We start from the raw sequence: 57,471 nt of genomic DNA, 5'->3' as shown, positions 1-57,471 counted from the left end.
ACTGCTGGGAGTTGCCGTAGATCATGGCGTTGAACAGGCCGCTGGAGCTGTCCATGAAGGCGACCTCGTCGCCCTTGGACTTCTTCTTGAACTCCTTGCCCGCGGCGACGTACTTCGACCAGTCGCCCTCCCACAGCTCGGCGACCTCCTCGCGGTCGGTGGGCAGACCGGCCTTCTCGAACAGGTCCTTGCGGTAGCAGACCGCCATCGGGCCGATGTCGGTCCCGAGGCCGATGACCTTCTTGTCCCCGGTGGTGACCTGACTCTGCTTCCAGGGGAGGAAGTGGTCCGTCCCGGCCGCGCCGGCCAGGTCGACGAACTTGTCCTTCTGGGTGTCGGACAGCTCCTTGGCCCGGCCGATCTCTATGCCCTGGATGTCCTTGAGCCCGCTGCCGGCGGCCAGGTGGGTCTGCAGGGCGGTGTAGTACGTCTGCTCGTCGCCCGCGACGTCCGCCTTGATGACGATGTCCGGGTTCTCCTCCATGTACTTGTCGAGCAGCCCGGTCTCCTTGAAGCCCATGACACCGAAGAGCCCCATGGTGATGGTGGTCTTGCCGTCCTTCTTCCCCCCGCCGGTCCCCCCGTCGTCGCTGCCTCCGCAGCCCACGACCAGACCGAGAGCCGACACGACCGATACGGCGGCCACGGCCTTCGTACGCAACTTCCTTCGGGCCTTGCCCATTTCGTCCTCCTAGCGGCGGCGCTGACGCACCGGAGTTCGAGCCGCACGGTCCGCTCCGCGAGCCCGATTTGTCCGGTGGGTACGTTCCCAAACGACGATGGGAACGTACCCACCTGGAAGCCCGAAGCCTGGCTGCCGTGAAAGGCCGCTGTCAAGAAGTTGAAACCACTTCGTTGCAGGAAGATGTCGCGACCCCCTCGCGGACCCCACCCGCGGATCCCGCGGACGCTCTCCGCAGGTCTGGCACAATGCGCAGGTGGCGGCCGTACGGGCAGCACGCGAGCGAGGAGGAGTCATGGGGGCCAGGCAGCGCCCGACCATCAAGACCGTGGCCGCGCGTGCCGGAGTGGGGCGCACCACGGTTTCACGAGTCATCAACGGCTCCGAACTCGTCAGCGAGAAGGCCAGGGAGGCGGTGCTGGCCGCCATCGCCGAGCTGAAATACGTACCGAACTCGGTCGCCCGAGGGCTCGTGACGAGCCGGACGAACTCCATCGCCCTGGTGATCCCCGAGTCGGAGAGCAGACTGGGCTCCGAGCCCTACTTCTCGGCGGTGATCCGGGGGGTCAGCACGGCGCTCGCGAGGACACGGATGCAGCTGCAACTGGTGCTCGTGCGCGACCAGGCCGAGCGGGACCAGCTCACCGAGTCGGTGGCCGAACGGCGTGTCGACGGCGTGCTCCTGGTCTCGGTCCACGAGCACGACCCGCTGCCCGGCCTGCTGGAGGACATGGGGCTGCCCACGGTGCTCGCCGGGCGCCGCTCTCCCGCCGAGTCGCTGAGCCACGTGCACTCCGACAACGCGGGCGGAGCGGCGGCGGCCGTCGGCCATTTGCTGGCGCGGGGGCGGCGCACCATCGCCACGATCACCGGTCCCGTCGACATGGACGTGTCGCGCAGCCGGCTCCAGGGCTGGCGCGAGGCCCTGGAGAAGGCGGACCACGAGACATCGGACCGTCTCGTGGCATCGGGCGACTTCACCGAGGAGGGCGGCGAGGCCGCGATGCGTTCACTCCTTGAACAAGTCCCGTCGCTGGACGCGGTGTTCGTCGCCTCGGACGTCATGGCCGCGGGGGCACTGGTGGAGCTGCGCAGACAGGGGCGCGCCGTGCCGGACGACGTGGCGGTGGTCGGGTTCGACGACTCCATCATCGCCCGGCACACGAACCCCTCCCTCACCAGCGTGCGCCAGCCGGTCGAGGAGATCGGCAACCGGATCGCGCACATCCTCCTGGAGGAGATCGGCGATCCGGACGGGCCGCGCCGGCACGTCGTCCTCCCCACGGAACTCGTGGTGCGGGAATCCTCGTAGGGGCCGCGGACGCCGTCCGCGACGGCCGAACGGGACGGCACCGTTCAGGTACCCCGGGTCAGAGCGGCCGTCCGTCGGCCGCCGCACGACCCTCGCGCCCGGCGGGCTCCGCTCCTCTGACGGACTCCGCTCCCCCGGCGGGCTCCGCGCGCCCCTCGTGCCGGGTACGGGCGGCCCGCAGCGAGGCCAGCAGCTGCAGCCGTTCGGCGTCCGGGGTGCCGGGCTCGGCGGTGTAGACGAACATGAGCGGGCCCGGACTGCCGGGCAGCGGGTAGCTGCCCCACTCGACCTTGATCTCGCCGACCTGGGGGTGCCGGAACAGTTTCGTCCCGTGCACCGTCTCGCGTACCTCGTGCCGGGCCCAGAGCCGCCGGAAGTCCGCGCTGTGGATGCTGAGTTCGCCGATGAGCGTGGTGGCCCGCGGGTGCGTCGGGTCGGCGGCGACGGCGACGCGCAGCATACCGATGTACTGGAGCGCGGTGGCCTCCCAGTCGGGGCAGCGCATCCGGGTCTCGGGGTCGTGGAACAGCGAGGTGAGCATGTTGCGGTGCTCCGGCGGCTGCTGGTCCGGGTCGCCGAACAACTCCTCGGCGAGCGTGTTCCACGCGAGCAGGTCGAGGTGGCGGCCGAGCACCACCGCGGGGGTGTTCATGACGTCCAGCAGGTGCCGGGTGCCGGCCGGTACGCGTTCGGGGGCACGGCGCTTGCGGACGCGCTGCGGCCGGCGTGCCCCCCGGGCGAGTGCGAAGAGGTGCCGGCGTTCGTCGTCGTCGAGGCTCAGCGCGGTGGCGAGGTCGTCGAGCACGTTGTCGGAGGGCCGCACGTCGCGGCCCTGTTCCATGCGCTGGTAGTAGTCGGTGCTCAGCCCGGCCAGCAGCGCGATCTCCTCACGTCTGAGCCCGGTGACCTTGCGCCGGGGGCCCGGCTCCAGTCCGACGTCCTGCGGGCGCAGCCGGCCGCGCCGGGCGCGGAGGAAGTCACCGAGTTCACGGGCGAACGGGTGGTCGGCAGACATACGGACAGTGTGCGGGTACGGCACGGGCCGAAGGTAGGTCTGGCACTCCTAGGGAAAGGAGTGCGACCGCAGGTCGCCGGTCCGCTCCTACCGTTGTCGCCGAGCAGCCGTGCACCCCCTTCCCCAGCCGTGCACATCATTCCCCTGGAGACTCGGCCATGCCCGAATGGACTGAACGTGACATCCCCGGCCAGCACGGTCGGGTCGCCGTCGTGACCGGCGCGAACTCCGGACTCGGCCTGGTCACCGCGACGGAACTCGCCCGCAGCGGGGCAGAGGTCGTGATGGCCGTACGCGACACCGCGGCCGGGGAGCGGGCGGTCGCCGACATCCGGCGGGCCGTACCGGGCGCCCAGATCGAGGCGCGCCTGCTCGACCTGGCCTCGCTCCACTCCGTACGCGCCTTCGCGAAGGGCGTGACCGACGACTTCCCGGCGGTCGACCTCCTGGTCAACAACGCCGGTGTGCTGCACCTCGGCCCGCGCCGCACCACCGAGGACGGGTTCGAGGCCCACTTCGGCGTCAACATGCTGGGCCACTTCGCGCTCACGGGCCTGCTGCTCGCCGCCCTCGGCCGTGCGGACGGCGCGCGTGTGGTCAGCATCAGCTCGACCGCCCACCGGGGCGCGCGTCTCGACTTCGACGACCTGATGTCGCGGAACGACTTCAAACCCCGCCGGGCCTACGCCCGTTCCAAACTGGCCTGCACCGTCTACGGCTTCGAACTCCACCGCCGTCTGGAACGGGCCGGCTCGCCCGTCGTCAGCGTCGTCGCCCACCCCGGGATCTGCCGCACCAACCTCAGCCCGCGGGCGTTCAAGGAGTACGGGGCCCTCACGCGGGCCGTCGACCGGATGACACAGCGGGCCTTCCGCCCGGTCCAGGAGGGCGCGCGGGCACAGCTGCACGCGGCGACCGCGCCCGGCGTGCACGGCGGCCGGCTCTACGGGCCGTCCGGTTTCCGGGAGATCCGCGGCCCGGTCGCCATGACGGAGCCCGATCCGCAGGCGACCGACCCCGTGTGCGGGGAGAAGCTGTGGGCCGCCGCCGAGGAGCTGACCGGCGTCGGTCACCCGTGAGCGCCGGTGTGCCCACCCGGTCCGGCCGCTGCCGTGTCCCGGTCGGCCCCCGGGGTCCCGCGCGTTCGCGGGGACCGGAGACCGGAGGCAGGCCGGCGGGAGTCCGAGGTCCGGGTCCGGCGGGTTCGCGGGGGAACACATCGGGCCGGGCTCGGCTCCGGCTCGGCTCCGAGGAGCGGTGAGCGGTGTGCGCGCGTCGGATGACGGCCGGCCGGGAAATCCGGTCGGCGGGCGGGCCGACGACGCACTGTGACGGCTCCGACCGCCCGACACCCGGGGCGGGCCGGCCGAAGGAGCTGTCCGTCCGGCCGCCCCGCCATGCGGGGCCATACGGACGCCGTCCGGCAGGCCGGGAAGGAGTCCGTGCGGCTGCCCCGGCCCGCACCGCACCTGCCGCTGGCCGTTCCGGTACCGGTGGGGGTGGGTAGCCGGACTCCGGCTGCTCTTGGCCGTGGGCCGTGTCCCGCCGGCTGGACGGCGAAGCGGCGACCGCCGAGGCGCTGGCGGACTCGTCCGGGGCCGCCGTCGCGCGTCCGGGCCGAACACCACCCCGCCCGGGCCCGACCCGGAGCGGCTTCCGCCGCTCTCCCCGGAACTCGGCGAAGTCCTGACCGCGGTCATCACGACCGCCCCGGCCGAAGACGCCGTGCCGCGCGGCCCGTGAGCCGCGCGGCCGTCCTCATACGCGCCGATCGCCGGACGGGCCGCGGGGCCCGTCCGGCGATCGGTGTGACAGCTCGTCAGACCTGCGCCATCCCCCTGTCCCAGTCCTGGTCGGGACCCGGACGGCGCGCTTCCTCCGCCAGTGACTTGCGGAGCTGGTCGCCCTCCACGTCCACGTTCGGCAGCAGCCGGTCGAGCCAGCGCGGCAGCCACCACGCCTTGTCCCCGAGCAGCGCGAGCACCGCGGGGACGATGGCCATACGGACCACGAAGGCGTCGAAGAAGACCGCGACGGCCAGCGAGAAGCCGATCAGCTTGATCATGGACTCGGTGGAGCCGGAGAAGCCCGCGAAGACCGCGATCATGATCACCGCGGCGGCGGTGACGACCCGCGCCCCGTGCCGGAAGCCGGTGGTGATCGCCTGCTTCGGCTGCTCCCCGTGGACGTACGCCTCACGCATCCGGGTGACCAGGAAGACCTCGTAGTCCATGGCGAGACCGAAGACCGTACCCACCATGAAGATCGGCACCATCGACATGATCGGACCGGTCTGCTCGACGCCGAAGAAGTCCGAGAGCCAGCCCCACTGGAAGACCGCGACCACCGCGCCGAGCGCGGCGACGACGGAGAGCAGGAACCCGAGGGCCGCCTTGAGGGGGACCAGGATCGACCGGAAGATGAGCATCAGCAGCAGGAACGCCAGACCCACGACGACCGCGAGGTAGGGCAGCAGCGCGTCGTTCATCTTCTGGGAGAAGTCGGTGTTCAGCGCGGTGGCGCCGGTGACCAGGACCTTCACCCCGTTGTCCGAGGCGACCTCGCCGCCCGCGTCACGGACGGCGTGGACCAGGTCCTCCGTCTTCACCGACGAGGGGCGGTCCTTCGGGACGGCCGTGAGCATCGCCGTGTCGCCGGCCTCGTTGAAGGTGGCGGGGGTGACGGCGACGACGTCCTTGACCTTCTTCACCGCGTCGGAGACCTGACCGACCGTCTGCTGCCCGTTGTCGTCGCCCTTGAGGTCCACGACGACCACCAGCGGGCCGTTGAAGCCGGGTCCGAAGGCGTCGGAGAGCAGGTCGTACGCCTTGCGCTGGGTGGTGCTGGTCGGCTGCGAGCCGTTGTCGGGCAGGCCCATCTCCAGCGAGGCCGCCGGGACCGCGGCGACGCCGAGGCCGACGACTCCCACGAGGACCACGGCGGCGGGGCGGCGCAGGACGAAACGGGCCCAGCGGGTGCCCATGTTGGGCTTGGCGTGGGGCTCGAGCCGCTCGCGCTCCTGCTTCTTGCGTGCCTTCTTGCCCAGCATGCGCCTGCCCGCGAAGCCCAGCACGGCCGGCACGAGGGTGAGCGCGACCAGGACGGCGATGGCGACCGTGCCGGCGGCGGCGAGGCCCATCTTGGTGAGCATCGGGATGTTGACCACGGCGAGCCCGACGAGCGCGATGACGACGGTGAGGCCCGCGAAGAACACGGCGGATCCCGCCGTCCCGACCGCCCGTCCGGCGGCCTCCTCGGGTTCGTGCCCCTCCGCCAGCTCCGCCCGGTGGCGGGAGACGATGAACAGGGCGTAGTCGATGCCGACGGCGAGGCCGATCATCATCGCGAGGACGCTGGTGGTGGAGTCGAAGTCCATCGCGCTGGCCAGGGTGGCGATGACCGAGACGCTGATCCCGACGCCGATGAGCGCGGTGAGCAGCGACAGACCCGCGGCGATCAGGGAGCCGAAGGTCATGATGAGCACGATCGCGGCCACGGCGACGCCGATGGACTCGGTGGCCCCGGCGGCCGGGATGGCCTGGAGCGCGTCACCGCCGATCTCGACGGTCAGGCCGGACTTCCGCGCGTCGGCCCCGATGTCCTCCAGCGACGTGCGCGTGTCGTCGGTCAGTTCCAGCGTGGTGACCTTGTACGAGACCGCGACGTACGCCGTCGAACCGTCCTCGGAGACGGCGTTCGCCGCGTACGGGTCGACGACCTGCCCGACCTGGTCCGAACCCGCCGGCAACGCCTTGACGACCTTCTCGACCGTGGCCCGGTTCCCGGCCGAGGTCATCGTCTCGCCGTCCGGCGCCTTGAAGACGACCCGGGCGACCGCTCCGTCGACGCTGCTGCCGGGGAAGCGCTCGTCGATCAGGTCGAAGGCCTTCTGCGCCTCCGTGCCCGGGATGGCGAAGCTGGATCCCGAGGTGGGCGCGGACGCGGCACCGACGCCGGAGAGGACCAGCATCGCCACCCATATGAGAGCGACGTAGATACGGCGCCGGAACGCCAACCGTCCTAGTTTGTAGAGAAACGTGGCCACTGGGTGTACTCCCGGTCTGGGGGTGGATCAGGTCATGGGGGACGGGCTCGGCCGGGTTCCAGGGCCGGGCCGTGGGGCTGGTTCGGCCGTCAGCCGGACGGGCGGCGGCACGGGGCTCCGTGCGCCGTGGCCGGCGTCACGGGACCACGGAAGTCGCGGGGCTCCCTGCCTGGCGCCCACCATGCGCGCCGGGAGCGGTCACGGCGTTCCCGGCCGTCCCGCGGACCCGGGTGACCCCGGCCGGACCGGGGGCTGCCCCGCTCCTGCCGGGTCCGGTCCTGCTCCTGCGACGAGGCATGGTCGTTCCTTCCGGTCGGACACTCTCTGTGCCACAAGCACGAAACTACGCACCGTCCGGCGACCGCACACTGGGCGTATGACCCAGGTCTGGGGTGGTGCTGGGTACACCCCCGCCGTGGCTCCGGGCCCGGGCCGTATGCGCAGGCGGTGAAGGGCGCGTGTGAGGGGTCGGGGGATTCGGCGTCGTGCGGGAGAGGCGGGCCGGGTCTGAGAGAGTGGCGGGTATGGATATCGAGCGCAGGAACAACGTCACTGTCACAGGCAACCCGCTGGGACCGACGGTGGTACTGGCTCACGGGTTCGGCTGCGACCAGAACATGTGGCGGCTGACCGTGCCCGCGCTCGTCGAGGACCACCGGGTGGTGCTGTTCGACTACGTGGGGTCGGGCCGCTCGGACCTGTCAGCGTTCACGGAGGCCCGTTACGCCACGCTCGACGGGTACGCCAGGGACGTGGTGGAGGTGTGCGAGGCACTCGATCTGCGCGACGCGGTGTTCGTGGGGCACTCGGTCAGCGCGATGATCGGGGTGCTGGCAGCCGACCTGGCCCCGGAGCGCATCGGGGCGCTGGTGATGGTCGCCCCGTCCCCGCGGTACATCGACGACGACGACGGCTACCGGGGCGGCTTCAGCAAGGAGGACATCGACGAGCTGCTGGTCTCCCTGGATTCGAACTACCTGGGCTGGTCGGCGGCGATGGCACCGGTCATCATGGGGAACGCGGACCGGCCCGAACTGGGCGAGGAGCTGACGAACAGCTTCTGCGCCACCGACCCGGACATGGCGCGTGTCTTCGCCCACGCCACCTTCACCTCGGACTCACGGGACGACCTGAAGCGCGTACAGGTGCCGACGCTGGTGCTGGAGTGCACCCAGGACGCCATCGCCCCGCGCGAGGTCGGGGCCTTCGTCCATGCCGCGATCCCCGGTTCGGCCCTGGTCACACTCGATGCCACCGGGCACTGCCCGCACCTGTCGGCACCGGAGGCCACCAACGAGGCGATCACCGGTTTCCTGGCGGGCCTGCGATGACGTGCCGCACCGGGTCGCAGCCCGACCCGCACCGCGCCGACGAGGAGGAGACGCCGAACGCGACGTTCGCCGCGCTGCTGGAGGGCAGCGCGGAGGAACTGTACGAGAGCGCGCCGTGCGGCTACCTGTCCACGTTGATGGACGGCACCATCGCCAAGATCAATGGCACTCTTCTGGACTGGATCGGCCTGGAGCCGGAGTCGGTGGTGGGCCGGATGCGGTTCACCGATCTGCTGACGGCGGGCGGCAGGCTCTACCACGAGACGCACTTCGCACCCCTGCTGCGGATGCAGGGCGAGGTCAGGGGCATAGCCCTCGACATCAGACAGGCCGGTGGCGGCCGGCTGCCCGTACTGGTCACCTCCGTCGTCAAGCACGGCAGCACCGGCGAACCGCTGCTGATCCGCACCACGGTCTTCGACGCCCGGGACCGCCGTGCCTACGAGGAGGAGCTGCTGCGGGCCCGCAGGGCGGCCGAGGAGGCGCGCAGGCGGGCCGAGGCCGACCGCGCCCGGCTCCAGGACGCCCTCGCCGTGCTGCAGCAGTCGCTCCTGCCCACCACCCTGCCGCCGGTGCCCGGCGTGGAAGCGGCCGTCCACTACCGCGCCGCCTCCCACGACCAGCTCGGCGGTGACTTCTACGACCTCTTCCCGGTCGACGGCAAGCGCTTCGCCTTCTTCCTCGGAGACGTGTGCGGCAAGGGCCCCCAGGCCGCCGCCCTCACCTCGCTGACCCGCTACACCCTGCGTACGGCCGCACTGCACGACCCCGACCCCGTCGCCACCCTCAGAACCCTGAACACGGCCCTCCACGAGCGGTACACGGGCAACGACCCGCGCTACTGCACCGTCGTCTTCGGCCTGCTCGAACCGGACCCCGCGAGCGGAGAGGTCGCCGTCCACCTCGCCGCGGGCGGGCATCCGCCGGCCCTCGTCCTGCGCGCCGACGGCAGGACCGACTTCCTGCCCACTCCCGGCGGCCTGATCGTCGGCGTCCTGCCCGCCGCCCGCTTCGTCACCGCCACCACCACCCTGGGCCCCGGCGACACGCTCCTGCTCTACACCGACGGCCTGACCGAGGCACGCACCGGCGAGGACCGCACCGGCCTGTACGGGGACGAGGCCCTGCGCGCCTTCCTGGCCGGCCACGCCGGCGAGCCGCCGCACACCGTGATGGAGGCCCTGACCGGTCTGCTGGACGGCTTCGGTGACGGTCTCGACGACGACACCGCCCTGCTCGCCCTCGGCGTCCCGGCCCACCCCGCCGCCGGGCACGGACACGACCGGAACGGCTGACCGGCCCCGGCGGCCGGAGCGCGCCACGCCCGGCCGTCATGGGCCGGGCATGGGCCGGGCATGGGCCGTCCGCGCGAAAACGTCCCGCACATCGCCCACGTTCGGGTGAGGAAGACGTGCTGTCGGCACTCGCGCCGTGATCATGAGTGCAAGAGCGGCGAGGATGCGCGATCGCGTAGCAGTACCTCCCGTTCGTGTGTCCATCACCTCTCCATCAGGAGCAACCATGCGCGTGCGTACCATCCTCTCCGCCGGCGTCTTCGCCCTCACCGCGGTCCTCGGCGGCGCGGGTTCGGCCCTCGCCGACGAGCACCACGAGTCCCACAACGAGGGCGGCTTCCGTATCTGCGGCCAGTTCGCGCACGCGGAGGACAGCTCGGCGAGCTGGGGCAGCGGATGCGCGGAGTCCTACTGGGTCGGCGAGGCTCCGGAGTTCGAGATCTCGGACTGACCGGCCGGGAAACGGGCCGCCCCGGGAGTGGTCTTCCCCGGGGCGGCCCGATCGCCGGCACGACGGGCGCCCTCCTTCCGTGATCCGCTCACGGGAGGAGGGCGCTTCCGCGTTGCACGGCGGGGCGCGCGGCACGAGCAGCCTCCGTGCCCTCCGCCCCGGCCGGAGGCACCTCGCTGTGCGCCCACCGCGGACTCGGCGCGGCCGCCGCGGTCGAGAACGGACCCGGCCGGAGTCGACGCATGGATGGGGAAGGTGGCCGAGTAGTCCTGCCAGGTGACGTCCTCGTACGGATCGTTGCGCATGTCGAACCGATGCAGCTCGGTGATGTGCAGCAGATCAGGGGTGTTCGCGCAGATGACCCATGAATCGACTGACCCATGAATCGACGGAGAACCGGTCGGGGAAGGTTCCCGACCTCAGGACCAAGGAGTCCTCCGGGTGGTCGAAGTCCGGGATGGAGAAGCGCGGCTCCAAGCCGTTGAAGGCGAAAACGATGCCGTACCGCTCGACGGCCGGGAACCGGTAGAGCGAAGCACGGGGCGGGACCGGGTCACCTGACGGAAGATACGCACACCGCCCGCTCCCGCCGTCGTACTCCCAGCCGTGGAACGCGCACCGGATGTTGCCGGAGTCGGTGACCTGCCCGATCGACAGGTCCGCTCCCACGTGCAGGCAGTACGCACCGAACACCCGGATCTCCCCGTGACGGTCGCGCGAAACGACCACGCGTCCGTCGAGGAAATCGCAGCCGTGCACGCCTCGCGCCGGGACGTCGGAACTCAGACGGACCGGAAACCAGGTCTCACTGAAAACACCTCCGTCGCCTTCCGCCGGTACTGCTCTCCCCCTGAGCCGACGCTGCGGCGCCGCATCACGGACCTGATTTTCCTGATGTAACGTCACTTCTGTACCTCTGTCCTTGGTTTGCGCCTTCCGCGCCCGGAACGCACACCTGGCACAAATGGCCTTGCCCGTGCCTTGATCCGAGATCCTTCACGCCGGGGAGTCCATCGGATCGCCACCCGGTGTCCGCATCCCCGCTCGGACCACTCTGCGGCGAGGCGGCTGATGCGGTACATAACGTGAAGTACGATTTTCTTTACACATCGTCCAGCGATCAGGGCACTGGCGAAGGCCGACGGCCGACGGGCGCGCGAGGCGGAGCTGCGCAGCCGGGGCCCGGTCCGGTCCGGGGTCTGCCTGAACAGGCGGATGACGGCGCCCTCGACGAGGGGCAGCGGTCTGTCATGGCCGGTCCAGGCTGCCCGCCGGGTCGGACGCGGGCGCAACCGGACCAGGCATCCTCTGCCCGAAGTCCACAGATCGATGAACTTCCACCACGCGCACTGAGCGAGCATTGGGGCTCTGCCGTACACGCATGCCTCGGGGACCGAGCGGCAGTCGCGGCGGGCCCGCCGGGGAACTCGCCGGGCGGGACCGGCCGCCTGGAGCCGCTCCCGACGATCAGGCATCGGCGTGGTCGGCCGATCACGCCGAGCGTGGAATCGACCGGACCGAGCCGGGTGTCGAGGTGTTCGGTCCACCGGCCCTCGGGCCGGAGGGCCGCATGCGGGTGACGCACCGCCGCCCGTCCCGACGCGTGGTGTGCCCCTCGTGACCGGGCCCCGGGACGCCGGGAGGACGTCAGCGGCACGGGCGCGCGGCCCGGCACGGTACCCGCCCCACGGGTACCGTGCCCCACGGGTACGCGCTCAGCGGGTACCCGTTCGTCCGACGCCCGCCGTGACGTCTCCGTTGACGGTGGTGAGTGTCATGGTGCGGCCGTCGTCCCCGTCGGCCGTGGGAACGCCGACCGACGGGCGGCCGTTGCCGGTGGTCGCCGCGACCCGGTAGGCGGGCGCGCCGCGCGGCACGGTGACCCGGACCGAACCGTTGGTGGAGGCGGCACCGACCCCGTCCGGCGCCGTGGCGCAGTCCAGCGTCACGTCGCCGTTCACCGTTTCGGCGTGCACCTCGCCCGCGCGCAGGGTGTCCGCGCGCACGGATCCGTTCCGGGTCGCCAGCCGGACGGGGGCGTCCGGCCGCCCGGACCCGGTCACGGTGACGTCGCCGTTCACGGTCGTCAGGCGCAGGGCCGCGGAGACACCCGCCACGTCGATGCCGGCGTTGCGGGCGGAGACGGTGACGGACGTGTCCGCCGGGACGTCGACCTCGGGCATCCGGGGGCACTCCCCGGCGTCGGCGTGGTCGCCCCGTGCCGGGCACGACAGGTCGAGGACCCAGGTGCCGTCCCGGTGGGACCAGGTGTGCCGGACGTGCCGGTCGACGCCGGCCCGGTCGCCGTCGGCGGGCCGCAGCCGCACCCCGCCGTCGGTGCTGATGACCAGGTCGGCGCCCCGGGACAGGACCGGCCGCGCCCCGGCCGCCCATGAGCCGTCGCCCCCGTCGTCCCCGCCACTCCCGTGGTGGCCCGCGCCGCACGCCGCGACGAGGGGCGCGACCGCCACGAGGACGGCCAGGCGCCGTACACGAGTCATTGTCATGGTGTCCGTGGTGGTGGTGATGTCCGTGGTCGTGGTGTCCATGCCCGGCCGGTTTCCCCCTGCCCGCCCGTCCATGGCTCCCGGCCACTCGGCGGTGCCATGGCAAACGCAGCACCATGGCAAGCACAGCGTCATGGCAAGCTCAGAAGGAATCACTCACTCGATCGAGTGACACATCAGCGAGATGCATCGTTTCTGCATGGTCGTCGCGGCCTACCGTGAGCGGGTGTGAGGCGACCTGGCCCCCGTCAGCCTGCAGCAATCGATCGGTGCCGCCACCACGTTGCCCAGCCGCAGCGGCGGCGGCCCGGACCGCGTCCAAGGTGAGGCCTACATGCCGTTGCACAACTTCCGACCCCTTCCCGAAACGGATCTGCCCGGCGCCCACGCGCGCTGTTTCCCCCGTGGCGAGGTCACCGTGGTGGAACTGCACGGGGAGATCGACCTCTGTTCCGCCGGTCGGCTGACCGTCGACCTCGACATCGTCACCGGACGGGCCGCCCCGCACGTCCTGGTCGACCTACGACCCGTGACCTTCATCGACTCCAGCGGCCTGAACCTCCTGCACCGCGCCCACTGCCGGGCCCGCTCCCGCGGCGGCAGCCTCCGGCTGGTCACCGACCAGCCGCGCGTCCGGCAGCTCCTGCGCCTCACCGCTCCCGGTCTCCTCCCCGTCTCGGCCACCCTGGAGGACGCGGAGCGGGGCGGCACGGCCGCCGGAACCGCGGGCTCCCCGCCGACGCGGCGGGTCCTCAGGGAAGGGGAGGCCGGTTCCCCCAGTCGAGGCGGAGCACGGCCAGGTCGTCGGAGTGCCGCCCTGCGTTCAGCGTATGGGTCTCCTGGATGAGGAGGTCGACATGGGCGGCCGGGTCCGCCGGGGGGAGGTCCTCCATCAGGGTGAGCAGGCCCTCGACACCCAGCCGCTCCCCCTTCGTCCCGTTGTGGCCCTCGGTGAGGCCGTCGGTGTAGAGGGTCAGGGCCCCGGCGGGCGGGAGCGGGACGACCGTGGGGGGCCAGCTGCGGAGGCCGGGGACGATGCCCAGGGCGATGCCGTGCGCGGCGGAGATCTCCCAGGTCCCCTCGCCGGTGGTGAGGAGGGGCTCGTGGTGGCCGGCGAGGTACAGGGTGGCGGTCCCGGCCTTCTGGTCGAGCGTGAGGAGGGTGCAGGTGGCGAAGAGCTGCTGGTCGCCGCGTTCGGCGACCAGGATGCGTTCCATCAGGTGCAGCAGGTCGTCCCCGCGGTGCCCGCCGAGCACGAGGGAGCGCCACGCTATCCGCAGGCACACGCCCAGCGCGGCCGCGTCGGGGCCGTGGCCGCTGACGTCGCCCACCACGGCGTGCAGCAGCCCGTCGTCGCCCTCCACCACGTCGAGGAAGTCCCCGCCTAGCAGGGTCATGGCGGCACCCGGCAGGTAGCGGGACGTCACCCGCACCGTGGAGGTGTCCAGGATCGGCTGGGGCAGCAGGCCGCGTTCCAGCCGGGCGTTCTCCTCCGCCCGCAGCCGGATGGCCTGGGCCTCGGCGCTCGCCCGCTCGGTCTTGCTCCGGTAGACGGCGTAGCGCAGCGTCCGCTGCAGGAGGTCCGCCTCCACCTTGCCCTTGACGAGGTAGTCCTGGGCCCCGGCGGCCATGGCGTCGGTGCCCGCCCGGTCCTCGGACAGCCCGGTCAGGACGATCACCGCGGTGTGCGGGGCCAGCCGCCGGACGGCCGTGACCGCGTCGATGCCCGACACGTCGGGCAGGTGCAGGTCGAGCAGCACGCAGTCGATCGGCGTGCCGACCAGTTCGGCGCGGGCCTCGGCCAGGGTGGTCCGGGTGGTCAGCGCGAACCGCAGCCCCGTGTCGTACAGGAGTTCCTCCACGAGCAGGGCGTCGCCCAGGTCGTCCTCGATGAGGAGGATGCGGTACATCGGCTTCTCGGGCGCCGCTGCCGGGGCGGCCGGCATGGCTTCCGTCATCGTGCCGGCTCCAGATCGGAGCGGGTGGCCTCCGGCAGCGTCGAGGGGCCGGGGGTCTCCGGCGGCCGGGGCGCGAGGGTGAAGACGATGCGGGCGCCGTCGCGGTAGTCCGGGTCGACACCGATGGTGCCGCCGTGGAACTCGACGATCTTCTTGCACATCGCGAGACCGATGCCGCTGCCGGCATAGGCGTCCTTGGTGTGCAGCCGCTGGAAGATGACGAAGATCTTGTCGGCGTACTCCGGCGCGATGCCGATGCCGTTGTCGGTGACGGTGAACCGCCACAGCTCGCCCTCCCGGTCCGCCGTGATGTGGATCTTCGGCGCCTCTCCCGGGCGGCGGAACTTGACCGCGTTGCCGATGAGGTTCTGCCAGAGCATGCCCACCTGGGTGGGGTCCGCGACCAGGGTCGGCAGCGGATCGTGGGTGATCGTCGCACCGGCCTCCTCGATGCCGACGCTCAGCGAGGACAGGGTCCGCTCCAGCACCGTGCCCAGGTCGACGCTCTGGTGGGCGTTGTGCACCCGTCCCACCCGGGAGAAGTCGAGCAGGTCGTTGATGAGGACCTGCATGCGGTTCGCCCCGTCGACCGCGAAGTCGATGTACTGGTCGGCCCGGCTGTCGAGCTGCCCCCCGTAGCGTCGCTGGAGGAGCTGGGTGAAGCTGGAGACCTTGCGCAGCGGCTCCTGCAGGTCGTGGGAGGCCACGTAGGCGAACTGCTCCAGCTCGGCGTTGGAGCGCTGGAGGTCCGCGGCCTGCGCGTCCAGCCGCAGCCGGGTCTCCTCGCTGGAGGCCAGCTCCCGCACGAGCCGCCGGCGCATGAAGTCGATCTCACCGCTGAGGCGCCGCAGGTCCGCGGGCCCGGTCGGGCTGATGGGGTGGTCGAAGTCACCGCCCGAGATGGCGCGGGCGTCCGCGCTCAGCTGCTCCAGGGGCTTGTTGATACCGCGGCGCAGCCCTTCGAAGACCAGGGCCGTCAGGGCGACGATGAGCACCGCGATGGCGCTGAACACCCAGTTCCTCACGTTCAGCGTGGTCATCAGGTCCTCCCGCGCCCGGACGCGGTCCGCGCGCAGCCGCTCCTGCTGGCCCCCCAGGGCGGCACGTACCTCGTCGAAGGCGGCCTTGCCCTCCGCCGCCCGCTGCGCGGCCAGCGGTGAGGGTGCGCCGGCCGGCGCGGCGGCGATCGGCCGGGCGAACCCCTCCTGCCACCTCACCACGGCGTCCTGCACGGTCTTCAGGTCCCTCAGCCCTGCGGGATCGTCCCGGAGCAGCCCGGCGAGTTCCGCACGGGCGTTCTCCTGCTCGGTGATCCCCTGCCGGTAGGGGGTGACGAAGTCCTTCGTGCCGGTGAGCCCGTAGCCGCGGATCCCGGTCTCCTGGTTGAGCACGGCCGCTTCCAGACGGATCGCGACGGTCAGCGCGGGAGAGCGCACGTCCACGAGGTCCTTGCTGAGCGTCTCGGTCCGGTTGAGGACCCAGGCGCCCCCCGTTCCGAGCAGGGCGAGAACCACCAGGGAGACGGCGACCCCCACGCGGAGCCACCGCCGGGTCGTCCACGCGGAAAGCCCTCGCATACGCGATTGCCTCTCATCGCCGGTCATCCTGGGGACTCCTCGCTGTGCCGGTGGCCGTGAAAGTTTGAGCAGCACACTTTAGATCGTGACAACCCTTGTTGTCGCGGCGCGTCCGCGGGACCTAGAGTGCGGGTATGCCTGGCAAGGATTTCGTGCTGCGGATGACCCCGCAGGAGACAGCCGCCCTCGCGGACGCGGCGGTCGGCGATCTCGCGCAACGCCTTGCCGGCCGGCTGCTGGAATCCCCGCCCCGCCCGGCACCGGACGACCCGGCGCACGCCCTGGCCCTGCTGCACGTACTGGATCATCTCAAGCAGGCCACCGAACGGCTGCAGCAGGAAGCGGCCGTGTCCGCCGCCCGGGCGGGTGCCGGGTATCCGCAGATCGGCGCCGCCTGCGGCATGACCCGGCAGGGCGCCCGGCGTCGCTGGCCGGGGCTCTTCCACCACTCCACCGAGAAACCCACGGAGCAACTGACGATGACCAGCCCCATCCGTCCCTTCGACGTCCTGCTCGTCGAAGACGACATCGCCGACGCCATGCTCATCGAGGAAGCCCTCTCCGAGCGCGGGGCCCGCAACCTGGTCCAGGTCACCGACGGAGTCGCGGCGCTGGAACACCTGCGGACCCCGGGGGCCCCGCGGCCCGACCTCATCGTCCTCGACCTGAACATGCCGCGGATGAACGGCCGCGACCTGCTCAAGGTCCTGAAGAGTGACGACGACCTGCAGACGATCCCGGTGGTCGTCCTCACCACGTCCACCGCTCCGGACGACGTCACGGGTGCCTACAGCAGTCACGCCAACGCGTACGTGACCAAGCCCGTCAACCTGGAGGAGTTCGAGCGGGCGGTGCAGAGCATCGACGCCTTCTACCTCGACACCGCCACGCGGCCCCGCCCCTGACCTCGCGGCCCGCGGCGCCGGCCGGGGCGGGACAGGTGTCCCGCCCCGGCCGGCGCCGTCTCGTGCGGACCCCGCACACGTAATTCAGCTTGTCATGTACCTGTACAGACCTTCCGTGTCGTGCTGTCATGCCAACTACCCCTCTTTCCAACGTTGTACAAGCCCGAGCGGCTCACCGCCGGTCTCCGCCCTCCGCACACCCCGCTCCTCCTCCGTACGTGCGCCTCCTTGCCCCACCTCCGACGACACCGAGGAGTCACGATGCGCAGCACCCCGGTCCCGCGCCCCTGGGCAGCACGGCTGAGACAGCGGACGAGACGGATCGCCACCGCGCTCGCCGCCCTCGCGCTGGTGTGCGCGGCCGCCCTGACCGCCACGGGCACCGCACAGGCCGCACAGACCGCACCGGCCGCGTGGACGCCCAAGCCCTCCCCCATGACCACGCCGTGGACGAACCAGGTCCCGGTCGACAAACCGCTGCCGGAGTATCCGCGCCCCCAGCTCACCCGCCCCGACTGGGCCAATCTCAACGGCATCTGGGACTTCGCGGTCACCACGGCGGACGCGGGCCGGCCCGCCTCGTTCCCCGACCAGATCCGGGTGCCCTTCGTCGCCGAGTCCGCGCTCTCCGGCGTCCAGCGCAGGATCACCCAGAACGACAAGCTCTGGTACAAGCGCACCTTCACGGTCCCCGCGAACTGGAGCGGCCGCCGCGTCCAGCTCAACTTCGGCGCCAGCGACTGGCGTACGACGGTCTGGGTCAACGACAGACAGGCCGGGGGCGTGCACAGCGGGGGGTACGACTCCTTCTCGTACGACATCACCGACCTGCTGAACGGCGGCACCAACACAGTCGTCGTGTCCGTCTGGGACCCCACCCAGACGGGCGGCCAGGCGGTCGGCAAGCAGCGCATCAACGACGTGACCCCGCACCCGGGGGGCGGCATCTTCTACACGGCGGCCTCCGGCATCTGGCAGACGGTGTGGCTGGAGCCGACGGCCGCGGCGCACATCACCCGTCTCGACATGGTGCCCGACCTCACGAACAACACCCTGAAGGTCACCGTCAGGGGCAGTGGCGTCTCCGGGCAGACCGCCCGGGTGACCGTGTCCTCGGGGTCGGCCACGGTGGGCAGCGCGACCGGCGCGGTCGGCAGCACCCTCACGGTGCCCGTCCCGAACCCGCGCCTGTGGACGCCCGAGGACCCGTTCCTGTACGACGTGAAGGCCGACCTGGTCGCCGGTTCGGCCGTGGTCGACTCCGTGGGCGGCTACACCGGGATGCGCTCCGTGGGGATCTCCCGGGTGGACGGCGTCCTGCGTCCCGTCCTCAACGGCAGGTTCGTCTTCCAGACCGGCACCCTGGACCAGGGCTACTGGCCGGACGGCATCTACACCGCGCCGACCGACGACGCCCTCAGGTACGACCTGCAGAAGCACAAGGACCTCGGCTTCAACATGGTGCGCAAACACATCAAGGTCGAACCGCAGCGGTGGTTCTACTGGGCGGACCGGCTGGGGCTGCTGGTCTGGCAGGACATGCCCTCGATGGACACCCGCACCCCGGACGGCGCCGCCCGGACCCAGTGGGAGGCCGAGTACGACCGCGTCATCGACCAGCACCGCAGCTCGCCGTCCGTGGTGATGTGGGTGAACCAGAACGAGGGATGGGGGCAGTACGACCAGGCCCGCATCGCCGACCACGTCAAGGCGTACGACCCCTCGCGGCTGGTGAACAACATGAGCGGCGTCAACTGCTGCGGCGCGGTCGACGGCGGCAACGGCGACGTCGTCGACCACCATGTGTACGTCGGTCCCGGCACCACGGTGCCCAGCGCCACCCGCGCCGCCGTCCTCGGCGAGTACGGCGGCCTGGGGTACAGGGTCGCCGGTCACGAGTGGTACCCGGGCGGCGGCTTCAGCTACGAGGACCAGCCGAGCCCGGCCCATCTGAACAACCGGTTCATCGGCCTCCTCGACGCCCTGCGCGAGGTGCGGATGCCCGCCGGGCTCTCGGCTTCCGTCTACACGGAGATCACCGACGTGGAGAACGAGGCGAACGGCCTCCTCACCTATGACCGCCAGGTCCTGAAGGTGGACGAGGCCCGCGTCCGGGCCGCCAACCGCGCCCTCATCGACACCTCCAGGGCACCGGTCGCCCCCGTCGTCCTGCCCGCGAACCAGTACAGGTCCCTGCGGGTGACGACGCCCGGCTTCACGAACCGCTATCTGCGGCACCGGGACGGGGCCGCGTACACCGACGTCGTCGACGCGGGCGGCAGCGCCCTGCTCAAGAGCGATGCCACCTGGAAGGTCGTACCGGGGCTCGCCGACAGCGCCTGCTACTCCTTCGAGTCGCGCAACTACCCGAACGAGTACCTGCGCCACCGCGACTACCGCGTCCACAAGGAGTCGGGCAGCGGGGACGTGTTCCGGGCCGACGCGACCTTCTGCGCGGTGCGCGGCGTCGACGGCGGCGTACGGCTGTCCGCGTCGAACTTCCCCGAGCAGTATCTGCGGCACTACAACGCGGAGTTGTGGCTGGCCACCCCGGGCGGCACCCACGCGTGGGACAACCCCGCCTCCTTCACCGAGGACACCACCTGGGCCGTCGGGACACCCTGGGCCCCCTGACCCGGAGCGAGGGGTGGGGGTCCGCCGGACCGCCACCCCTCGCGTTCCCCTCGTCCTGCTTCTCGTTGTCCTGCCTCTTGCCTCTTGCCTCTTGCTTCTTGATCAGGGCGGTGGTTCAGTCCGCCTGGTCGTCGCAGTCCGCCGGACGGCGTACGACCAGGTGCTCCACGGCGTACGACATCTCCTCCGTCCGGGGATCGGGGGCGGGATGGTAACGCCCGGCGCACACCGAGAGGTTGACGATGAGGTACGCCTGCCAGTCCTCCCCCACACCGCGGTCGTCGGCGAAGGTCCGTACGTCGTTCAGCCACCAGACCACCGAGCGCGCGCCGAACTCCACCCGCAGGTCGATGTGCCCACCGGGCCGGACGGCCTCGTCACGGTGGTAGAGGTGCCCGCCGCGCACGTGGTTCGAGAGCTCCAGCAGGTCCGGATGGTCGGGGTGGTACTCGAACACGTCGATCTCCTGGTTGCCGTCCCGCCAGGTCCAGACGGCCGGCCAGGCCCCCTGCTCGGTGGGCAGCCGCACCCGTGTCTCCAGGACGTCCCCCGTGCGCACCTGGAAGCCGTCCTCGCTCCCCTCGGTGGTCAGCAGACCCGTGTCCCAGAGGCCGTCCGGCCGGCGGGTGGCGCGGAACGTGCCGGTACGGGAATAGGCCGGGTCGGGGACCAGGTGGTCGAGCTTGTCGTCGGAAGGGTTGACCGGACCGCCCTCGGGATAGGCCCATGAGCGGCCGGCCACCCACTGACTGTGCGAACCGAAATCGGCCGTGAAGATGACGTCGGACACAGGCCGCTCCTTGGCGGTGGCGGAACCGGGGCGGTCGGACCGGGCGGTCGCACGGTCCGTCCCCTTCCCCTGCACGGTCCGTTCCTCCCCCGGCAGAGGTCGCCCAAGCCCCGGCCGGTCACAATCGCCACGCAAACAACCCGCCAGGGTGAACCCGCCCGGTTCGGGGGCGGGCGGGGCGCCCGGTCGGGTGACGACGACTCGCGCCGTGTGTTTCGCACTGCGAAGATCGCCGGGAGCTGTACGACCGCGGTGCCGTGTCCACGCCGCCGCCTGCCCCGGAGGGCCGATGGGATACGGGCTGGAACTGCGCGAGGCGATCAGGAGCGAGGGGACGACGCCGCTGATCGGGATCTACGACATGTACTCGGCCTCCCTCGCGGCACGCCACTACGAGGGGCTCTTCGTCTCGGGCTTCGGTTTCGCCGCCTCCTACTACGGGCTGCCCGACATCGGGTTCATCGCCTGGCCCGACATCGTGGCCTTCACCCAACGGCTGCGGCTGGCCCTGCCCCGGCACCATCTGCTGGTGGACATCGACGACGGCTACGCCGACCCGGAGGTGGCCTGTCATGTCGTCCAGCAACTGGAACGGGCCGGTGCGTCCGGAGTGATCCTGGAGGACCAGAAGCGGCCCCGGCGGTGCGGCCACGCCGACGGCAAGCAGATCCTGCCGCTCGGCGAATACCTGGAGAAACTCGCCATGGTCCTCGACAGCCGTACGGAGCTGGTGGTGGTGGCCCGTACGGACGCCACGGAGGAAGCCGAGATCGAGCGTCGCGCGCTCGCCCTGGCGCAGAGCGGCGCGGACGTCGTCCTGGTCGACGGCGTGCGCACGGTCGAGTCCCTCCGCCGGATCCGCGAGGTGATCGGCGGGATGCCGCTGCTGTTCAACCAGATCGGCGGCGGCAGGTCACCCAGGCTCTCCCTGCCCGAGCTGACGGATCTCGGGGTCGACGTGGCGCTCTACAGCACCCCTTGTCTCTTCGCCGCGCACGACGCCGTCGACGCCGCCCTCACCGATCTCAGGAACACGGACGGGCGGCTCCCGGAGACCGTGCCGGGCGGTGCGGACGTGCGGTCGTCCACCCGGCTGCTGGAGCGGAACATCAGCAGGCACCACGGGAGCCGTTCACCGGATCAGCCTGATCGACCTGATCGACCTGATCAAGTGGAATGACAGATCGTCAGCGGCGTGGTCACGCTGGTACGCCGTGCCATCGTCCATGATCGGGAAAGCGGCCGCCCGGCGTGCGGCCGGTGACCGGGCGGAGGCCTGCGCCGGCCGGCGCCGGACCTGCTCCGCTGGCACATGCCCCGGCGATGCCGGGCCGCCCACGTCTACCGGTGCGGCCCGAGGCGCTCGGGCGGGGTCGTGTAGGGGAGGTCGTCGAGCGGGAGATCGGTGAGGAAGCGCAGTACCAGGTCGGCGTATTCGGCTTCCCGTTCGAGGTGCACCATGTGGTCGGCGTCACGGACGAGGAGAAAGGTCGAACCGGTGATGGCGGCCGCCACGGCGCGGTTCTCGTCCGGTGTGCTGACGTCGTCGTGCTCACCGGTGAACACCAGTGCCCGTACGGTGTCGATGCCGGCCTGCGGGAGCGGATCCCCGTCGAGCAGACGCTGGTGGCAGACGGCGTGGCGGCGGGCCTCGGCCGGAGTGACGCGGACGAACTGCCGGTGCAGCATCCGGGCGACGGTGGACGCCTGGGAGATCCGGTCGCGCAGGGCGGTGTTCACCAGCGCGGCGACGGCGCGGGCCGCGATCTCCTGCGCGCCGGAGTCCGTCAGCGACCCGTCGGCGCCGTCCGCGAGCGCGGCACGCGTACGCCACACCTGCTCGCAGTCGGACACCAGGCGCGGGTTCATCCGGTGCGTGGCGCCGGCCAGGACGAGCCGCGCCACCCGCGCCGGCCGGCTCAGGGCGGCGCGGTAGGCGATCGGCGCCCCGTACGACGCGCCCAGCAGGTTGATCCGGTCGAACCCGAGCCTGTCGGCGACGAGCAGGGCGGCCTCGGCCAGCGCGTCGAAGCCCTGCTCGGCGGGCAGGTCGTCGGCTGTTCCGACACCGGGGAGGTCGACGAACACCAGAGGCATGTGGTCGCTGAGCCTGCGCTCCAGCCGGGGCCAGGCGTACATGTCCTGCAGGGCGCCGCCGAGCAGGACCAGGGGTTCGGTGACCGGCGGCCGGTCCGGGGTGATGACGCGGCAGGCGTAGCGCAGGCCGCGCCACTCCAGGGTGACCAGTTCCTCCTCGACGTGCTCGGGGGCGTTCCATACGGGCGGGTTCCACGCGGGGGCCGTGGTCATCACCGGCTCCCGGCGGCCCGGCTCGCGACGAGGTCGGCCAGGGCGTTGACGGTGGGGGCGCAGGAGAGTTCGTCCTCGGTGAGGAAGAGGCCCATGCGGTCCTCCAGCTGCATCGACAGCACGGTCACGGCCATGGAGTCGATGCCGGCGTCCGCCAGGGTCGCGTCGGCGGTGATCGGCGTGGAGGGCAGCCCGGCCTGGGCCGTGAGGATGCCTTTGATTTCTTCCAGCACGTGCTTCGTTTCCTTACGTTCCTGGGCGGGTGGATCTCTACAGCTCCGCGGTGATGCCCGGCGGCCACACGAGGGTGGTGGCCGCCCAGGCGAGTCCGCTGCCGAAAGCCACAACGAGCACGCGGTGCCCGGGTTTCAGGTGGCCCTCGTCGGCCGCGTGGGCGAGCAGCAGCGGTACGGAGGCCGCCGCGGTGTTCCCGACATGGGCGATGTTGGACGGTGTGCGTCCGGGCGGGATGCCGAGTGCGTCGGCGACGGAGGCGGCGATACGTCCGTTGGCCTGGTGGACGATCAGGCGGTCGACCTCGTCGAGCGCCCATCCCGCGGCCAGTGCCGCCTCCCGGGCGGCCCGGCTCATACGGCGTACCGCGTGCCGGAAGACCTCGTTCCCGCGCATGTGGACGAAGTGGTCGCCCGGGGGCGCGGTGTCCCGCCGGTCACGCCGGCGCGCTCCGCCGGCCGGGATGACGATGGCGTCGGCGAGCGAGCCGTCGCTGCCCCAGACGAAGGGCCCGAGGCAGCCGTCCCGGCCGGGGAGTCCGGCCTCCAGGACGACGGCTCCCGCCCCGTCGCCGAAGAGCGGGGCGGTGGAACGGTCGTCGGGGTCGATGATGGCCGACATCGTCTCCGCGCCCACGACCAGGACCTTCCGGGCGCTGCCCGCGCTGATCAGCCCGGCGGCGACGGCCGACGCGTGCACGAATCCCGCGCATCCCGCGGTGACGTCGAAGGCGACCGCGTCACGCAGCCCGAGCCGGTGGGCGACCGAGGGCGCGGTGGCCGGGCAGTGGTGGTCCGGGGTGGTCGTGGCCAGGACCAGGGCGTCGACGTCCGTCACGCCCGCCGACCGCATCGCCCGCCGCGCGGCGTCCAGGGCCAGGTCCCCCGTGGAGACCGCCGCCTCCGCGCGGCGGCGCTCCCGGATACCGATCCTCTCCCTGATCCACGCGTCGCTGCTGTCCAGCCGGGAGCACAGCTCGTCGTTGGTGACGCGACGGGGAGGAAGATGGGAACCCACGCCCGTCAGCACGGCGGCCGGTCCGCGCGCCGCGGGGAGTTCCGCGCTCGAATCGCTCATTGACCAAGCGTACTTGAGCGGAGGCGGAGAGTTACCGAAGAGATCACGGGGCAGTACGTTCGAGGGTTCGCAAACCATGACGAACGGGTTCATATAGGCTGCGTACGCCGCCGTTTGCGGACCCGTCCCTCCCCAGGAGAGTCTCCCAGTGACCGCAGTGACCCCCGCGACCGCAGTGACCCCGCAGCCCGAACCGGCCGCTCCGCCCGTCGACCAGGTGCCCGGGCGGTCGACCCCGGAAACCGGGGAGTTCTGGGTCGAGCCCGGGCTGTCCGCCGCCGGGGGTCCGACGACCGGCGCGGCGACGACCGGCGCGGCGGGGGACGGAGTCACGGGGAACGGGTCCACCGGGGACGACAGGGCTGGAGCCCGCACGGCAGGGGACGACACGGCCGGGAACGACACGCCCGGGGACGGCGTGCACGCCGATGTCGCGCGGGACGCCCGGGACTTCGGGGCGTACGTGCGGGCCGGCGGCTGGGCGTTCGCGCTGAAGGTGGCGCGCAGCGTGCGGCCCGGCGGGGAGCCGGCGGGAGAGACGCCGAAGGTCTCGGCGAAGGGCTTCGCCGAGCTGGCCGGATGCTCCCCCGAGCGTGTCATGCGGTACTACAAGGCGTGGGACAAGGCGGCCGACGACGGTCTCGTCCCGTACTTCGAGACGCTGGCCCCGGGCCGGGAGATCGAGCTGCCGGACTCCGACGTGTGGCACGCGTACTACAGCTCCCGCTCCAGCGCCTCCTCCGACCGCGGCACGGCGATCACCGCCGCGGCGGAGGCCGAGGGCATCCGCCCGACGAAGGCCCTGGAGGTCGCCGAGAACCCCACCGCACTGCGGGCCGCGATCCTCGCCGACCCCTCCACCGCGCAGACGGCCCGGGCCGCGCTCCTGGACCGCCTCCGGGAAGACCCGGCGCTGCAGACCGAGTTCGCCCGCGACATCGCCCGTACCGACGAGCTGAAGAAGGCGGTGGCCTCCGAGGCGCAGGCGGCCGGCCGTATCGGCTACGTACGCCAGATCGTGGAGAACGGCCAGGTCAAGACCCCCGCCGGGCAGACCATCGACGCCCCCGCCGAACTGCGCGCCGAGGCCGAGCGCCACCTCTCCCTCATCGACGAGCTGGAGGAGGGGGAGGAGACCGGCGAGTGGGCCTCCGACGCGTACGACTCCGTGAAGGACCTCGTCGCCCAGACCATCCGGAGCAACCCCGAACTGCGCCTGCAGGAGCGCCGGACGAAGTTCTACAGCAGCCTGCAGAAGGCGACCAGGGTCTTCGAGGAACTGACCTTCGACGACGTCGAGGACCTCGACACCATCTACGAGGACGACATGCTGCGGCGCCTGGAGGAGCTGCAGGAGGCCGTCACCACCTGCATCACGGCCCTGCGGAAGGCCGCACCGGGCGAGTGAGCACGGCCGCGGCCGGTTCGGGACCGGTGGCCGGGATCCGGCGGTGAACGTCCTGGACCGGGTTCCGCATAGCCACGGGGGCGGTCGACGGAAAAGGAGAAGTGCTCGGCGGCGGGACTCCGCGAGCGGACCTCCACCGGCAGGGGTGTGCACGGTTGGTAATCTGCGCCCATGCCGGAGCCACCCCCTTTCAGCCCCACCGTGACGCTGCTGACGGTCGGCCGGGTGTGGGAGGCATCGTTCACCGAGGCCCTGAAGCCGCTCGGGCTGACCACCCGCAAGTACGGGCTGCTGGGACATGTCCGCGGCACTCCGGGCATCTCGTTCAGCGAGTTGGCCCGGCGCTCACGCATCACCGTGCAGAGCACGCACACCGCGGTGGCGTCGCTCGTCGCCGCCGGACTCGTCGACGACGGGACCGCACACGCCGGTTCCGCGTCGAGCCTGCGGGTCACCGCCGAGGGCGAGTCACTGCTGGCGCGGGCCGCCCAGGTGGTGACCCGTCTCGACACGGAGTTCGCCGCGCGCCACCCGGAGCTGACCGAGGCGCTGCGCACCTGGATGACGCGGGCGGCGTCGGCACCCGACTAACCTTCAGCTAGGCTGAAGGTCATGGAGTCCCCCTTGTCGTTCCTGTCGTTCCTGTCGTTCCCGTCGCTCGCGCACTCCCCCGCCACCGGCGCCCCGCCGCGAGACCCCCTCGCGGTGGCCGACGTACGACGGGAGGCACGCAGCGCATGAGCTTCCGGCACTACTTGCGCCGCCCACCGGCCGTCACCGCCGCCGAGGCCGTCCGCCTCGTCGCGGACGGCGCGCTCGTCGTGGACGTCCGCCGCGCGTTCGAGTGGAACCGGGTGCACATCCCGGGCGCGGTGCACATACCGCTGGAGGAACTGCCGGAACGCTGCCCGGAGCTCCCCGACGACCGTCTGCTCATCGCCTTCTGCACGGGCGGCCTACGGTCCGCCGGTGCGGCGAACCTGCTGGTGGAGAACGGTTTCGACGCGGTCAACATGAGCCGCGGCCTCGTCGACTGGCGCTCCGCCGGCGGCCCGCTCACCACCCGGTGAGTGTCGCTGTCCGTGGGTTGTACGGCGGGATCGCCATGGCGGGGACCGTGCCCGGAGGCGGAGGCTTGGTGTCCGGGGCGTGTCCGGAGCACCGCCGGCCCGGACCGTGTCACGGTCCGGGCCGGCGGCAGGGGCCGTGGCGTCAGGGGGTGATGCGCCACTGCGCGATGTGGCCCACGTCTATCGCCGCCACGTCACGCACCCTCAGTTTCCAGGTGCCTTCGACCGGCTGGGACGAGGCGTCCACCGTGAAGGTCTGGTTCACGTTGTCGGCCGAGCCTCCGTTGCGGTTCAGCAGCGAGTACACGGTTCCGTCGGGGCCCACCAGGTCGACCGTCAGGTCGCCGCGGTAGGTGTGGACGATGTTGACGTACACCTCCGTGGTCGCCGAGGCGTTGCCCGGGCGGCCCGTGATGGTGATGGGTGACTCGACCGCGGCTCCCGCGTCCGGGATGTCGACCCGGGCGCCGTTGGCGTAGATGTGCGCCACCCTCCACTCGAAGGTCTCCGACACCGCCGAGCCCGTGCTGTCGGTGACCTCCACGGTCACCTCGCTGGTGCCGGTGGTGGTCGGGATCCCGGAGATCAGCCCGCTGTCGCCGAGGGTCAGGCCCTCGGGCAGGCCGGTGGCCTCGTAGGACAGCGTCGCGTCCTTGTTGGTGGTGTAGGCGTCGATCTGCAGGGACACCTCCTGGCCTACGCCGGAGGTCTGGTCGGCGATCGGGGCGACGTTGGTGCCGGCCGCGATGCGGTCGCCGACGTTGATGCCCGCCCAGGCGGCGGCGACGGCGAGGTAGGTGTCGCTGTAGGCGCCGAAGAGGTCGGTCGCGGCCTGCAGGGTCGCGGTCCTGGCGCCCGCGTAGTTGGTCGACGAGGTCATGTACGTCGTCAGCGCGCGGTACCAGATGCTCGCCGCGTTCTCGATGCCGATGCCCGTCACGGGGACGCCGTCGTAGGTGGGGCTGTCGTAGGACACCCCGTTGACGGTCTTCGCCCCGCTGCCTTCGGAGAGCAGGTAGAAGAAGTGGTTCGCCGGCCCGGAGGAGTAGTGGACGTCGATACCGCCCAGCGAGGCGTCCCAGTAGTCGCGGGACCGGTTGTCCTTGGAGGGCTTGTCCATGTGGCGCAGCGGGGTGCCGTTGCCGTTGATGTCGATCTTCTCGCCGACCAGGTAGTCGGGGACGTCCGCCTCCAGACCGGCGTCGAACTCCACCGCGGCGGCGAAGATGTCCGAGGTCGCCTCGTTGAGGCCGCCCGACTCACCCGAGTACGTCAGGTTGGCGGTGGCGCTGGTGACGCCGTGGCTCATCTCGTGGGCCGCCACGTCCAGCGAGGTCAGCGGCTTGGCGTTGCCCGAGCCGTCGCCGTACGTCATGCAGAAGCAGGAGTCCTGCCAGAAGGCGTTGACGTAGTTGTTGCCGTAGTGGGCGCGGCTGTAGGCGGCCACGCCGTCGTTGCGGATGCCGTTGCGGCCGTGCACGTCCTTGTAGTAGTCCCAGGTGGCCGCCGCGCCGAAGGCGACGTCCACTCCGGCGGTCTGCCGGTTGCCCGGGGTGCCGTCACCCCAGACATCGTTGTCATCGGTAAAGAGCGTGCCCGTTCCGGACGTTCCCTGGTTCAGGTCGTACGTACGCTGCCCGGCGCGGTCGGGGTCGACGAGCTGGTACGACGAACCGGTCGCCGTACTGCCCACGGGGACCGTGCCGTTGTACTGGCCGTGACCCGTGCCGGTGTGCACGCCCTCGTACTCCGCGGCGACCTTGCCGGTGCTCGCGTCGGTGACGACGTGCAGCTCGCTCGGCGTGCCGTCCTCCTGGACCCCCTCGACGACGGTCTCCCAGGCCAGTACCGGTTTGCCCGCGGCGGCCCAGACGACCAGCCGGGGCTCGCCCTCGACCTCCGCCTTCTCCACGTCGGCCGCCCTGCCGAGCGCCAGCGCCCTGTCGGCGGCGCGGGCCGTGGAGATCTTCGGCGTGGTGGTCGGGACCGTGATGGTGGCACGGGTGCCCTTGGTCGTGGTGGTGGTGCCGTTCTTCTTCCGGTGCACCACGAGGTCGCCGCCGAGGACCGGGAGTCCCGCGTAGGTGCGCTCGTAGCGGGTGTGCGTCGTACCGTCGGCGTCCTTGACGACGTCCTTGACGAGCAGTTTCTCCTCGGCACCGAGCCGCAGGTCCTTCGCGGTGCCACCGGCGTCGGCGGAGGCGCTCCTGATGAGCGCGGTGCGCGCGGCGGGCGACAGGGCGGGCTGGGCGGCGCCCGCACGCGGCGTGGCGACGATGTCCGAGGAACCGGGGTCGGCGGGTGCGGCGGACACGGGTCCGCCCTGGACGGCGAGGGTGAGCAGCGAGGTCGCGGTGGTGAGCGCCAGGACCGCGGCGCGTCTGCGCCTGCGGGCGGAACGGGGGCGCTGGGACAATGTCTTCTCCTCCTGCGACGGCCGGTCCCGGGCGGGGGGCCGGCGGTGAGCGGGCCGGCGCGGTGGGGCCGGTCCGCATGGGGGGTTGGAGCGGGAAGAAGCGCAGCACGAGGGGGCACACGAGGGCGCCGGAGGACTCGGCGGCGCGTGAGACGTGAGGGTGCGGGGGATGTGTGAGTGAGAGGTGGCGCGGTGTGAATGAAGGGTGAACGTTCGACAGCAGAGTGACATCAGGCGCACAGTCTTGTCATGGATGTGACAAGACAACGGCTTGAATTGACCATTGCCTGCTGCGGGTTCCTCAAGGCCGGCACACGTTTTCGGCCGCGCTCCCGGAGGTTGCCGGGTCGGCCGTGGCCGTCCGGACCGGGAGGGCGGTCCGCGTGCCGCGGTGCGGACCGCCCTCCCCGTCAGACCTGCGCCCCGCCCGCCCCGGCCGCCCCGGCCGAGCCGGCCGGCTCGGCCGGCTCGGCCGGCTCGGTCACCCGGCCCGTCCCGGTCCTCTCCGCCACGACCCGGCGGCGGCGGACCGGCACGCCGAGGGTCGGGTGGGCGACGCCCCAGGCCGCACCCCTGCAGACCAGTTCCTTGTAGAACGCGGCGAGCCGGCCGGTCAGGGCCGCACCGACGGACCGGTCGTCGGCGGTGACGTACTGGATCAGACCCTCCGAACGGCCCAGCGAGACGCACTGGTTGTAGTAGCGGATCTTCGAGTCCGGAAGCTTCCCGCCGGTCAGACGCGCCGCGATGACGTCGGCGGCGTGCCAGGCGGCGGGGGTGCCCGAGGCGCACGACATCCGCAGCGGCTTGTCGCCGGGGCCCATCGCCATGGCTGCGTCACCCACGACGTACACGTCCGGGTGCGAGACCGAGCGCATGCTGCCGTCGACCACGATCCGGCCCCCGCCCGTGGTCTCCAGGGCGGTGGCCCGCGCGAGCGGGTGGACGGCGAACCCGGTCGTCCACACGGTGACCGCGGCGGGGATGCCGCGGCCGTCCTCGGTGGTGACGCGGTCGGCCCCGACGCGGGTGACGACGGTCTGCTCGTGCACGGTGACACCGAGGCCGTCGACGACCTTGCGCAGGTGCCCACGGCCCTTCTCCGAGAGCCAGTCGCCGAGCCCGCCGCGGGCGACGAGGGCGACCGCGAGGTCCGGGCGGGCCTCGGCGATCTCCGTCACGGCCTCCAGGCCCGTGAGGCCGCCGCCGACCACGACCACCGGCTGCCCGGCGTCCAGGGCGGCCAGCCGTTCGCGCAGCCGGAGCGCTCCGGGCCGGCTCGCGATCTGGTGGGCGTGCTCGGCGGCACCGGGGACACCCTGGTCGTCCCAGCCGCTGCCGAGGGCGTACACGAGGGTGTCGTACGGGAGGTGCTCGACGGCGGGGCCCGCCCCGGCGCCGCCGTTCGGCTCGACGGTGACGGTCCTGCCCTCGACGTCGACGCCGGTGACCGTGGCGAGCTTCAGCCCGACGCCGGTGCCGGCGAGCATCTCGCGGAGCGGCCGGGTCCTCAGGTCCTGGCCGACCGCGAGCTGGTGCATCCGGACGCGCTCGACGAAGTCGGGCTCGGCGTTGACGAGGGTGATGGCGACGTCGTCACGGTGCAGCCGCCTGGCGAGGCGGCCGGCCGCGACGGCTCCGGTGTATCCGGCGCCGAGAACGATGATGCGGTGCTGCTGCATGTGCTGGCTCCTGTCTGCGCGGGTCGGTCCGACACGTGTCGAGCGCGGTGTCGGACTGTGAACCGGGCAGCACGCCGTTTCCTGACAGGAACCTCGTGTGAAGCGGATCACACAGCCGTGCGGGGGTCCGGGCCGGACCCCCGCACGGCGGTCAGAAGGCGTGGAACAGGGGCTCTCCGTGGTCGGTGGCCGCCCACAGCCCGGTCGCGCGGTCGAGCTTGTCGGGGTTGGCCTGGTTGCGGAACGCGGCGATGCCCTCGGCGGTGACCTCCAGGCACATGACGCCGACGACGCGGCCGTCGACGACCGCCACGACGGCCGGGCCGCCGTTGGCGGTCGTCACGTGGATCCCGGGCGAGCCCCCGACCAGCGCCCGCTTGGAGCGGGCCGGTTTGAACAGGCCCCGTATGAACGTGGCGACCGCGAGCGCGCCCCGGAACGGCTTGGTGCGGGCCGGGACCTGCCCGCCGCCGTCCCCCACCGAGAAGGCGTCGGCGGTGAGCAGCCGGACGAGCGGTTCGGTCCTGCCCGTGGTGGCGGCCGCGAGGAACTCCTCCACGATCCGCCGGGCGGCGGCCCCGTCGATGACGGCGCGGGTCCTGCCGTCCGCCAGGTGCTTCCTGGCGCGGTGGAGGAGCTGCTGGCTGGCGGCCTCGGTGATGCCTAGGATCCCGGCGACCTCCCGGTGCGGGCAGTCGAATGCCTCCCGCAGCACGTAGACCGCCCGCTCGTGGGGGGACAGCCGCTCCATGAGGGTCAGGACCGCGTACGACACCGACTCGCGCTGCTCGGCGGTGTCGGCGGGGCCGAGCATCGCGTCGCCCTCAAGCAGCGGCTCGGGAAGCCACTGGCCCACATAGGTCTCACGCCGCGCACGGGCCGAGGCCAGCAGGTTGAGGCACAGGTTGGTGAGCACCTTCGTCAGCCACGCCTCCAGGACCTCGATCTGCCCGGCGTCGGCGGCCTGCCACCTCAGGAAGGTCTCCTGCACGGCGTCCTCGGCCTCGGCCGCCGAACCGAGCATGCGGTAGGCGATGGCCTCCAGCCGGGGCCTCAGCGCCTCGAACCGGTCCACGTCCTTCACGGTCAGCGGCATGGCCAGGATCCTAGCCGGGCGGCGCGGGACACCCGAGGGGTACCACCGCCGCGGGACGAGTCGGCCGTGGCGGTGGTACGCGGGTCTCAGCACCTGATCTCCTCGATCTTCAGCATGCGCGTGATGACCTTGTCGGGCTCGTCGTCCTCGAAGACCTTCTTCCAGTCGTCGCGCACGAGGCCGTGTCCGCCCATCTGGCCGCGGAGCGTGCGACGGAGGAGGACCTGGCGCGCCTGGAGGAGCACCTGCGGAACATGCGCGGGGCCGGCGGTGACGCCAAGGCGTTCATCGACGCGGACATCGACTTCCACCTGGAGATGGCCCGCATCGCGCGCAACAGCGTGCTGAGCGACATCCTGCACGGCATCCGGGCGCTGCTGCAGGTGCGGAGGGAACGGGCCGGCGACATCGAGGGCACGGTCAGCGGCACGCTGTGCGAGCACGACGCGGTCCTGCGGGCCGTCCGGGCGCGCGCCCCGGAGGCGGCGGACCGGGCGATGGCCGAGCACATGCGGATGGCCAGCCGCCGGCTGCGCGAGTCCGTCGCCAACGAGACCCGGTAGCCGGCCCCGGCCCGGTTCCGGCCGGCCGCGGCCGGCGGACGGGATGCCGGCCGGTCGTGGCTCAGCCCCGCAGCCACACCGCCGTGTCGGAGGGCAGCCCGCCGTCGGGGTCCAGCGGACCGCTGGCGAGCAGGACCTCCGTGTGGTCCGGCAGGACGGCCGGGGTACCGGCCAGGTTCGTCACGCAGATCAGGTCCGGCGAGCGGCGGAAGGCCAGGACGCCGTCGGCGGCGGGCAGCCACTCCAACGGGCCGTCCCCGAGGGCCGGGTCGGCGCGGCGCAGCTCCAGTGCGGCGCGGTAGAGGTTCAGCATGGACCGCGGGTCGGCGGCCTGGCGGTCGGCGGCGTAGCCGGACCAGCCGTCGGGCTGCGGGAGCCAGGGTTCGGTGCGTGAGCCGAAACCGGCGTACGGGGCGTCGGCCTGCCAGGGCAGCGGCACCCGGCAGCCGTCGCGGCCCGGGTCGGTGCCGCCGGAGCGGAAGTGCATCGGGTCCTGGATGCGGTCGCGCGGGATCTCCGCCTCGGGCAGTCCCAGTTCCTCACCCTGGTAGAGGTAGACCGAGCCGGGCAGGGCGAGGGTGAGCAGGGCGGCGGCGCGGGCCCGGCGGGTGCCGAGCTCCAGGTCGGTCGGGGTGCCGAAGGTCTTGGTGGCGAAGTCGAAGGCGGTGTCCCGCCGCCCGTAGCGGGTGACCGTGCGGGTGACGTCGTGGTTGCACAGCACCCAGGTGGCCGGCGCGCCGACCGGGGCGTGTTCGGCGAGGGTGTCGTCGACGGCGGCGCGCAGCCGGACCGGGTCCCAGGGGCAGGACAAGAAGCTGAAGTTGAACGCGGTGTGCAGTTCGTCGGGGCGCAGGTAGCGGGCGAAGCGCTCGGAGTCGGGCAGCCACACCTCGCCGACGAAGACGCCGTCGTACGCGTCGGCGATCCGCCGCCAGGAGCGGTAGATCTCGTGCAGGTCGTCCCGGTCGATGTACGGGTGGGGGTCGCGGCCCTCCACGAAGTCGGGCAGGTCGGGGTGTTTGGCGGGCAGCGCGGCCGAGTCGATGCGCACCCCCGCCACGCCCCGCTCGAACCAGAACCGCAGCACCTCCTCGTGCTCCTCCCGCACGGCGGGGTGGGCCCAGTTGAGGTCGGGCTGCTGCGGGGTGAACAGGTGCAGGTACCACTCGCCGTCCCCGACCCGGGTCCAGGTCGGACCGGAGAACTGCGACGGCCATTCGTTGGGGGGCAGTTCGCCGTGTTCGCCGCGGCCGGGGCGGAAGTGGAAGAGCTTGCGCTCGGGGCTGCCGGGTCCGGCGGCGAGTGCGGCCCTGAACCAGGGGTGCTGGTCGGAGACGTGGTTGGGCACGATGTCGACGATGGTGCGGATGCCGAGGCCGCGGGCCTCGGCGATCAGCCGCTCGGCCTGCTCCAGGTCGCCGAAGGCGGGGTCGACGGTGCGGTAGTCGGCGACGTCGTAGCCGCCGTCGGCGAGCGGGGACAGGTACCAGGGGGTGAACCAGACCGCGTCGACGCCCAGGTCGGCGAGGTAGGGCAATCTCGACCGTACGCCCGCGAGGTCCCCGGTGCCGTCGCCGTCGCCGTCGGCGAAGCTGCGCGGGTACACCTGGTAGACGGCGGCGCCGCGCCACCAGTCGTCGGTGTGGCCGGGGGTCGTGCCGGGCTGGGGGACTGCCACGTGTCGGTCCTTTCGGGGCAGGGGTGGTTCTCCGCCGCCGCCCCGGACGGCGAGACGTCGGGAACGGGGCGGCGGCGGAGGATCGGGGGCACCTCGTGGTGTTCGCCGGGGGTGGTGTTCGCCGGGGCGGTGCCGGTCGGGGGCGGTGCCGGCCGGGAGCGTGCCCGCCGTGGGCGGGGCCCGGACGGGGTGTGCTCGGTCAGCCCTTGAGGCCGCCCGCCGTCAGTCCGCTCATGATGTTGCGCTGGAAGACGAGGAAGAGGAGGAGTGTGGGCAGGGACGCGATGGTCAGCGAGGCGATCAGCACGTTCTCGGGCACGCTGGTGGCGAGCGAGTAGATGCCGACGGCCAGGGTCTGCCGTGACGGATCGGGCAGGACCAGCATCGGCCAGAGGAAGTCCTTCCAGACGCCGACGACGGCGAAGATGGACACGACGCCGAGGATGGGCCGGGAGACCGGCAGCACGATGGACCACAGGACGCGCAGCGGGCCGGCGCCGTCCATCGCCGCCGCGTCGAGCAGTTCCTTGGGGATCGAGTCGAAGAACCGCTTGAGCAGGAAGATGCTGAAGGCGTTGGTGACCGACGGGAGCCAGATCGCCCAGGGCGAGTCGAGCAGGTTGCGCTCGACGATCGGCACGTCCAGCACGGTGAGGTACTGCGGTACGACGAGGACGGTGGCCGGGATCATCAGGGTGGCGAGCATCAGACCGAGGATCGCCTTGCCGAGGACGGGCCGCAGCCTGGACAGCGAGTAGGCGGCGGCCACGTCCAGCACCAGTTGGAAGGCGAGCGCGCCGAACGCGTAGTAGAGGGTGTTCAGCAGGAGTTTCGCCAGGTCCATCACCTCCCAGGCACGCCGGTAGTTCTCCGGGTGGACGGAGCCCGGCACCCAGGTGGGCGGGGTCTGGACGGCCTCCTGGGTGGTCTTCAGCCCGCCGGACACCATCCAGTACAGCGGGCCGAGGAAGGCCAGCGTGAACAGGACGACGACCAGTGCGAAGCACACCCAGTACAAGACCTTCCCGCGGGGGCGGGCCAGTTGGGCGGGTGAGATGAGCGTACGAGTGGACATGTGCCTGTCTCCCCGGTCCTAGTCCTGGTCGGCGCGGTTCAGCTTGGTGTACACGGCCGAGAAGCCGGCCAGGAGGACGAGCAGGAGCAGGCCGAGCGCCGCCGCGGCGCCGTAGTCGTTGAAGTTGAAGGCGTACTGGTAGATCAGGTACACGACGGTGGTGGTGGACCCCTCGGGGCCGGCGCCGCCGGTGAGCAGGAACGGCTCGATGAAGACCTGCATGGTGGCGATGATCTGCATGAGGAGCATCAGCAGCAGGATGAGCCTGGTCTGCGGGACGGTGACGTGCCACACCTTGCGCAGCAGCCCCGCGCCGTCGAGTTCGGCGGCCTCGTACAGCTCACCCGGTACGCCCTGGAGCGCGGCGAGGTAGATCAGTGTGGCGCCGCCCATGTTCATCCAGGTCGAGGCGACGACCACGGAGAGCATCGCGGTGTCCGGGTCCTGGAGCCACTGCCGGGCGGGGACGCCGAAGACGCCGAGCACCTCGTTGAACATGCCGTACCCGGGGTCGTACAGGTACTTGAAGAGCAGGACCGACGCGGTCGGCGGGAGCATCACGGGCAGGTAGACCAGGAGCCTCAAGTAGCCCTGACCGTGCCGGAACTCATTGATGACCAGGGCCGTGAGGAAGGGCACGACGAAGCCGAGGAGCAGTGCCAGGACGGTGAACCACAGGGTGTTGCGCCATGCCTGGCCGAAGGCCGGGTCGTTCCAGACGGTGGTGAAGTTGTCCCAGCCCACCCAGCTGACGCGGCCGTCCTCGGTCTTCTGGAAGGCGAGGAGGAACTCCCGGACGATCGGGTACCAGGAGAAGAAGGCGAAGCACAGGACCGCGCCGATGAGGAAGCCGTGGGCGGTGAGGTTGCGGCGCAGGGCCTTGCCGAACCCGCCGCCCCTCGGGTGCGGGGCACGGTCGCGGGGGCGGCGGTCCCCGACCGCCGGGTCCTTCATGAGGGTGGGGGCCGACATGGTCGCTCCTTGACGTGCTGCGGCGGCGCGCGGGCGGTGCGGGCGAACCGCCCGGCCGCCGTACGGTCACCGGGTGGCGAGGACCTTGTCGACCTGCGACTCGGCGGTGGACAGGAGCTTGTCGATGTCGGCATCCTCGTCGGTGAGGATGCCGGACATGACGTTGTCGAGGACCTTGTAGATCTCCTGGGCCCTGGGCGGCTCGGCCTTGCCGGGGACCGGGTCGTCGGTGAATGCCTTGAAGTTCTCCACCGGCATGGTGGCGAACTTCCTGCGGGCGGCGTCGTCCCTGGCCTTGGAGCCGTTCAGCCACAGGTTGGGCTGCGGGAGTCCGACGGGGAGGTCGTCGGCCTTGTGGCGCTCCCAGTCGTACTGACCCTTGCCGACCGTGGTGAACCTGAAGTTCAGCCAGGCGACGGCGGCCTTCACCTTGTCGGCCGAGATGCCCTGCTTGATCATGTAGTTGTTGCCGCCGGCCAGGGTGTTCTCGCCGCCCGGGATCGGCCCCATGCCGAAGTTCCCGTACTCGGCTCCCAGTTGCTGGACCATGTACGTGACGTCGTCCGGCGCGGCGAGGAACATGCCCAGCTTGTCGGTGGCGATCTGCTTCTGGAGGTCGCCCCACTTCAGCAGCTGGGTCTTTCCCATGGAGTCGTCGTCCCAGCGCATGGCGTGCAGGTTCTTGGCTACCTGCCTGCCGATGTCGCTGTTGAAGGCGGCCTTCCTGCCGCTCGCGTCGACGACGTCGCCGCCGAGGCTGTACACCTGCGCGGTGAAGTGCCAGCCGCCGGTGTTGGCCGCGCTGTACTCGCCGAAGCCGGCGACGCCGCCGCCGAGGCCGGCGATCCTCCTGGCCGCGCCGCGGACCTCGTCCCAGGTCCTCGGCGGGGCGTCCGGGTCGAGGCCGGCCTGCGTGAAGAGCTTGCGGTTGATGAGCAGACCCATGCGGTAGTTGCTGGTGGGCAGGCCGTAGAGCTTGCCGTCCTTCTTCAGCGAGCCCAGGACCTCCGGGTCGATGTCCTCGATCAGCGGGACGGTCCTGTCGTTGACGTACGCGGTGATGTCCTGGGCGCCGTCGTTGTCGAGGACCTGCGGCAGGTCGGTGAAGTAGGTGTAGAACACGTCGGGCTGGGACTTGGCCTTGAGCATGGCGGTGAAGCGCGGCGGCTCCAGGCACTGGCCCGGTGTGGAGCGGCCCTCGACGGTGACGTTCGGGTACTTCCGGTTGAACTCCTCGACGTCCTCGTTCCACTGCCTGAGCTCGGCCGCCTTCGCCGCGGGGGGCATGCAGTCGATGGTGATGGTCACCTTGGTCTTCGGGTCCAGCGGTGCGGCGGGGTCGGTCTTCGCGCCGGTGCCGGAACCGTTGCCGTCGTCGCCGCTGCTGCTCGTGCCGCAGGCGGCGAGCGCCGTCAGCGTGAGCGCGGCGGCGAGGGTGACCGTGCCGGCACGGCGGGTGCGGCGGAACCGAGCTCTGATCATGGGTGGTCCCCTTCGGGCATGAACATGGAGGGCGCCCTCATCGCCGGTGCGATGCGGGGCGCCGCACACTCAACCACCGTGAACAGATGACTGCAATATCTGGCGCAGCTTTAGTAAATGTCTGACAGTGAAACGCATACGGGTGATCTCAGCGGAGCGCCCGCACGCAAGCGAAAGCGCGGTACGGCCGGGTCCGGCCGTACCGCGCCCGGGTCGTACGCCCTACCCCCGGGGCGCCTGCGCCGTCGAGCCGCGGACCACCAGCTCCGGATCGAACAGGAGCTCGCCGGGCTGGACCTCGGCGCCCTGGATCTGGGCGCACAGCAGGTCCACGGCGGCCCGGCCCATGGCCTCGACGGGCTGGCGCACCGTGGTCAGCGGGGGTTCGGTGCAGTTCATGAAGGCGGAGTCGTCGAAGCCGACGACGGAGACCTGCTCGGGGACCGCGAGGCCGCGCCTGCGCGCCGCGCGGACGGCGCCCAGGGCCAGCGGGTCGCTCGCGCAGATCACACCGGTGACACCGCGTCCCAGCAGCCGGGTCGTCGCCGCCTGGCCGCCTTCCAGGGAGAACATCGACCGCTCCACCCGGTCCTCGGGCAGGGACCCTCCGGCGGCCTCGGCGGCCGCCCGGGCGGCGGCCAGCTTGCGCCGGGAGGGGATGTGGTCGCGCGGACCGAGGACCACGCCGATGCGCTCGTGCCCCAGGAGGGTGAGGTGGCGCCACGCCTGCTCGACCGCGACGGCGTCGTCGCAGGAGACGCAGGGGAAGTCGAGTCCCTCGACGGGGGCGTTGACCAGCACGACCGGGATGCGCCGCTCGGCGAGCCGCCGGTAGTGGTCGTGCTCCGCGTCCGCCTGGGCGAACAGGCCGCCGGCGAACACCACTCCGGAGACGTGCTGCTGGAGGAGCAGTTCGACGTAGTCCGCCTCGGAGACACCGCCCTTGGTCTGGGTGCACAGCACCGGGGTGAGCCCCTGCTGCGCCAGCGCGCCGCCGATGACCTCGGCGAACAGCGGGAAGATCGGGTTCTGCAGCTCGGGCAGCACCAGGCCGACCAGTCGCGCGCGCTCGCCGCGCAGCTGGGTGGGGCGCTCGTAGCCGAGGACGTCCAGCGCGGTGAGCACGGACTGCCTGGTGGCGTCCGAGACCCCGGGCTTGCCGTTGAGGACCCGGCTGACCGTGGCCTCGCTGACCCCCACTTTCCTGGCTACCTGCGCAAGTCGTCGCGTCATGGGCGCAAGGCTAGCGCAAGCCGCGCAAGCGCTTGCGCCAACCGCTTACGCGCGAACGGTCGCAAAAACGCAAGTGGACCGCAGGCAGTGCAAACCGTTTTCACCCCAACCACCGCTGCCGCCGCGACCGTTGACAAAGCGGAGGCGGACTAGAAACCTGTGGACACAGTTTCCGCAAAGAATTGACTGATCGACTCAATTTATGTGCAACGTCGGTGCATTCCTCGACGGACGCTCCCTCCCCTCTCGGAACGCTCCCCCACGGAACAGAGGACCCCCATGAGATGGAGACCCCTCGGCCGCCGGTCGCTGACCGGTGCCGTCATAGCCGCGCTCATGACGACCGGGCTGGTACCGCTGGCCCTCACATCGGACGCCCAGGCCGCCTCGCGGGCCGGGACCGGACGGACGAAGGCGGCCGACGTCAACCTCGCGCTCGGCCGGCCGGCCACCGCGGGCGGCGCGAACGGCGCGTACACCGCCGGGAACGTCACCGACGGTGCCCAGGCGTCCTACTGGGAGGGGCCCGCCGGGTCCTTCCCGCAGTGGGTGCAGGTCGACCTCGGCGCGGTGCGCACGGTGGACCGGGTGGTGCTCAAACTGCCCGCCGCCTGGGAGGGCCGCAGCCAGACACTCTCGGTGCAGGGCAGCACCGACGGCTCCACCTTCCGCACGCTCGCCGCCGCCGCGGGCCGGGCGTTCGACCCGGCGCGGGCCAACACCGTCCCGGTCGACCTCGCCTCCCCCGCCGGGACGCGCCACGTTCGCGTGCACATCACCGGGAACACCGGCTGGAACGCCGCCCAGCTCTCCGAGCTGGAGGTGCACGGTGACGACGGCGGCACCACGCCGCCTCCCCCGGGCACCAACCTGGCCCGCAACAAGCCGGCCGAGGCGACCTCCTCGGTCCACGGCTTCGTCGCCGCCAACGCCACCGACGACTCCACCTCCACCTACTGGGAGGCGGCCGGCCACCCCTCCGACCTCACCGTCAGGCTCGGCGCCGACGCCGACGTCGACGCCGTGGTGGTCAAGCTCAACCCGGACCAGGTGTGGGGAGCCCGCACCCAGGCCGTCCAGGTGCTCGGCCGGGCGAACGCGGCGAGCGGCTTCACCTCGCTGCGCGACCGCGCCGACTACGCCTTCAGCCCCGCCAGGGACGACAACTCGGTGACCATCCCGGTCACCGGCCGCGTGTCCGACGTACGGCTGCGGTTCTTCTCCAACACCGGGGCGCCCGGCGGCCAGGTCGCCGAGTTCCAGGTCGTGGGGACCGCGGCGCCCGCGCCCGACCTGACCGTCACGGGGCTGGACTGGACGCCCGCCTCGCCGTCCGAGCGGGACGCGGTGACCGTGAACGCGGTCGTCCGCAACGCGGGCACGGCACGCTCGGCCGCCACGGCCGTCGAGGCCGGCCTGGAGGGCACGGTCGCCGGCAGCGGCAACGTCCCCGCGCTCGACCCGGGCGCCTCCGCCACCGTGGCCGTCGCGGCCGGCACCCGTCCGGCCGGTGACTACGCGGTCTCCGCCGTGGTCGACCCGCGCGGCACGGTCGCCGAACTCGACGACGGGAACAACAGCCGCACCGCGGCGACCCGGCTGGTCGTCGGCCGGGCTCCCGGGCCGGACCTGGAGGTGGGGTCCATCACCACCAGTCCGGCGAACCCGGCCGTAGGCTCGTCCGTCTCCTTCACCGTGGCCGTGCGCAACCGCGGCACCAGCGCCGCCGCGGCCGGTTCCGTGACCAGGCTCCAGGCCGGCTCCACCACGCTCGACGGCACCACCGGCCAGGTGGCGGCCGGGGCCACGGCGAACGTGGCGATCAGCGGGACGTGGACGGCGACCGCGGGCGGGGCGACCCTGACCGCGACCGCCGACGCCACCGGAGCGGTGGACGAGACCGACGAGAACAACAACGTGCTCGCCAAGTCCCTCGTCGTCGGCCGGGGCGCCGCCGTCCCGTACACCGAGCTGGAGGCGGAGAACGGGCGCTACCAGGGCACCCTCCTCACCGCCGACGCCAAGCGGACCTTCGGGCACACCAACTTCGCCACCGAGTCCTCGGGCCGCGAGTCCGTCCGCCTCGGCTCGACGGGTCAGTTCGTCGAGGTCACCTCCACCGCGCCGGCCAACTCCGTCGTGGTGCGCAACTCGATCCCGGACGCGGCGGGCGGCGGCGGGGCGCAGGCGACCATCAGCCTGTACGCGAACGACACCTTCGTACGGAAGCTCGACCTGTCGTCGAAGCACAGCTGGCTGTACGGGAGCACCGACGACCCCGAGGGGCTGACCAACACCCCCGGCGGCGACGCCCGGCGCCTCTTCGACGAGTCGCACGCGCTGCTGGCGCAGACCTACCCGGCCGGCACCAGGTTCCGGTTGCAGCGGGACGCGGGCGACACGGCCGCGTTCTACGTCATCGACCTCGTCGACCTGGAGCAGGTCGCGCCCGCGGCCGCCAAGCCGGCGAACTGCACGTCCATCACGGAGTACGGGGCCGTCCCGAACGACGGGCTCGACGACACCGACGCCCTCCAGCGGGCGGTCACCGCCGACCAGAACGGCCAGATCTCCTGCGTGTGGATCCCGGCCGGCCAGTGGCGCCAGGAGCAGAAGATCCTCACCGACGACCCGCTGAACCGCGGCCAGTACAACCAGGTCGGCATCCGGGACGTCACCATCAGGGGCGCGGGCATGTGGCACTCCCAGCTCCACACGCTCACCCCGCCCCACCAGGCCGGTGGCATCAACCACCCGCACGAGGGCAACTTCGGCTTCGACATCGACCACAACACCCAGATCTCCGACCTCGCCATCTTCGGCTCGGGCACCATCCGCGGCGGCGACGGCAACCACGAGGGCGGGGTGGGCCTCAACGGCCGCTTCGGCAAGGGCACCAGGATCACCAATGTGTGGATCGAGCACGCCAACGTCGGTGTGTGGGCGGGCCGCGACCACTCCAACATCCCCGAGCTGTGGGGTCCCGGCGACGGGCTGGAGTTCTCCGGCGTACGCGTCCGCAACACCTATGCGGACGGCATCAACTTCGCCAACGGCACCCGCAACTCCACCGTGTACAACTCGTCCTTCCGCAACACCGGCGACGACGCGCTCGCCGTCTGGGCCAGCAAGTACGTGAAGGACACCTCGGTGGACGTCGGCCACGACAACCACTTCCGCAACAACACGGTCCAGCTGCCGTGGCGGGCCAACGGCATCGCGGTGTACGGCGGTCACGGCAACACCATCGAGAACAACGTGATCGCGGACACGATGAACTACCCGGGCATCATGCTGGCCACGGACCACGACCCGCTCCCGTTCTCGGGCCGGACCCTCATCGCGGGCAACGCCCTGCACCGCACGGGCGGCGCGTTCTGGAACGAGGACCAGGAGTTCGGCGCCGTCACGCTCTTCGCGCAGGGGCAGGACATCCCGGGGGTGACCATCCGTGACACCGAGATCCTCGACTCGACGTACGACGGCATCCAGTTCAAGACGGGCGGCGGCGCGATGCCGGGCGTGCGGATCACCGACGTCCGGATCGACGGGTCCCGCAACGGCTCCGGCATCCTCGCGATGAGCGGGGCCCGCGGCAGCGCCACCCTGACGAACGTCACGATCACCGACTCGGCGGAAGGGAGCGTACGCATCGAGCCGGGTTCGCAGTTCACCGTCACCGGCGCACCGGTCGGGGCGTCGGCCGCGCGGCTGAACCGCTGACCCCGGACCACCGGACCCGCACCACGGGTCCCCGGCTCCGGCACCACGGGGCCGGGGACCTGCCGCGCCGCCGGCCGGGGGGGGTGGTCGCCGGCCCGGGAGGGGGGTGGTTGCCAGAAAGGCACGACATGAGGGATTGTTGCCTCACGACAATGTTTCTTCGAGTCGATGAGGTGAGGGATTCGCCCAGCGGGTCCTCAATTTTTGGTCTCCACCCAAGCGCAAACCGGCGTCGGCGCGGAGCACGGCGCCTCCTGGGACGATGCCCCCTATCCCGTTCTGGTCGCTGACGCGCAGGACTCGGTCGTCCTGCGCAACGACGCCGCCACCGTGCTCCTGCCCGGAGCCCATCCGGGTACACGCTTCGCGGACGTGGTTCCGGGCTGGCTGGCGGAGGCACACGCCGCGGTGCGCGTTCCCGGTCCGCGCACCGGGCAGGAGCCGGACGCGGAGCCGCCGTGCCCGCCGCTGTCGGGCACGATCGGTGAGCGCAGTTTCGAGGCCCACCCCAGCGTACGGGCCGACGGCGCGGTGACCTGGTGGCTGATCGACGACACCGATCACGTGCTGGCACGGGAGGCCCTGGACATGGAGCGCAGGCGGACCGCGTTCCTGGCCGAGGCGTCCAGCATGCTGCTCTCCTCCCTCAACCTGGGGCGCTGCATGGACGTGACCGCGCAGCTGGCCGCGGAGCACCTCGCCGACGCGGCCCTGGTGATCGCCCCGACGCACGGGCGGCGGCTGCCGGTGGTGACCTGTCCGCGCGGGGGCGGCCCCAGCACGTCCCACGAGTCGGCGGACCCCGACGAGGTCCCGGGGCTCGGTGAGGCCCTGCGCGGGTTCCCGCCGGTGCCCTCCCGGTGGATCGACCCTTCGAGCGCGCCCGCCTGGATGGTCCCCGAGGACTTCGGCACGGTCGGCTCGATAGTGATCACCCCGCTGCCCGGCCACGGCGTCCCCGCCGGTGCCCTCGTCCTGCTGCGCCGTTCGGGCGGGGCCGCGTTCACCGACAGCGAGGAGGTCTTCGCCCGGCTGTTCGCCGCGCGCGCCGGGGCCGCGATGTCGGCCGCCCGGCTGTACGCGGAACAGACCTCGATCACCGACGTGCTGATGCGGGAACTGCTGCCCCCCTCGCTGCACCAGATCTCGGGGGTCGACTACGCCGGCGGCTACCGGCCGTCCGCGGACCACGAGCGGATCGGCGGCGACTTCTACGACGTGCACCCCGCCGCCGTCGAGGGCGATGCCTCACTGATCACCCTCGGGGACGTGTGCGGCAAGGGCCTGGAAGCGGCCGTGCTGACCGGCAAGATCCGCAACACCCTGCACGCCCTGCTGCCGCTGGCCGACGACCACCAGCGGATGATCAGCCTGCTCAACACCGCGCTGCTCAACTCCCACCACACCCGGTTCGTGACGCTGGTGCTGGCCTCCGCCGTGCGCGAGGGCAGCGGGGTGAGCCTGCGGCTGACCAGCGCCGGTCATCCGACCCCGCTGATCATCCGCGCGGACGGCACGGTGGAGGAGGCGCAGACCCGCGGCACCCTCGTGGGGGCCATGCCCCACGCCCCCGCCCGCACGACCGCCCTCACGCTCGCGCCCGGGGAGTCCTGCGTGCTGTACACCGACGGGATCACCGAGGCCGAAGGCGGGCCGCTGGGCGGTTCCCACTTCGGTGAGCAGCGGCTCAAGCGCGTCCTGTCGGAGTGCGCGGGCATGCCCTCCGAGAGCATCGTGGAACGCGTCCAGATGCTCGCCTCCCAGTGGATCGGCCGGGGACGCCACGACGACATGGCGGTCGTCGTGATCTCCGCGCCCCGCACCCACCACCTGAGCGCGGTGAACGGCCACACGCGGGGCAGGTTCACCGCATGAGCACCCGTACTCCGCACCGTCCTCCGTCAGCCGCCGCCGGAACCGTCCGGCGGCTTTCGGAGGAGCTGTGGAGCGCCGTCTCCACCGCCGACGAGCACACGGCCACCGAGGTGGTGCTCGGGGCGCTGGACAACGGTGTCGACCCGGAGACCGTGCTCCTCGACGTGATCGCCGCCGTGCAGGGCAGGGTGGGCGAGGAGTGGGCCGCCAACCGTCTCAGCGTGGCCCAGGAGCACGCGGCGACCGCCATCAACGAACGGGCCGTCGCCGCGCTCTCCCGGCATCCCGCCGCCCGCACCGCCCCCACCCGCGGCAGGATCACGGTGGCCTGCGTCGACGGCGAGTGGCACGCGCTGCCCGCCCGCCTCTTCGCCGAGGTGCTGAGCCTGCGCGGCTGGCACGTGGACTACCTCGGCGCGCAGGTGCCCACTCCGCACCTCATCGCCCATCTGCACCGCACCGACTCCGACGCGGTCGCCCTCTCCAGCTCGATCGCGACCCGGCTGCCCGCCGCGCACGCCGCGATCACGGCCTGCCAGGCCATCGGTGTCCCCGTGCTCGTCGGAGGTGCCGCCTTCGGCCCCGACGGCCGCTACGCCTTCCTGCTCGACGCCGACGCCTGGGCGCCCGACGCCCGCGCCGCCGCCGACCGTCTCGCCCGGGGCCCGCTGCCCCGCCCGCGCCCCGACCACCAGCAGCTGGACGACCTGCCGCACCTGGCCGATCAGGAGTACACCCTGATCACGCGCAACAGCGCCTCGCTCGTCCGGAGCGTCTTCACCGCCCTGCACGACGCGTTCCCCGCCCTGCGCACGTACAGCGAGGCGCAGCGCGAGCGCACGGCCGAGGACCTCGCCCACATCGTGGAGTTCCTCACCACCGCCCTGTACCTCGGTGACGAGGACCTCTTCGCGGGGTTCCTCACCTGGACCGCCCAGATCCTCACCGCCCGCGGGGTACCCGCGCACAGCCTGCCGCCGGCCCTGACCCTCCTGGCCCGTGAACTCAAGGACTTCCCGCGGGCCACCCGCGCCCTCGACCACGGCGCCGCCGCACTCGCCCCTGTGAACCGCACCGCCGCCGAGAGCCTCTCATGACCACGACACCCCCCGCCCACCTGCGCCTGAGCACGGACGACACCGAGGACGCCGATGACGCCGGGGACACGGTCCGTATCGAGCTGCAAGGAGACCTCGACCACGACACCGCCGACGGCCTCCTCGCGGCCGTCACCACCGTGCTCGGCGACCATCCGCGCCTGGACGACCTGCACCTGCACTGCGCCGGGCTCGGCACGGTCGACTCCCTGGGGCTGTCCGTCCTGCTGATGATCCGCCGGCGGACCGGTCATGCCGGTGTCCGCCTCCACCTGGACGACCGTCCGGCGGCCCTGGACCGGCTGCTGGCCCTCACGGGGACCCTGGACCACCTCACGACGTCGTCCGCCACCGCCGCCGGCCCGTTCGGCGCGGAAGACCCGCCCCGTACGGGCGGGAACGGGAAAGCGATGACGGTACGCCCCACCGGCCCGGACGGCACCACCTGACGCCTCCTGCCGACCACCACGAGGCGCAAGCCGGACCCACCGACGGGGAGCCCATGCCAGCACCAGCAGCACCAGTACAAGCACCGGCACCGGATTTCGCCTCGCGCAGGTTCTCCCAGGAGGCCGCACGGTCCGCCGGCGACCTCTGCGAGCTCCTCGACGTGATGTGGGAGAAGGCCCGGCAGTCCACCGCCGGTGCCGCCGCCCCCACCTCCCCCTCACAACTGCGCCTGATGTACCTCGTCGACCGGGAGGAGGGGGTCCGGATGCGAACCGTGTGCAGGGAACTCGGCACCGCGCCCCCTTCCGTCAGCCGTCTGTGCGACCGGCTGCAGGCCCTCGGCTTCGTGGAACGCCTGCCGTGCCCCGGCAGCGGGCGGGAGGTCACGCTCCGGCTGACCGGCGCGGGACGGGCCCATCTGCAGCGCATCCGCGAGCAGCGCGCGACGATGCTCCACCACGCCGTCGACGCCATGTCCCAGGCCGAGCGGCGCGCTCTGGCCGTCGGGCTCGCGGGCCTCCACGCCCGGCTCACCGCGAACGGCGGCGAGCACGGCGCACCGGGCCGCACCGCGGCGGCCTAGGCCCTCGTCGGCGCGTCGGCGGCGGCCCGCACCCCCGTCGTCACGGGGCCCCGGGGCCGGGCGCCTCGTCGTCGGATCCGTCGTCGGAACGGTCCGCCAGGGCGATGCGGGCGGTGATGCGCTTGCCGACGGGTTCCTGCTCGACGGAGAGGGCCTCGGTCACCGCCTTGACGATCTCCAGACCGTGCTGGCCGATCCTGCCCGGGTCGGGGGTCCGGGCGGCCGGGACGGTGGGATCGCTGTCCCACACCGTGACGTCCACGCTCCCGGCGGTGACGCGCAGCTCCATCAGGACGGGACCGGGGGCGTATTTGCGGGCGTTGGTGACCAGCTCACTGACCACCAGCTGGGTGACCTCCACCGCACGCGCCGACACGGGCAGCCGGTGGTCGGTACGGGCCCGGTCGAGGAAGGCGACCGCGTGGTGGCGGGCCTCGGCGATGCAACCGTGATCCCCGCCCAGGGCGTACCCCGCGCGCATCACGTACCCGTCCGAGGCTATACCGCCGTCGGCATCGGCATGGGATCCCACTGGCCTCGCCCTCATTCCCCGTTCACGTGCGCGCCTCTACCCGCCCTGCGCGCCCCCATGCCACAGGGGGTTGTTCTCCGGCACGACCGCCCGGTCGCATCCGGCCACGGCGGTGGGGCAGAATCGTCCTGCACGTTCCGACCCGGGGTAAGCCTAATCAGTCGAGGAGACGGTGACCGACATCCAGAAGGCGGGCCGGCCCGGCCGGCTCTCCATCGAGCACTCCGACACCGACGGCATTCGTGTCGTGACGGTGCGGGGCGAGATCGACCACGCCGTCAGCGGCCTGCTCGGCGAGGCCCTGCTGGCCGTGGACCACGAGCCGCCGCGGATCGTGGTGGACCTCGGCGGTGTGACGTTCATGGACTCCAGCGGCATCAACGCGTTCATCGCCGCTCACCGGGCGGCGAGCGGCGCGCAGGGATGGCTGCGCATAGCCGCCGCCCAGGAGGCCGTCCTGCGCGTCCTGCGGTTGGTCGGCGTCGACGCGCTCATCCCCTGCCGTTCCACCGTCGCGGAGGCCATGGGCGACTGACCGCCCGCGGCCACTGCCACTGCCGCCGCCACTGCCGCCGCCACTGCTGCTGCCTCCGCCTCCGCCTCCGCCTCCGCCTCCGCCTCCGCCTCCGCCTCCGCCTCGAGAATACGCCCGTTCGGTGGGCGGACATGTCACGTCCGCGGTGGCACTCTGGGGTGGTCCGGCCGCCGCCGCACGGGTGCGGCGGCGGCCGGGGCGCGAGCCGTCGGGGGCTCCCCTCGGTCGTTCCTCGCGTGAGGTGCCCCTCCAGCGGTGCGTGACGGCGGGAGTCGCCCCGCCGGCGCGCCCCGGGGCGGAGGCTGGAGCCGCGTTGTCGGCGGTGCGGCTCCAGCCGGCCTCCGCGGTCGGTCACGGCTCGCGGTCCGGTCGCGGCTCGGGGGCCCGGAGCCGGCGGTGCGGGCGGAGGCCCGGCTCCACCCGGTCCGGGCGTGGCGGCGGGAGCAGTCGCACGGGGCCGCGGAGGCGAACCGGCCGCGTCTTCTCCCGCGGGAGTCCCGTACGCACGGCGGTCCCGGAACCCCCGCGGGGATTCCGGGACCGCCGAACAGCCGGACACACCCGGAGGGTCAGGCCGGGGAGCAGGCCCGGAGGGTCAGGCCGGGGAGTCAGGCCTGGACCGCGGCCTCCTCGGGCGCGTCGTGCCGGTCGCCCGTGACGCGGTCGGCCGCGGCGGTGCGGGCGGCCGGAATGGCGGCCGCGACGACGGCGGCCACCAGGGCGACCGCGCCGCCGATGATCAGGGCGGTACGGAAACCGTCCTCCGAGGTGATGCTGTAGCCGCCCGTCGTGACGGACATCTGTGAGAGGACCACGCCGACGACGGCGGCGCCCACCGAGGTGCCGAGGGAGCGCATGAGGGTGTTGAAGCCGTTGGCGGCGGCGGTCTCGGACAGCGGGACCGAGCTCATGATCAGGGCGGGCATCGCCCCGTAGGCGAGGCCGACGCCGCTGCTGGTGACCATGAGTACCAGCATCAGGCCCCAGGCGGAGCCCATCAGCACGAGCGCCAGGCCGTAACCGGCGGCGATCACGAGGATTCCGGAGATCAGGGTGAACTTCGGACCGCGCGCGTCGGTGAGCTTTCCGCCGAGCGGGGAGACGAGCATCATCATGATGCCGCCGGGGGCCATCCACAGGCCCGCCGCGAGCATCGACTGCCCCAGGCCGTAGCCGGTCTCCTCGGGGAACTGGAGCAGCTGGGGAACGATCAGCATCCCGGCGTACATGCCGAAGCCGACGAAGAGCGAGGCGGCGTTGGTCAGCAGCACACGGGGGCGGGCCGTGGTGCGCAGGTCGACCAGCGGGTCGCGGGTGCGCGTCTCCCAGAAGCCCCAGGCCAGCAGCGTCACGACGGCGGCGGCGAACAGCCCGAGGGTGGTCGCCGAACCCCAGCCCCACTCGGCGCCCTTGGAGACCGCGAGGAGCAGGCAGACCAGGCCGACGCCGAGTCCGACCGCGCCGGGCGCGTCGAAGCGCTGGCCCTTCGCCGCGGCGGGGACGTCCGGGACGAGGAACCAGATCAGGACGGCGATCACCGTGGCCAGGACGGCGGAGCCCCAGAACAGCACGCGCCAGTTCGCGTACTGGGCGACCGCCGCGGCGATCGGCAGGCCGAGCCCGCCGCCGATGCCCATGGACGCGCTGACGAGCGCGATGGACGAGCTGAGCTTCTCGGCCGGTATGACGTCGCGCAGGAGGGCGATGCCGAGCGGCACCATGCCCATGCCCACACCCTGCAGCCCGCGGCCGACGATCATCGGGACGACGGAGGACGAGAGCGCGCACACCACCGATCCCACGACGAGCGGGACGGAGCAGGCGAGGAGCATCCGCCGCTTGCCCAGCAGGTCGCCCAGGCGTCCGGTGACGGGTACGCAGACGGCCGCCACCAGCAGGGTGACCGTGATCACCCATGCCGTGTTCGAGGCCGTGCTGTCCAGGATCCTCGGCAGGTCCGCGATGAGCGGCGTCACCAGGGTCTGCATGATCGCCGCCGTGGTGCCGGCGAAGGCCAGCGTGGCGACCACCCCGTTGGCGTGGGGGGAGGTCGGTGGGGTTCCCATCAGGGGACTCCTCGCATCTCTCTCGGGCTAGCTCGGGCCAGTGGGAATGCAGTGTACATATCTTATGCATCATGCATGCCGTATGCCTTATGCACAGCGTGTGCGAGGATGAGGGCGGGGCCGTCGCAGAACGTGCCGCGCCGGCCCCGTCGGAGCGTGGGAGGCGACGCACATGACCAGGCCGGCGTACGAGGTCGAGTACGAGCAGATGCTGCTCGGCAGGCATGCGCTCGCGGCGCGCGGCGGGCGCGCCAAGGAGAGCGTGCTGGAACGCAGTTCCTACACCCTGCTCAGCCGCATCCGTGTCCAGGGACCCATGTCGATCGGTGAATTGAGCGACGCCTTCGGGCTCGACGCCTCCACGCTCAACCGGCAGACCGCTTCGGCGGTGCGCGCCGGGCTCGCGGAGCGCATCCCGGACCCCGACGGCGGACTGGCCCGCAAGTTCCGCATCACGGACGAGGGGGCGCGGATCCTCGACCAGGAGCGCGAGCGGATCGTCGGTTCGCTGGACCGGATCATGGCCGACTGGTCCGACGAGGACATCGCCGGGTTCGCCCGTTACCTGCGACGCTTCAACACCGACATCGAGCGTCTCGGCGGGCGGCCCTGGCCGCGTCCGTGACGGCGGCCGGCGGGCACGGACGCGGAGGCGGGCGCAGGCCCGGAGGCGGGCCGGGCGGTTCCTCCGTCAGGCTTCCGCCGGCGGCAGGACAGTAAGGGCTGCGACGGATTCGCGGGGCCCGCCGGAGGGTACGCATGAGCCCTGTGCGGGACACGGGAGGAAGCCGGGTGCGGGACCGTGCGGCCCGGCACGCCCGCCGGAGACCGAGACCCCCGGCCCCGTACGCGCCCCGGGGGCCGAAAGCCCCTGCCCCGGAGGCGCCGACCGATGTCCCCGACGGCTCGTCCGCCCCTTCGCGCACCTCCCCCACCGGCTGACGGGCCCGCCGTCCGGGGCCGGCGCCACCCACCCGTGCGAACGAGCCGGATCGCCCGGAAGTCCTCCCACCCGAACCCCGCCGAATAGCGCGCGAGGACTCGAACAACTCTTCCCGCCTCCCTGCGGTCCGCGCCCCTGCCGGACCCCTGCCGCGCTAGGAGAACCGGGATGTCCGACGACCCCTCGGATGCGTATGCCCCCCCGTCCGCACCGCGCCGGGCACCCCACCGCCCGGCCTTCCTGGGCCGTCTCCGGGGAGCACTTACCCGAGCACGCCGCGCTCCCGTCCGCACCCGGCCACCACAAGGACCCGCATCGCAGCCTCCAGCCGCTGGCGACGCTGTCCTTCTGCCTGGGCGCCTCGGCCATCGCCCCCGCGCTGATCTACAGCCTCTTCTGGCGCCGTTACACCCGGACCGGCCTGCTGAGCACCCTCATCGGCGGTTCGCTCACGGTCCTCGTCCTGATGCCGGGTACGAGACTGGTCTCCGGGACGCCCACGGCGGCCTTCCCCCAGGCGGACTTCAACTGGTTCCCGTTCAGCACGACCGGCCTGGTGTCCGTCCCGCTGGGTTTCGCGTTCGGCTGGCTAGGCACCCTCCTGTCGGGCCGCCGCGAGGCACGGCAGTGCCAGAAGGACCACGAGCGGATCGGGGCCGAGATCCTCGCGGGTCCGGAACCCAGGGTGAGATGAGCGGCGCCGCACGGCCGACACCGGTTACTCGCAGCTACTTTCGTGATGTTAGGTTTGGCTTGCCTTACTGAACGGAATTCCCCGTTCCGTAGTTCTCGCCGTTCCGTAACTCTGCGCTGCCCGCGAACGGGCGGACAAGGACCATCTCCAGTGCGCTTCGAACCGTCGCCGTCCCTCCGCGGCACGCGCCCCCCGGCACGCGTCGCGTGACCGCCCCCCTCTCCCCTCCGCGGTCCACCGAAGCACCGGCCGGCCCTTCGCGCGAGCGCCGCCGCGGCAGCAGCCCCGCACTCGGTGCGGGGCTGCTGGCGGCGGCCCTGGTGCTGGCGGCGGCGAGCGTGCTCAGCCTCGCGGTCGGTTCGGGCGACGTGGCCCCGCACGACGTGGTGGCGGGACTGTTCGGTCCCGACCGCTCCGTCCACGGCCAGATGATCGTCCAGGAGGTGCGCCTCCCCCGCACGCTCGCCGGGCTGCTGGCCGGAGCGGCCCTCGGCGTCGCGGGCGCCCTGATGCAAGGCGTCGCACGCAACCCCCTGGCCGATCCGGGCCTGCTGGGCGTCAACGCGGGCGCCTCCGTCACCGTCGTCTTCGCCATCAGCGTCCTGTCGCTGACCGAGCCGGCGCAGTACATCTGGTTCGGCTTCCTCGGGGCCTGTGCGGCCGCCGTACTCGTCCACGGCATCGGCAGTCTGGGCCGCGAGGGCGCGACGCCCGTGAAACTGGCCCTCGCCGGAGCGGCCACCACCGCCGTACTCACCTCGCTGACCAGCGCCATGCTGCTCACCGACAGCCAAACGTTCGACCAGTTCCGGTTCTGGCAGGTGGGCGCGCTCAACGGCCGTGACACCGATGTCCTGTGGCAGGCCCTCCCCTTCGTCGCCGCCGGCGGCGTCCTGGCCCTGCTGCTGGGCCCCTCCCTCAATGCCCTGGCCCTCGGCGACGACATCGCCCGCGGCCTGGGACAGCGGATCGTCGCGGTGCGGCTGGCGGGCGCCGCGAGCGTGGTGCTGCTCTGCGGCGCGGCGACGGCGATCGCGGGACCGATCGGGTTCCTGGGCCTGGCCGTTCCGCACGCGGCACGCCTGATCACCGGTCCTGACTACAAGTGGGTCCTGCCCTACAGCGCCCTGCTGGCGCCGGCCCTGCTGCTCTTCGCCGACGTGGTGGGGCGGCTCGTCGCGCGGCCCGGCGAGGTGCAGGTGGGCGTGATCACCGCCGCGCTGGGCGCCGTCCCCTTCGTCCTGCTCGTCCGCCGCCGGAACGTGGTGGAACTGTGAACCGTACGAACCCGTCCGCGGCCGGGGCGACCCCCGCATCCACCGGCACCGGCACCGGCACTGGCACTGGCACTGGCACGAGTAACCTCACCGACACGAGTGACCCGGCCGGAGTGAAGGGCATGACAGGCGCGGCGGAACACCTCTCCCCCGCCTCCCTGCACACCGCCGTGGCCCGTCTCGTCCGGGTCAGACGCCGTGGACTGGCGCGCCGCGCCGCCGTGGGCGGCATCCTGCTGGCCGTCGTCCTGGTGGCGTTCGCCGTGTCCCTGTCCACCGGTGACTTCGTCGTCCCGCTCGTCGACGTCCTCGCGACACTGACCGGGGGCGGCGACGCCGGAACCCGGTTCGTCGTCCTCGACCTGCGTCTGCCGCGCGCCCTGCTGGCACTCCTCGTCGGCGCCTGCTTCGGCCTGTCGGGAGCGGTGTTCCAGGCCCTGCTGCGCAACCCGCTGGCCAGTCCCGACGTCATCGGGGTCAGCTCGGGGGCCGCCGCGGCCGCCGTCCTGGCCACCCTGGTCCTCGGCTGGAGCGGGCTCGCCCTGTCGGCGCTCGCCCTGCTGGGCGCGCTGCTGACCGGAGCCGCCGTGTACCTGCTGGCCTGGCGCAAGGGCGTCTCGGGCTACCGCCTGGTCCTCGTCGGCATCGGCATCGGCACGGGCCTGTCGAGCCTTGTCTCGTACGTCATGACGCGCTCGGAGGTCACCGAGGCGCAAGGGCTCTTCCTCTGGCTGACCGGCAGCCTCAACGGCCGGTCCTGGACGCACTTCTGGCCCCTGCTCGGCGGCGCGGCCCTGCTGCTGCCCCTGACCCTGGTGGCCGCACGGGCCCTGCCCGCCCTGCAACTGGGCGACGAGGCGGCCGGCGGTCTGGGCGCGCGCGTCGAGCCCGGCCGGCTGGCCATGCTGGCCTGCGCGACCGCTCTCGCGGGACTGGCTACGGCCGCCGCCGGACCCGTCGGATTCGTCGCCTTCGTGTCCCCTCCCATCGCCCGGCGACTGCTCCCCGGACACGGCGCGGTCCTGGTGCCCGCGGCCCTGACCGGGGCCGCCCTGGTCCTGTCGGCCGACTACGCGGCCCAGCACCTCCTGCCCGGTACGCAGTTGCCGGTCGGGATCGTGACCAGCCTCGTCGGTGCGCCGTACCTGCTGTGGCTGCTCGCGCGCGCCAACCGCGTGGGCACGGGCGGCTGACCGTGACGCGACCCCCGTACGAAGGTTCCGGCGAGGCCCGTGAACCGCTCGGCACCCCCAAGGAGACGACGGTGACCTCCCAGCACACCCTCCAGGCCCGGGACCTCGCGCTCGGCTACGGAGAGCGCGAGATCATCTCCGGGCTCGACGTCGACCTGCCGCCCGGCCGCATCACCTGCGTCGTCGGCCCCAACGCCTGCGGCAAGTCCACGCTGCTGCGCTCGATGGCCCGGCTGCTCGTGCCGTCGGCGGGAGCCGTCCTCCTGGACGGGCGCAGCATCCAGGAGCTGCCCACCCGTCAGGTCGCCGCCGTCCTGGGCGTACTGCCGCAGTCCCCGGTGGCGCCGGAGGCCATCACGGTCGCCGATCTGGTCGGCCGCGGCCGGTACCCGCACCAGGGCTGGTTCCGGCGCTGGACGGCCACCGACACCGAGGCGGTCGCCGCGGCCATGCTCGCCACCGACGTCCTCGAACTCGCCGACCGGCCCCTGGACGAACTCTCCGGCGGCCAGCGCCAGCGCGTGTGGATCGCCATGGCCCTGGCCCAGGAGACCGACGTCCTGCTGCTCGACGAGCCCACCACCTATCTCGACATCAGCCACCAGCTGGACGTCCTCGACCTGCTGACCGACCTCAACCGGCAGCGCGGTGTCACCCTCGCCGTCGTCCTGCACGACCTCAACCTCGCGTGCCGGTACGCCGACCACCTCATCGCGATGAAGGACGGCCGCATCGTCGCCGAGGGCGCCCCGTCCGCGATCGTCACCGAGGCGCTGGTGCATGAGGTGTTCGGGCTGCGCAGTGCGGTCGTCCCGGACCCGGCGTCGGCCACCCCCCTGATCGTCCCGATGGGACGGCACCACATCACGGCGCCCCCACCCGACACCGCCCCGACCGCCGCGTCCTCCTGAACCCTCTGCCTCCCCGGACCTTCTGTCTCCCCGACCCCCGACCCCCCGTCTCCCCGAACCCCCTGTCCCCGGCCCTGTCGAGCACTCCAGTGAACCTCCCGGAAAGAGCACCCGCCATGTCCCCTCGCCCCACCGCCCCCGTCTCCGTCTCCGGCTCACGACGCCGGCGGGTCCGTCCGCGCCTGCTGACCGGCGTCCTCGCGCTCACCCTGACGGGGACGCTGGCGGCGTGCGGCTCGTCCGACGGCTCCGGCGGCCAGGAGGGCACCGCGCAGAAGTCCGGCGGCGCGTTCCCCGCGAAGGTCGCCACCAAGTTCGGCACGGTCACCGTGGACGAGGCGCCCAAGCGCGTGGTGGCGCTCGGCTGGGGCGACGCCGAGGCCGCGCTCTCGCTCGGGGTGCAGCCGGTCGGGGCCAGCGACTGGCTCGCCTTCGGCGGTGACGGCGTCGGCCCCTGGGCCGAGGACCTCTACGACGAGAGCCCGCAGAAGATCGGTACGCTGGAGCCCGAGTACGAGAAGATCGCGGCCCTGAAGCCCGACCTGATCCTGGACACCAAGTCCAGCGGGGACCGGACGCGGTACGAAACGCTGAGCAAGATCGCGCCGACGGTCGGCGTGCCGACGGGCGGCGACCAGTACAAGATCTCCTGGGAGAAGCAGACCACCATGGTCGCCCAGGCCCTGGGCCGCCCCGACGACGGCAGGAAGCTGATCGCCGAGACCGGGCGGAAGTTCGCGGACGCCGCCGAGGCGAACCCCGGGTTCGAGGACAGGACCATCACGCTCGGTTCGCGCACCGCCTCCGCCTGGGGTGCGTACGTGCGCGGCACGGGCCGGGTCGACTTCGTCGAGCGGCTCGGCTTCCGCAACAACCCCGCGATCGAGGCCAAGGCCGGCTCCGCCTTCTCCGTGCCCGTCTCGGAGGAGAACCTGAACCTGCTCGACGCCGACCTGACCGTCATGTCCCCCATCGGGATCACCGCCGCGAAGATCAGCTCCGATCCCCTCTTCAAGGCCGTGCCGTCCGTGAAGAAGGGGCACTCCGTCGTCTTCGACGACCGGAACATCAGCCAGGCATTCGCGACGGACTCCGTCCTGTCGGTCGACTACGCGCTGGAGCACGTGGTGCCGCTGTTCGCGTCGGCCCTGAAGTAGGCCCGGGTCCCGGCACGGGCCCGGCACTTCCGGCCGAGCCCGTGCCTGCCGTTCCCTCAGGTTCCTCAGATCCATCAGGTTCCTCAGATCCATCAGGTTCATCAGGTTCATCAGGTTCATCCGGCATGTTCGACCATGCGGGACAGCTCCACCCGGGAGCGCACGCCCAGCTCGGCGAAGATCCTGCGCAGGTGGTAGTCGACCGTGCGGGTGCTGACGGCCAGACGCAGGGCCACCTCCTTGTTCGTGGCGCCCTCGGCCACGGACCGGGCTATGCGCAGTTGCTGTGGGGTGAGGGCGTCCAGCGCGCCGGCCCTCGCCCCGGCCGGGGCCGCCCCGTTCGCCCGCAGTTCGGCGCGCGCCTGCTCCGCCCAGACGCGGGCGCCGCAGCGTTCGAAGCCGACCAGCGCGTCCCGCAGGCAGCCACGGGCCTCCCCGAGTCTGCGCCGTCTGCGCAGCCACTTGCCGTACAGCAGCCGGGTACGTGCCTGTTCGAATTCGCCGCCCGCCTGTGCGTGCAGGGCGAGGGCTTCCTCGTACAGGGCGTCGGCCCGGTCCGCGTCGGCCACCAGCGCGCGGCACCTGGCGAGTTGCGCGGGTGCCTGTGCGTCGGCGCCGAAGTGCGCCCACAGGGCGAACTCCTCGACGACGGCGCGTGCGTCGTCCCGCTGCCCGGCGAGCACCGCGGCCTCCACGTAGCAGGGCATCGCCAGCATGCGTACCGCGAAGTGGCCGCCGTCCGGGCCCGGGCGCACCAGCGGGCCGAGCCGGGCGGCCGCCTCGTGAGGGCGCCCGCGGCCCAGTTCGGCGCGGCCGCACGCCCACGCGGCGAGCGTGGCGGCCTGCAGCAGTCCGTGGCGCCGCGCGGTGGCCAGCGCGGCGTCGGCGTGGTGCGCGACCCGGGCCGGTTCGTCCGCGATCGACGCCACCAGCGCCAGCACGGCGTGGTGGTGGGCCGCCATGTTGCTCTGCCCGTACAGGTGCGCGGTGCGCAGCCCCTCCTCGGCATGCGTCCGGGCCCGGTCGTGGTGCCCCTCCCGCAACTCCGCGTAGGACAGCAGTTCCAGGGCCCGTGGCACGGCCGCCTCCGGTCCCCGGGACCGGGCCGCCGCAAGCGTCCGCGCGCCGATCCGGCAGGCGGCGGGCACGTCCCCGAGGAGAAGGGCCGCGGCCCCCGACCACAGCAGCCGCTCCGGCTCGTCCTCCTCCCAGGCGTGCTCGACCACGCGGCGCAGCCACGGGATCGCCCGGCCGAGGTCCCGCTCCAGCATCGCCCGCATGCCGTGCAGGTAGGCGCGCGGCAGTCCGGGATCCGCGGCGGGGGCCTCGGGGAGGGCGCCGGCGGCGGGCCGGGCCGCGGTGACGAGGAGGGCTGCCCGCTCCGCGACCGCGTCGAAGGCGGCGGCCGTACGGTCCGCCGCGTTCAGCGCCCGCAGACAGGCGGCGTCGTCCCCCGTGGCCCAGGCCGCCTCCGCGGCGGCGAGGCCGGCGTGCAGCGCGCGGGCCGGCTCCTCGGCGGCGAGCAGGGACCGGGCGAGCAGCAGGGCCTCAGCGGCGTCGGCGGCGGGTCCGTCGCGCAGCGTCAGGACGCCCCGCACCCATGCGGAGCGGCCCCGCACGGCGGCGGGAAGAGCAGC

Annotated in this window: 46 protein-coding genes and 2 pseudogenes (1 of these 48 only partly in view); 26 read left to right on the top strand and 22 right to left on the bottom strand. The window is 72.2% G+C overall.

Features of this window, described 5'->3' with window-relative positions; all coding sequences use genetic code 11:
• Positions 1-682 carry the 5' portion of an extracellular solute-binding protein gene (locus KM933_RS18360; RefSeq protein ID WP_221353490.1) on the bottom strand. 632 nt of this gene lie to the left of the window's left edge, so 682 of the gene's 1,314 nt are visible here — the first part of the coding sequence; its start codon is at positions 680-682; its stop codon lies beyond the left edge, outside the window.
• Positions 683-977: 295 nt separating this feature from the next.
• Here KM933_RS18360 and KM933_RS18355 point away from each other — a divergent pair, with 295 nt between their 5' ends.
• Complete coding sequence (locus tag KM933_RS18355; RefSeq protein WP_221353488.1) at positions 978-1,994, top strand: LacI family DNA-binding transcriptional regulator; 1,017 nt, start codon at positions 978-980, stop codon at positions 1,992-1,994.
• Between the two features lie 58 nt (positions 1,995-2,052).
• On the opposite strand, the gene KM933_RS18350 is transcribed toward KM933_RS18355, so the two are convergent.
• Positions 2,053-3,009, bottom strand: a complete 957-nt coding sequence (locus KM933_RS18350; RefSeq protein WP_221353486.1) for a helix-turn-helix transcriptional regulator — start codon at positions 3,007-3,009, stop codon at positions 2,053-2,055.
• A 158-nt stretch (positions 3,010-3,167) separates the two neighbouring features.
• Between KM933_RS18350 and KM933_RS18345 the strand changes: the two genes are divergently transcribed.
• Positions 3,168-4,088, top strand: coding sequence for an oxidoreductase (locus KM933_RS18345; RefSeq protein WP_221353484.1), 921 nt, complete (start codon positions 3,168-3,170; stop codon positions 4,086-4,088).
• Positions 4,089-4,828: 740 nt separating this feature from the next.
• On the opposite strand, the gene KM933_RS18340 is transcribed toward KM933_RS18345, so the two are convergent.
• Entirely contained in the window at positions 4,829-7,054 is a 2,226-nt protein-coding gene (locus KM933_RS18340) for an MMPL family transporter (RefSeq protein WP_221353482.1), read from the bottom strand.
• A 524-nt stretch (positions 7,055-7,578) separates the two neighbouring features.
• On the opposite strand from KM933_RS18340, the gene KM933_RS18335 reads away from it, so the two are divergent.
• The 3 genes from KM933_RS18335 (at position 7,579) to KM933_RS18325 (ending at position 10,131) form a co-directional block, all read left to right on the top strand.
• The gene (locus KM933_RS18335; RefSeq protein ID WP_221353480.1) at positions 7,579-8,385 is read left to right on the top strand and encodes an alpha/beta fold hydrolase; all 807 of its coding nucleotides are present in this window, start codon (positions 7,579-7,581) and stop codon (positions 8,383-8,385) included.
• Positions 8,382-9,680, top strand: coding sequence for a SpoIIE family protein phosphatase (locus KM933_RS18330; RefSeq protein ID WP_221353478.1), 1,299 nt, complete (start codon positions 8,382-8,384; stop codon positions 9,678-9,680). Before KM933_RS18335 ends, KM933_RS18330 begins: the two co-directional genes overlap by 4 nt.
• A 226-nt stretch (positions 9,681-9,906) precedes the next feature.
• Complete coding sequence (locus tag KM933_RS18325; RefSeq protein WP_221353477.1) at positions 9,907-10,131, top strand: hypothetical protein; 225 nt, start codon at positions 9,907-9,909, stop codon at positions 10,129-10,131.
• A gap of 339 nt (positions 10,132-10,470) precedes the next feature.
• On the opposite strand, the gene KM933_RS18320 is transcribed toward KM933_RS18325, so the two are convergent.
• Both KM933_RS18320 and KM933_RS18315 read right to left on the bottom strand, forming a co-directional pair.
• On the bottom strand, positions 10,471-11,037 hold the full coding sequence (locus KM933_RS18320; RefSeq protein WP_221353474.1) for a Rieske 2Fe-2S domain-containing protein: 567 nt from the start codon (positions 11,035-11,037) through the stop codon (positions 10,471-10,473).
• 809 nt (positions 11,038-11,846) lie between these two features.
• Positions 11,847-12,680, bottom strand: a complete 834-nt coding sequence (locus KM933_RS18315) for a DUF4097 domain-containing protein (RefSeq protein WP_260333750.1) — start codon at positions 12,678-12,680, stop codon at positions 11,847-11,849.
• Between the two features lie 292 nt (positions 12,681-12,972).
• Here KM933_RS18315 and KM933_RS18310 point away from each other — a divergent pair, with 292 nt between their 5' ends.
• Positions 12,973-13,485, top strand: coding sequence for an STAS domain-containing protein (locus tag KM933_RS18310; RefSeq protein WP_260333749.1), 513 nt, complete (start codon positions 12,973-12,975; stop codon positions 13,483-13,485).
• Here the strand turns inward: KM933_RS18310 and KM933_RS18305 are convergent.
• Both KM933_RS18305 and KM933_RS18300 read right to left on the bottom strand, forming a co-directional pair.
• Entirely contained in the window at positions 13,391-14,596 is a 1,206-nt protein-coding gene (locus KM933_RS18305) for a PP2C family protein-serine/threonine phosphatase (protein WP_221353473.1), read from the bottom strand. The two genes, KM933_RS18310 and KM933_RS18305, sit on opposite strands and share 95 nt — an antisense overlap.
• Positions 14,593-16,200 (bottom strand): sensor histidine kinase, encoded by a 1,608-nt coding sequence (locus tag KM933_RS18300; RefSeq protein ID WP_221353471.1) that lies wholly within the window; start codon positions 16,198-16,200, stop codon positions 14,593-14,595. Before KM933_RS18300 ends, KM933_RS18305 begins: the two co-directional genes overlap by 4 nt.
• Positions 16,201-16,307: 107 nt before the next feature.
• Here KM933_RS18300 and KM933_RS18295 point away from each other — a divergent pair, with 107 nt between their 5' ends.
• Together KM933_RS18295 and KM933_RS18290 are read left to right on the top strand one after the other, a co-directional pair.
• Positions 16,308-17,078, top strand: coding sequence for a response regulator (locus tag KM933_RS18295; RefSeq protein ID WP_221353469.1), 771 nt, complete (start codon positions 16,308-16,310; stop codon positions 17,076-17,078).
• A gap of 261 nt (positions 17,079-17,339) precedes the next feature.
• Positions 17,340-19,712: an AbfB domain-containing protein gene (locus KM933_RS18290; protein WP_221353467.1), complete on the top strand. Its 2,373-nt coding sequence runs from the start codon at positions 17,340-17,342 to the stop codon at positions 19,710-19,712.
• A 115-nt stretch (positions 19,713-19,827) separates the two neighbouring features.
• Here KM933_RS18290 and KM933_RS18285 read toward each other — a convergent pair whose 3' ends face one another.
• Positions 19,828-20,502: a LamG domain-containing protein gene (locus KM933_RS18285; RefSeq protein ID WP_221353465.1), complete on the bottom strand. Its 675-nt coding sequence runs from the start codon at positions 20,500-20,502 to the stop codon at positions 19,828-19,830.
• 289 nt (positions 20,503-20,791) lie between these two features.
• On the opposite strand from KM933_RS18285, the gene KM933_RS18280 reads away from it, so the two are divergent.
• Positions 20,792-21,682 (top strand): isocitrate lyase/PEP mutase family protein, encoded by an 891-nt coding sequence (locus KM933_RS18280; RefSeq protein WP_221353463.1) that lies wholly within the window; start codon positions 20,792-20,794, stop codon positions 21,680-21,682.
• A gap of 161 nt (positions 21,683-21,843) precedes the next feature.
• Here KM933_RS18280 and KM933_RS18275 read toward each other — a convergent pair whose 3' ends face one another.
• From KM933_RS18275 to KM933_RS18265, 3 genes are read right to left on the bottom strand one after another with little or no spacing between them, the layout of a single operon-like run.
• Positions 21,844-22,812, bottom strand: a complete 969-nt coding sequence (locus KM933_RS18275) for an alpha/beta fold hydrolase (RefSeq protein ID WP_221353461.1) — start codon at positions 22,810-22,812, stop codon at positions 21,844-21,846.
• Entirely contained in the window at positions 22,812-23,045 is a 234-nt protein-coding gene (locus tag KM933_RS18270) for an acyl carrier protein (protein WP_221353459.1), read from the bottom strand. Before KM933_RS18270 ends, KM933_RS18275 begins: the two co-directional genes overlap by 1 nt.
• 37 nt (positions 23,046-23,082) lie before the next feature.
• Positions 23,083-24,123: a beta-ketoacyl-ACP synthase III gene (locus tag KM933_RS18265; protein WP_221353457.1), complete on the bottom strand. Its 1,041-nt coding sequence runs from the start codon at positions 24,121-24,123 to the stop codon at positions 23,083-23,085.
• 418 nt (positions 24,124-24,541) lie between these two features.
• Between KM933_RS18265 and KM933_RS18260 the strand changes: the two genes are divergently transcribed.
• The 4 genes from KM933_RS18260 to KM933_RS18250 all read left to right on the top strand — a co-directional run bounded on the left by KM933_RS18260 (position 24,542) and on the right by KM933_RS18250 (position 26,601).
• Positions 24,542-25,531, top strand: coding sequence for a hypothetical protein (locus tag KM933_RS18260; RefSeq protein ID WP_430727338.1), 990 nt, complete (start codon positions 24,542-24,544; stop codon positions 25,529-25,531).
• 171 nt (positions 25,532-25,702) lie between these two features.
• On the top strand, positions 25,703-26,122 hold the full coding sequence (locus tag KM933_RS18255; RefSeq protein WP_221353453.1) for a MarR family winged helix-turn-helix transcriptional regulator: 420 nt from the start codon (positions 25,703-25,705) through the stop codon (positions 26,120-26,122).
• A gap of 21 nt (positions 26,123-26,143) precedes the next feature.
• A complete protein-coding gene (locus KM933_RS39390; protein WP_260333748.1) occupies positions 26,144-26,272 on the top strand; it encodes a hypothetical protein in 129 nt (42 codons plus the stop codon).
• Entirely contained in the window at positions 26,269-26,601 is a 333-nt protein-coding gene (locus KM933_RS18250) for a rhodanese-like domain-containing protein (RefSeq protein WP_221353451.1), read from the top strand. The genes KM933_RS39390 and KM933_RS18250 overlap by 4 nt, the downstream gene beginning before the upstream one ends.
• A 142-nt stretch (positions 26,602-26,743) precedes the next feature.
• Here KM933_RS18250 and KM933_RS18245 read toward each other — a convergent pair whose 3' ends face one another.
• From KM933_RS18245 to sigJ, 3 genes are all read right to left on the bottom strand, one after another.
• Complete coding sequence (locus tag KM933_RS18245) at positions 26,744-29,017, bottom strand: M4 family metallopeptidase (protein ID WP_260333747.1); 2,274 nt, start codon at positions 29,015-29,017, stop codon at positions 26,744-26,746.
• A 410-nt stretch (positions 29,018-29,427) separates the two neighbouring features.
• Positions 29,428-30,699, bottom strand: a complete 1,272-nt coding sequence (locus tag KM933_RS18240) for an NAD(P)/FAD-dependent oxidoreductase (protein WP_221353447.1) — start codon at positions 30,697-30,699, stop codon at positions 29,428-29,430.
• 151 nt (positions 30,700-30,850) lie between these two features.
• On the bottom strand, positions 30,851-31,795 hold the full coding sequence (gene sigJ, locus KM933_RS18235; RefSeq protein WP_221353444.1) for an RNA polymerase sigma factor SigJ: 945 nt from the start codon (positions 31,793-31,795) through the stop codon (positions 30,851-30,853).
• Between the two features lie 170 nt (positions 31,796-31,965).
• On the opposite strand from sigJ, the pseudogene KM933_RS18230 reads away from it, so the two are divergent.
• Positions 31,966-32,358 (top strand): annotated as a pseudogene (locus KM933_RS18230) (FadR/GntR family transcriptional regulator); the annotation flags it as partial.
• A gap of 61 nt (positions 32,359-32,419) precedes the next feature.
• On the opposite strand, the gene KM933_RS18225 reads toward KM933_RS18230, so the two are convergent.
• The 5 genes from KM933_RS18225 to KM933_RS18205 all read right to left on the bottom strand — a co-directional run bounded on the left by KM933_RS18225 (position 32,420) and on the right by KM933_RS18205 (position 38,798).
• The gene (locus KM933_RS18225; protein WP_221353440.1) at positions 32,420-34,036 is read right to left on the bottom strand and encodes a glycoside hydrolase family 13 protein; all 1,617 of its coding nucleotides are present in this window, start codon (positions 34,034-34,036) and stop codon (positions 32,420-32,422) included.
• Positions 34,037-34,235: 199 nt separating this feature from the next.
• Positions 34,236-35,111 (bottom strand): carbohydrate ABC transporter permease, encoded by an 876-nt coding sequence (locus KM933_RS18220; protein ID WP_221353438.1) that lies wholly within the window; start codon positions 35,109-35,111, stop codon positions 34,236-34,238.
• Positions 35,112-35,129: 18 nt separating this feature from the next.
• A complete protein-coding gene (locus KM933_RS18215; RefSeq protein WP_221353436.1) occupies positions 35,130-36,083 on the bottom strand; it encodes a carbohydrate ABC transporter permease in 954 nt (317 codons plus the stop codon).
• A gap of 66 nt (positions 36,084-36,149) precedes the next feature.
• Positions 36,150-37,565 carry an ABC transporter substrate-binding protein gene (locus KM933_RS18210; RefSeq protein ID WP_221353433.1) on the bottom strand — a complete coding sequence of 472 codons (1,416 nt, stop codon included), beginning with the start codon at positions 37,563-37,565 and terminating at the stop codon, positions 36,150-36,152.
• Between the two features lie 222 nt (positions 37,566-37,787).
• Complete coding sequence (locus KM933_RS18205; protein ID WP_221353431.1) at positions 37,788-38,798, bottom strand: LacI family DNA-binding transcriptional regulator; 1,011 nt, start codon at positions 38,796-38,798, stop codon at positions 37,788-37,790.
• A gap of 279 nt (positions 38,799-39,077) precedes the next feature.
• Between KM933_RS18205 and KM933_RS18200 the strand changes: the two genes are divergently transcribed.
• The 5 genes from KM933_RS18200 to KM933_RS18180 all read left to right on the top strand — a co-directional run bounded on the left by KM933_RS18200 (position 39,078) and on the right by KM933_RS18180 (position 46,526).
• Complete coding sequence (locus tag KM933_RS18200; protein WP_221353429.1) at positions 39,078-42,521, top strand: CARDB domain-containing protein; 3,444 nt, start codon at positions 39,078-39,080, stop codon at positions 42,519-42,521.
• Between the two features lie 204 nt (positions 42,522-42,725).
• Positions 42,726-44,396: a PP2C family protein-serine/threonine phosphatase gene (locus KM933_RS18195; protein WP_221353428.1), complete on the top strand. Its 1,671-nt coding sequence runs from the start codon at positions 42,726-42,728 to the stop codon at positions 44,394-44,396.
• Positions 44,393-45,493, top strand: a complete 1,101-nt coding sequence (locus KM933_RS18190; RefSeq protein WP_221353426.1) for a cobalamin B12-binding domain-containing protein — start codon at positions 44,393-44,395, stop codon at positions 45,491-45,493. The genes KM933_RS18195 and KM933_RS18190 overlap by 4 nt, the downstream gene beginning before the upstream one ends.
• Complete coding sequence (locus KM933_RS18185) at positions 45,490-45,942, top strand: STAS domain-containing protein (RefSeq protein WP_221353424.1); 453 nt, start codon at positions 45,490-45,492, stop codon at positions 45,940-45,942. The genes KM933_RS18190 and KM933_RS18185 overlap by 4 nt, the downstream gene beginning before the upstream one ends.
• 53 nt (positions 45,943-45,995) lie before the next feature.
• Positions 45,996-46,526 (top strand): MarR family winged helix-turn-helix transcriptional regulator, encoded by a 531-nt coding sequence (locus tag KM933_RS18180; protein WP_221353422.1) that lies wholly within the window; start codon positions 45,996-45,998, stop codon positions 46,524-46,526.
• A gap of 40 nt (positions 46,527-46,566) precedes the next feature.
• Here KM933_RS18180 and KM933_RS18175 read toward each other — a convergent pair whose 3' ends face one another.
• Positions 46,567-47,058, bottom strand: a complete 492-nt coding sequence (locus KM933_RS18175; protein WP_308013443.1) for an ATP-binding protein — start codon at positions 47,056-47,058, stop codon at positions 46,567-46,569.
• 172 nt (positions 47,059-47,230) lie between these two features.
• Between KM933_RS18175 and KM933_RS18170 the strand changes: the two genes are divergently transcribed.
• A complete protein-coding gene (locus KM933_RS18170) occupies positions 47,231-47,593 on the top strand; it encodes an STAS domain-containing protein (protein ID WP_221353420.1) in 363 nt (120 codons plus the stop codon).
• A gap of 608 nt (positions 47,594-48,201) precedes the next feature.
• Here KM933_RS18170 and KM933_RS18165 read toward each other — a convergent pair.
• Complete coding sequence (locus tag KM933_RS18165; protein ID WP_221353418.1) at positions 48,202-49,659, bottom strand: MFS transporter; 1,458 nt, start codon at positions 49,657-49,659, stop codon at positions 48,202-48,204.
• A 172-nt stretch (positions 49,660-49,831) separates the two neighbouring features.
• On the opposite strand from KM933_RS18165, the gene KM933_RS18160 reads away from it, so the two are divergent.
• The 6 genes and pseudogenes from KM933_RS18160 (at position 49,832) to KM933_RS18135 (ending at position 55,834) form a co-directional block, all read left to right on the top strand.
• Positions 49,832-50,284 (top strand): MarR family winged helix-turn-helix transcriptional regulator, encoded by a 453-nt coding sequence (locus KM933_RS18160; RefSeq protein ID WP_221353416.1) that lies wholly within the window; start codon positions 49,832-49,834, stop codon positions 50,282-50,284.
• A 631-nt stretch (positions 50,285-50,915) separates the two neighbouring features.
• Positions 50,916-51,296: pseudogene (locus tag KM933_RS18155) on the top strand (cation acetate symporter); the annotation flags it as partial.
• A 206-nt stretch (positions 51,297-51,502) separates the two neighbouring features.
• Entirely contained in the window at positions 51,503-52,573 is a 1,071-nt protein-coding gene (locus tag KM933_RS18150; RefSeq protein ID WP_221353414.1) for a FecCD family ABC transporter permease, read from the top strand.
• A 122-nt stretch (positions 52,574-52,695) separates the two neighbouring features.
• Positions 52,696-53,766 (top strand): FecCD family ABC transporter permease, encoded by a 1,071-nt coding sequence (locus KM933_RS18145; RefSeq protein WP_221353412.1) that lies wholly within the window; start codon positions 52,696-52,698, stop codon positions 53,764-53,766.
• A 71-nt stretch (positions 53,767-53,837) separates the two neighbouring features.
• The gene (locus KM933_RS18140; RefSeq protein ID WP_221353587.1) at positions 53,838-54,677 is read left to right on the top strand and encodes an ABC transporter ATP-binding protein; all 840 of its coding nucleotides are present in this window, start codon (positions 53,838-53,840) and stop codon (positions 54,675-54,677) included.
• A 116-nt stretch (positions 54,678-54,793) separates the two neighbouring features.
• Complete coding sequence (locus KM933_RS18135; protein ID WP_221353410.1) at positions 54,794-55,834, top strand: iron-siderophore ABC transporter substrate-binding protein; 1,041 nt, start codon at positions 54,794-54,796, stop codon at positions 55,832-55,834.
• 116 nt (positions 55,835-55,950) lie between these two features.
• Here the strand turns inward: KM933_RS18135 and KM933_RS18130 are convergent.
• A partial coding sequence (locus KM933_RS18130) for a helix-turn-helix domain-containing protein (RefSeq protein WP_260333746.1) occupies positions 55,951-57,471 on the bottom strand: 1,521 nt, incomplete at its 5' end.

The organism is Streptomyces beigongshangae, from assembly GCF_019710745.1.
Taxonomy (GTDB): domain Bacteria; phylum Actinomycetota; class Actinomycetes; order Streptomycetales; family Streptomycetaceae; genus Streptomyces; species Streptomyces beigongshangae.
The sequence above is the reverse complement of the archived record's forward strand: the minus strand, read 5'-3'. Positions and strand labels throughout refer to the sequence as shown.

Bases quoted from the DNA above. Each gene is read 5' to 3' on its own strand.
- KM933_RS18240 (WP_221353447.1), bottom strand. From the start codon at position 30,699: ATGCAGCAGCACCGCATCATCGTTCTCGGCGCCGGATACACCGGAGCC.
- KM933_RS18300 (WP_221353471.1), bottom strand. From the start codon at position 16,200: ATGACCGGCGATGAGAGGCAATCGCGTATGCGAGGGCTTTCCGCGTGG.
- KM933_RS18200 (WP_221353429.1), top strand. From the start codon at position 39,078: ATGAGATGGAGACCCCTCGGCCGCCGGTCGCTGACCGGTGCCGTCATA.
- KM933_RS18275 (WP_221353461.1), bottom strand. From the start codon at position 22,812: ATGACCACGGCCCCCGCGTGGAACCCGCCCGTATGGAACGCCCCCGAG.
- KM933_RS18180 (WP_221353422.1), top strand. From the start codon at position 45,996: ATGCCAGCACCAGCAGCACCAGTACAAGCACCGGCACCGGATTTCGCC.
- KM933_RS18335 (WP_221353480.1), top strand. From the start codon at position 7,579: ATGGATATCGAGCGCAGGAACAACGTCACTGTCACAGGCAACCCGCTG.
- KM933_RS18135 (WP_221353410.1), top strand. From the start codon at position 54,794: ATGTCCCCTCGCCCCACCGCCCCCGTCTCCGTCTCCGGCTCACGACGC.
- KM933_RS18210 (WP_221353433.1), bottom strand. From the start codon at position 37,565: ATGATCAGAGCTCGGTTCCGCCGCACCCGCCGTGCCGGCACGGTCACC.
- KM933_RS18350 (WP_221353486.1), bottom strand. From the start codon at position 3,009: ATGTCTGCCGACCACCCGTTCGCCCGTGAACTCGGTGACTTCCTCCGC.
- KM933_RS18205 (WP_221353431.1), bottom strand. From the start codon at position 38,798: ATGACGCGACGACTTGCGCAGGTAGCCAGGAAAGTGGGGGTCAGCGAG.
- KM933_RS18280 (WP_221353463.1), top strand. From the start codon at position 20,792: ATGGGATACGGGCTGGAACTGCGCGAGGCGATCAGGAGCGAGGGGACG.
- KM933_RS39390 (WP_260333748.1), top strand. From the start codon at position 26,144: ATGGAGTCCCCCTTGTCGTTCCTGTCGTTCCTGTCGTTCCCGTCGCTC.
- KM933_RS18250 (WP_221353451.1), top strand. From the start codon at position 26,269: ATGAGCTTCCGGCACTACTTGCGCCGCCCACCGGCCGTCACCGCCGCC.
- KM933_RS18355 (WP_221353488.1), top strand. From the start codon at position 978: ATGGGGGCCAGGCAGCGCCCGACCATCAAGACCGTGGCCGCGCGTGCC.
- KM933_RS18325 (WP_221353477.1), top strand. From the start codon at position 9,907: ATGCGCGTGCGTACCATCCTCTCCGCCGGCGTCTTCGCCCTCACCGCG.
- KM933_RS18265 (WP_221353457.1), bottom strand. From the start codon at position 24,123: ATGAGCGATTCGAGCGCGGAACTCCCCGCGGCGCGCGGACCGGCCGCC.
- KM933_RS18160 (WP_221353416.1), top strand. From the start codon at position 49,832: ATGACCAGGCCGGCGTACGAGGTCGAGTACGAGCAGATGCTGCTCGGC.
- KM933_RS18255 (WP_221353453.1), top strand. From the start codon at position 25,703: ATGCCGGAGCCACCCCCTTTCAGCCCCACCGTGACGCTGCTGACGGTC.
- KM933_RS18295 (WP_221353469.1), top strand. From the start codon at position 16,308: ATGCCTGGCAAGGATTTCGTGCTGCGGATGACCCCGCAGGAGACAGCC.
- KM933_RS18290 (WP_221353467.1), top strand. From the start codon at position 17,340: ATGCGCAGCACCCCGGTCCCGCGCCCCTGGGCAGCACGGCTGAGACAG.
- KM933_RS18315 (WP_260333750.1), bottom strand. From the start codon at position 12,680: ATGGACACCACGACCACGGACATCACCACCACCACGGACACCATGACA.
- KM933_RS18185 (WP_221353424.1), top strand. From the start codon at position 45,490: ATGACCACGACACCCCCCGCCCACCTGCGCCTGAGCACGGACGACACC.
- KM933_RS18220 (WP_221353438.1), bottom strand. From the start codon at position 35,111: ATGTCCACTCGTACGCTCATCTCACCCGCCCAACTGGCCCGCCCCCGC.
- KM933_RS18165 (WP_221353418.1), bottom strand. From the start codon at position 49,659: ATGGGAACCCCACCGACCTCCCCCCACGCCAACGGGGTGGTCGCCACG.
- KM933_RS18145 (WP_221353412.1), top strand. From the start codon at position 52,696: ATGACAGGCGCGGCGGAACACCTCTCCCCCGCCTCCCTGCACACCGCC.
- sigJ (WP_221353444.1), bottom strand. From the start codon at position 31,795: ATGCCGCTGACCGTGAAGGACGTGGACCGGTTCGAGGCGCTGAGGCCC.
- KM933_RS18305 (WP_221353473.1), bottom strand. From the start codon at position 14,596: ATGACGGAAGCCATGCCGGCCGCCCCGGCAGCGGCGCCCGAGAAGCCG.
- KM933_RS18310 (WP_260333749.1), top strand. From the start codon at position 12,973: ATGCCGTTGCACAACTTCCGACCCCTTCCCGAAACGGATCTGCCCGGC.
- KM933_RS18345 (WP_221353484.1), top strand. From the start codon at position 3,168: ATGCCCGAATGGACTGAACGTGACATCCCCGGCCAGCACGGTCGGGTC.
- KM933_RS18215 (WP_221353436.1), bottom strand. From the start codon at position 36,083: ATGTCGGCCCCCACCCTCATGAAGGACCCGGCGGTCGGGGACCGCCGC.
- KM933_RS18190 (WP_221353426.1), top strand. From the start codon at position 44,393: ATGAGCACCCGTACTCCGCACCGTCCTCCGTCAGCCGCCGCCGGAACC.
- KM933_RS18330 (WP_221353478.1), top strand. From the start codon at position 8,382: ATGACGTGCCGCACCGGGTCGCAGCCCGACCCGCACCGCGCCGACGAG.